Annotated in this window: 47 protein-coding genes, 4 tRNA genes and 1 pseudogene; 30 read left to right on the top strand and 22 right to left on the bottom strand. The window is 58.6% G+C overall.

The genetic code is table 11. The features are described 5' to 3' along the window. Window positions 1-28: 28 nt before the first annotated feature. The 3 genes from VD17_RS13140 to VD17_RS13130 form a co-directional block, all read right to left on the bottom strand. Window positions 29-2152, bottom strand: coding sequence for an autotransporter outer membrane beta-barrel domain-containing protein (locus tag VD17_RS13140; protein ID WP_046054182.1), 2124 nt, complete (start codon window positions 2150-2152; stop codon window positions 29-31). 96 nt (window positions 2153-2248) lie between these two features. Next, complete coding sequence (locus tag VD17_RS13135; protein WP_046054179.1) at window positions 2249-5821, bottom strand: ATP-binding protein; 3573 nt, start codon at window positions 5819-5821, stop codon at window positions 2249-2251. A 3-nt stretch (window positions 5822-5824) separates the two neighbouring features. Beyond that, window positions 5825-6448, bottom strand: coding sequence for a response regulator transcription factor (locus tag VD17_RS13130; protein ID WP_046054178.1), 624 nt, complete (start codon window positions 6446-6448; stop codon window positions 5825-5827). 357 nt (window positions 6449-6805) lie between these two features. Here VD17_RS13130 and VD17_RS13125 point away from each other — a divergent pair, with 357 nt between their 5' ends. Continuing rightward, a complete protein-coding gene (locus VD17_RS13125; RefSeq protein ID WP_046054177.1) occupies window positions 6806-7174 on the top strand; it encodes a DUF6124 family protein in 369 nt (122 codons plus the stop codon). A gap of 85 nt (window positions 7175-7259) precedes the next feature. On the opposite strand, the gene VD17_RS13120 is transcribed toward VD17_RS13125, so the two are convergent. From VD17_RS13120 to ampC, 3 genes are all read right to left on the bottom strand, one after another. Further along, window positions 7260-8693, bottom strand: a complete 1434-nt coding sequence (locus VD17_RS13120; RefSeq protein ID WP_046054176.1) for an N-acyl-D-amino-acid deacylase family protein — start codon at window positions 8691-8693, stop codon at window positions 7260-7262. Between the two features lie 25 nt (window positions 8694-8718). Then, on the bottom strand, window positions 8719-9492 hold the full coding sequence (locus VD17_RS13115; protein ID WP_046054175.1) for an ABC transporter substrate-binding protein: 774 nt from the start codon (window positions 9490-9492) through the stop codon (window positions 8719-8721). Between the two features lie 255 nt (window positions 9493-9747). Beyond that, a complete protein-coding gene (gene ampC, locus VD17_RS13110) occupies window positions 9748-10890 on the bottom strand; it encodes a class C beta-lactamase (protein ID WP_311132806.1) in 1143 nt (380 codons plus the stop codon). 160 nt (window positions 10891-11050) lie between these two features. Between ampC and VD17_RS13105 the strand changes: the two genes are divergently transcribed. Beyond that, window positions 11051-11929, top strand: a complete 879-nt coding sequence (locus tag VD17_RS13105) for a LysR family transcriptional regulator (protein ID WP_046054173.1) — start codon at window positions 11051-11053, stop codon at window positions 11927-11929. 124 nt (window positions 11930-12053) lie between these two features. On the opposite strand, the gene gudD is transcribed toward VD17_RS13105, so the two are convergent. Next, window positions 12054-13397, bottom strand: a complete 1344-nt coding sequence (gudD, locus tag VD17_RS13100; RefSeq protein ID WP_046054172.1) for a glucarate dehydratase — start codon at window positions 13395-13397, stop codon at window positions 12054-12056. 37 nt (window positions 13398-13434) lie between these two features. Beyond that, window positions 13435-14781, bottom strand: coding sequence for an MFS transporter (locus VD17_RS13095; protein WP_033057350.1), 1347 nt, complete (start codon window positions 14779-14781; stop codon window positions 13435-13437). 281 nt (window positions 14782-15062) lie between these two features. Here VD17_RS13095 and VD17_RS13090 point away from each other — a divergent pair, with 281 nt between their 5' ends. Next, window positions 15063-15776 (top strand): FadR/GntR family transcriptional regulator, encoded by a 714-nt coding sequence (locus VD17_RS13090; protein ID WP_046054181.1) that lies wholly within the window; start codon window positions 15063-15065, stop codon window positions 15774-15776. A 212-nt stretch (window positions 15777-15988) separates the two neighbouring features. Here the strand turns inward: VD17_RS13090 and trhP are convergent, their stop codons facing one another. Then, a complete protein-coding gene (gene trhP, locus VD17_RS13085) occupies window positions 15989-17314 on the bottom strand; it encodes a prephenate-dependent tRNA uridine(34) hydroxylase TrhP (protein ID WP_046054171.1) in 1326 nt (441 codons plus the stop codon). Between the two features lie 163 nt (window positions 17315-17477). Between trhP and VD17_RS13080 the strand changes: the two genes are divergently transcribed. Further along, window positions 17478-18539 (top strand): AI-2E family transporter, encoded by a 1062-nt coding sequence (locus tag VD17_RS13080; protein WP_046054170.1) that lies wholly within the window; start codon window positions 17478-17480, stop codon window positions 18537-18539. On the opposite strand, the gene VD17_RS13075 is transcribed toward VD17_RS13080, so the two are convergent. From VD17_RS13075 to VD17_RS13065, 3 genes are all read right to left on the bottom strand, one after another. Then, window positions 18536-18718 (bottom strand): hypothetical protein, encoded by a 183-nt coding sequence (locus tag VD17_RS13075; RefSeq protein WP_046054169.1) that lies wholly within the window; start codon window positions 18716-18718, stop codon window positions 18536-18538. The genes VD17_RS13080 and VD17_RS13075 overlap by 4 nt on opposite strands. A 100-nt stretch (window positions 18719-18818) precedes the next feature. Further along, window positions 18819-19013 carry a hypothetical protein gene (locus VD17_RS13070; RefSeq protein ID WP_003179723.1) on the bottom strand — a complete coding sequence of 65 codons (195 nt, stop codon included), beginning with the start codon at window positions 19011-19013 and terminating at the stop codon, window positions 18819-18821. 235 nt (window positions 19014-19248) lie between these two features. After that, window positions 19249-19620, bottom strand: a complete 372-nt coding sequence (locus VD17_RS13065) for a hypothetical protein (RefSeq protein ID WP_046054168.1) — start codon at window positions 19618-19620, stop codon at window positions 19249-19251. A 245-nt stretch (window positions 19621-19865) separates the two neighbouring features. On the opposite strand from VD17_RS13065, the gene VD17_RS13060 reads away from it, so the two are divergent. Further along, window positions 19866-20717 carry a shikimate 5-dehydrogenase gene (locus tag VD17_RS13060; RefSeq protein WP_046054167.1) on the top strand — a complete coding sequence of 284 codons (852 nt, stop codon included), beginning with the start codon at window positions 19866-19868 and terminating at the stop codon, window positions 20715-20717. A 12-nt stretch (window positions 20718-20729) separates the two neighbouring features. Further along, on the top strand, window positions 20730-21248 hold the full coding sequence (locus VD17_RS13055; RefSeq protein WP_046054166.1) for a cupin domain-containing protein: 519 nt from the start codon (window positions 20730-20732) through the stop codon (window positions 21246-21248). 60 nt (window positions 21249-21308) lie between these two features. On the opposite strand, the gene VD17_RS13050 is transcribed toward VD17_RS13055, so the two are convergent. Next, window positions 21309-21956, bottom strand: coding sequence for a YceH family protein (locus VD17_RS13050; protein WP_046054165.1), 648 nt, complete (start codon window positions 21954-21956; stop codon window positions 21309-21311). Between the two features lie 311 nt (window positions 21957-22267). On the opposite strand from VD17_RS13050, the gene VD17_RS13045 reads away from it, so the two are divergent. Genes VD17_RS13045 through VD17_RS13025 form a run of 5 tightly spaced genes read left to right on the top strand, consistent with a single transcriptional unit; the run spans window position 22268 to window position 26379 of the window. Then, the gene (locus VD17_RS13045; protein ID WP_046054164.1) at window positions 22268-23245 is read left to right on the top strand and encodes an NAD-dependent epimerase; all 978 of its coding nucleotides are present in this window, start codon (window positions 22268-22270) and stop codon (window positions 23243-23245) included. 46 nt (window positions 23246-23291) lie between these two features. Next, complete coding sequence (locus VD17_RS13040) at window positions 23292-24032, top strand: glycosyltransferase family 2 protein (protein WP_046054163.1); 741 nt, start codon at window positions 23292-23294, stop codon at window positions 24030-24032. Next, window positions 24029-24307: a lipid-A-disaccharide synthase N-terminal domain-containing protein gene (locus VD17_RS13035; RefSeq protein WP_046054162.1), complete on the top strand. Its 279-nt coding sequence runs from the start codon at window positions 24029-24031 to the stop codon at window positions 24305-24307. The genes VD17_RS13040 and VD17_RS13035 overlap by 4 nt, the downstream gene beginning before the upstream one ends. 3 nt (window positions 24308-24310) lie before the next feature. Next, a complete protein-coding gene (locus VD17_RS13030) occupies window positions 24311-25831 on the top strand; it encodes an ArnT family glycosyltransferase (RefSeq protein ID WP_046054161.1) in 1521 nt (506 codons plus the stop codon). 38 nt (window positions 25832-25869) lie between these two features. Continuing rightward, window positions 25870-26379, top strand: coding sequence for a DUF1993 domain-containing protein (locus VD17_RS13025; protein ID WP_008148402.1), 510 nt, complete (start codon window positions 25870-25872; stop codon window positions 26377-26379). A 162-nt stretch (window positions 26380-26541) separates the two neighbouring features. On the opposite strand, the gene sstT is transcribed toward VD17_RS13025, so the two are convergent. Then, window positions 26542-27774, bottom strand: a complete 1233-nt coding sequence (sstT, locus tag VD17_RS13020; protein ID WP_046054160.1) for a serine/threonine transporter SstT — start codon at window positions 27772-27774, stop codon at window positions 26542-26544. Between the two features lie 282 nt (window positions 27775-28056). Here sstT and VD17_RS13015 point away from each other — a divergent pair, with 282 nt between their 5' ends. Continuing rightward, window positions 28057-29211: an MFS transporter gene (locus tag VD17_RS13015; protein ID WP_046054159.1), complete on the top strand. Its 1155-nt coding sequence runs from the start codon at window positions 28057-28059 to the stop codon at window positions 29209-29211. Window positions 29212-29215: 4 nt separating this feature from the next. Here the strand turns inward: VD17_RS13015 and nhaR are convergent, their stop codons facing one another. Further along, window positions 29216-30115, bottom strand: coding sequence for a transcriptional activator NhaR (gene nhaR / locus VD17_RS13010; RefSeq protein WP_046054158.1), 900 nt, complete (start codon window positions 30113-30115; stop codon window positions 29216-29218). A gap of 135 nt (window positions 30116-30250) precedes the next feature. On the opposite strand from nhaR, the gene VD17_RS13005 reads away from it, so the two are divergent. Then, entirely contained in the window at window positions 30251-30493 is a 243-nt protein-coding gene (locus VD17_RS13005) for a hypothetical protein (RefSeq protein ID WP_046054157.1), read from the top strand. A gap of 28 nt (window positions 30494-30521) precedes the next feature. Further along, complete coding sequence (locus tag VD17_RS13000) at window positions 30522-31271, top strand: TerC family protein (protein WP_046054156.1); 750 nt, start codon at window positions 30522-30524, stop codon at window positions 31269-31271. 78 nt (window positions 31272-31349) lie between these two features. Here VD17_RS13000 and VD17_RS32190 read toward each other — a convergent pair whose 3' ends face one another. Next, window positions 31350-31517 carry a hypothetical protein gene (locus VD17_RS32190; RefSeq protein ID WP_177338836.1) on the bottom strand — a complete coding sequence of 56 codons (168 nt, stop codon included), beginning with the start codon at window positions 31515-31517 and terminating at the stop codon, window positions 31350-31352. 167 nt (window positions 31518-31684) lie between these two features. Between VD17_RS32190 and VD17_RS12995 the strand changes: the two are divergent. The 3 genes and pseudogenes from VD17_RS12995 (at window position 31685) to VD17_RS12985 (ending at window position 32948) form a co-directional block, all read left to right on the top strand. After that, a pseudogene (locus VD17_RS12995) lies at window positions 31685-32414 on the top strand (peptidase C39 family protein). Between the two features lie 94 nt (window positions 32415-32508). Beyond that, window positions 32509-32715, top strand: coding sequence for a DUF6021 family protein (locus tag VD17_RS12990; RefSeq protein ID WP_046054154.1), 207 nt, complete (start codon window positions 32509-32511; stop codon window positions 32713-32715). 17 nt (window positions 32716-32732) lie between these two features. Then, window positions 32733-32948, top strand: a complete 216-nt coding sequence (locus VD17_RS12985) for a hypothetical protein (protein WP_046054153.1) — start codon at window positions 32733-32735, stop codon at window positions 32946-32948. Window positions 32949-33003: 55 nt separating this feature from the next. Here the strand turns inward: VD17_RS12985 and pbpG are convergent, their stop codons facing one another. Both pbpG and folD read right to left on the bottom strand, forming a co-directional pair. Further along, on the bottom strand, window positions 33004-33942 hold the full coding sequence (gene pbpG / locus VD17_RS12980; protein ID WP_033057298.1) for a D-alanyl-D-alanine endopeptidase: 939 nt from the start codon (window positions 33940-33942) through the stop codon (window positions 33004-33006). 238 nt (window positions 33943-34180) lie between these two features. Further along, window positions 34181-35035, bottom strand: a complete 855-nt coding sequence (folD, locus tag VD17_RS12975) for a bifunctional methylenetetrahydrofolate dehydrogenase/methenyltetrahydrofolate cyclohydrolase FolD (protein ID WP_046054152.1) — start codon at window positions 35033-35035, stop codon at window positions 34181-34183. Window positions 35036-35310: 275 nt separating this feature from the next. Here folD and VD17_RS12970 point away from each other — a divergent pair. From VD17_RS12970 to VD17_RS12920, 11 genes are all read left to right on the top strand, one after another. After that, window positions 35311-35387 (top strand) — tRNA-Arg (locus VD17_RS12970). A gap of 32 nt (window positions 35388-35419) precedes the next feature. Further along, window positions 35420-35495 (top strand) — tRNA-His (locus tag VD17_RS12965). 57 nt (window positions 35496-35552) lie between these two features. After that, window positions 35553-35637, top strand: a tRNA-Leu gene (locus VD17_RS12960). Between the two features lie 77 nt (window positions 35638-35714). Beyond that, a tRNA-His gene (locus VD17_RS12955) sits at window positions 35715-35790 on the top strand. Between the two features lie 403 nt (window positions 35791-36193). Further along, on the top strand, window positions 36194-37504 hold the full coding sequence (tig, locus tag VD17_RS12950; RefSeq protein ID WP_033057294.1) for a trigger factor: 1311 nt from the start codon (window positions 36194-36196) through the stop codon (window positions 37502-37504). Between the two features lie 93 nt (window positions 37505-37597). Continuing rightward, complete coding sequence (gene clpP / locus VD17_RS12945; protein WP_033057292.1) at window positions 37598-38233, top strand: ATP-dependent Clp endopeptidase proteolytic subunit ClpP; 636 nt, start codon at window positions 37598-37600, stop codon at window positions 38231-38233. Window positions 38234-38345: 112 nt separating this feature from the next. After that, window positions 38346-39629 (top strand): ATP-dependent Clp protease ATP-binding subunit ClpX, encoded by a 1284-nt coding sequence (gene clpX / locus VD17_RS12940; protein ID WP_007946893.1) that lies wholly within the window; start codon window positions 38346-38348, stop codon window positions 39627-39629. Window positions 39630-39790: 161 nt separating this feature from the next. Then, on the top strand, window positions 39791-42187 hold the full coding sequence (gene lon / locus VD17_RS12935; RefSeq protein WP_027926069.1) for an endopeptidase La: 2397 nt from the start codon (window positions 39791-39793) through the stop codon (window positions 42185-42187). A gap of 147 nt (window positions 42188-42334) precedes the next feature. Further along, window positions 42335-42607 carry an HU family DNA-binding protein gene (locus VD17_RS12930; RefSeq protein ID WP_002552737.1) on the top strand — a complete coding sequence of 91 codons (273 nt, stop codon included), beginning with the start codon at window positions 42335-42337 and terminating at the stop codon, window positions 42605-42607. 233 nt (window positions 42608-42840) lie between these two features. Further along, window positions 42841-44712 carry a SurA N-terminal domain-containing protein gene (locus VD17_RS12925; protein ID WP_046054151.1) on the top strand — a complete coding sequence of 624 codons (1872 nt, stop codon included), beginning with the start codon at window positions 42841-42843 and terminating at the stop codon, window positions 44710-44712. 229 nt (window positions 44713-44941) lie between these two features. Further along, the gene (locus VD17_RS12920; RefSeq protein ID WP_046054150.1) at window positions 44942-45760 is read left to right on the top strand and encodes a DUF2242 domain-containing protein; all 819 of its coding nucleotides are present in this window, start codon (window positions 44942-44944) and stop codon (window positions 45758-45760) included. Between the two features lie 350 nt (window positions 45761-46110). Here the strand turns inward: VD17_RS12920 and VD17_RS12915 are convergent, their stop codons facing one another. Both VD17_RS12915 and VD17_RS12910 read right to left on the bottom strand, forming a co-directional pair. Continuing rightward, entirely contained in the window at window positions 46111-47151 is a 1041-nt protein-coding gene (locus VD17_RS12915) for an AraC family transcriptional regulator (RefSeq protein ID WP_046054149.1), read from the bottom strand. Window positions 47152-47154: 3 nt separating this feature from the next. Further along, the gene (locus tag VD17_RS12910) at window positions 47155-48285 is read right to left on the bottom strand and encodes a carbon-nitrogen hydrolase family protein (protein WP_046054148.1); all 1131 of its coding nucleotides are present in this window, start codon (window positions 48283-48285) and stop codon (window positions 47155-47157) included. 209 nt (window positions 48286-48494) lie between these two features. On the opposite strand from VD17_RS12910, the gene VD17_RS12905 reads away from it, so the two are divergent. Together VD17_RS12905 and VD17_RS12900 are read left to right on the top strand one after the other, a co-directional pair. After that, entirely contained in the window at window positions 48495-50534 is a 2040-nt protein-coding gene (locus tag VD17_RS12905; RefSeq protein ID WP_046054147.1) for an oxidoreductase, read from the top strand. Between the two features lie 170 nt (window positions 50535-50704). Beyond that, entirely contained in the window at window positions 50705-51622 is a 918-nt protein-coding gene (locus VD17_RS12900; protein WP_046054180.1) for a 1-aminocyclopropane-1-carboxylate deaminase/D-cysteine desulfhydrase, read from the top strand. A gap of 10 nt (window positions 51623-51632) precedes the next feature. Here VD17_RS12900 and VD17_RS12895 read toward each other — a convergent pair whose 3' ends face one another. Then, window positions 51633-52181: a cytochrome b gene (locus VD17_RS12895; protein WP_046054146.1), complete on the bottom strand. Its 549-nt coding sequence runs from the start codon at window positions 52179-52181 to the stop codon at window positions 51633-51635. A 187-nt stretch (window positions 52182-52368) separates the two neighbouring features. Continuing rightward, on the bottom strand, window positions 52369-53196 hold the full coding sequence (gene phnX / locus VD17_RS12890; protein ID WP_046054145.1) for a phosphonoacetaldehyde hydrolase: 828 nt from the start codon (window positions 53194-53196) through the stop codon (window positions 52369-52371). Between the last annotated feature and the right edge of the window lie 83 nt (window positions 53197-53279).

Here is a 53279-nt window from a genome sequence, read left to right as displayed (position 1 = left end):
GGCTGCGCCAGCTGCTACAAAGATGTGTTTACCAGTTGTAGCGATACCCCGCAGTCAACGCCCAAGGCTGCTCGATATCGCTGCCTTTGGTGTAGCCCGCTTCGACGAAGAGGTTATGCCTGTCTGCTGCATTGACCATCACCCCACCGCCGATCTCGCCCCGCGAACCCGGCAGGCGGCTGTCGAGTTTTGCCCCGTTGACCTTCACGTGGCTGTCGCCGGCATGCTCGGTGATCCACGTCGCTTTGGCATAGGGTTTCACGGCGATGCCGTTGCCCAGTTCCAGATGGCGCCCGAACATCCCGCCGACACGACTTTGAACCGAGTTCATCGCATCCTGCTCGACGTTCAAGCCATTGCTCGCCGTGTAGCGCCCCCCACTGATGTGCGCCATTTGCAGCCCCACCTGAGGTTCGACAAACCAGCCCTGGCCCAGATCGATGTTCTTGCCCATTTGCACATCCGCACTGACCGCGTGGTTCTTGTAGCGCGCCTTGACCTTGTCCCCAAGGTTGCTGGTGATGTCGATTTCGTTATCCAGACGGCTGTATTTCAGTGCGCCATCGATGTACAGGCCGCTGCGGTCCAGGTAGCTGGCATAACCGCCGAGCGTGCGGCTGTCGATTGTGCCTTTGCTGGCCTCGCCGAATTGTTGCCGGCCCTGACCCTTGCCGAGCAAACCACCCACGTAAAGCGTGCCGTCGGCGAAAGGCAGGGCTTTGTCGGCACCGATCTCCATGCCGTTGACTTGCTGGTCGAAGGCGCGGCTGGCACCGGTGTCCAGATGCTGTTCGGTACTGTAGCCACGAGTCCAGACCCCGCCCTGATCCTTGCCCGAGCGCAGTTCGCCAAAGTGTTGGGCCGTGGCGTTCATCTGGGCGCTGATCAACGCTGCGCTGGCGGCGTGACTGGCCACCGCCGCATTGGCGCCCTTGCTCAGGGTTTGCGCCTGCGGAACGTGCGGCGGCGGGGCGGGGGTTTTGTCTGACGTATCGGGCAGGCCTGGCTCGGCAGGTTCAACAGGTTCGACCACCGTGTCCGGGTTCTGCGGATCCTGAGCCGCCAGATTGGCCAGGTACCAGTCGTTGCCTTGCTGCTGTAACTGGTAACGATAGGCCCCGGCATCCACGGTTTCACCGTAGAGCTTGAAGTTGCCGCTGCCACCGTTGCCATTCACCAGCATCAATTTCTGCTGCGCACCACTTGGCGAGTTGCCCGAGTCAGCAACCACCAGGGTGTGGCTGTCGCTGACCGGACCTTGCACCCTGAGCAGATCACCCCGAAGTGCAGTCAGATCCGTGTTCATCAGGAACGTGCCGTCGCCGGTCAGTGGCCCTTTGATCGTCAGCGTATGAAAACCGTTGACGGCCGGGTCGGCAAACGCGACCTGGCCGTCGACGTGGCTCGCACCGCCCAGGATCGCATCACCCTTGAGTTGCAGGAAACCGCCCGAATTGATCGTCGTGTCGCTGGCATCGGCACGGTCACCCAGCACCATCACTCCGCCCTGATTGACGGTGGTGAAGTGCACATGAGTGCCCGCCACGCTTTGCATCAAACCGCCCTGATTGACCTCGGTGTTGATCACCGAAGCGTTATCGTTGACCGACAGATCGCCACCGTCATTGACCGTCGTGCGGTCGGCGTTGCCGTTTTGATAGACGGTCATGCGGCTGTTGTTGACGCGAGTGTTCTTGGCGGTGGCATCGCCATACACCCACATGGCGCCACCGTTGAGTCGGGTGTCGCTGACCACGGCATTTTGCGCCACGTCCAGCTCACCACCATTGACGGTGGTGCGAAGTGCCGTGGCTGAACCGACGACGACCATGTTGCCGGCTTCGACGACGGAGCCGAATGCCGATCCGGCGTCATAGAGATGCAGCCATCCATTGCCGTCGACCGTGATGCCGGCTGCATCCCCCGCATCCAGGATGTGTATGAATCCCAAGCTCACTGTGCTGTTGGTCAGGGTACCCCCTGTGCCGACGGACAACGTGCTGCCATCGTTCACTACTAGATTGGCCTGCGACGATGTCAGGCAATCGAGTTGATCGCAGCTGGCGGCGAACACTGAAGCCGGTACGCAACCGAGCATCAACAACGCGCCGGACACCGAAACACGAGACAACCGCACACCAAACGTAAACATGATCATCCGCCGACTGCAGGGAATTGAGGCGCGGATTCTCCGTAGGCGAGGGGGATGGGTAACGCGGGCGCTTCCTAACTTTTTGTGGGAAACGTCCTACACGCAGGTGTTGATACTGGTTCTGATGCTCTCCTGAAGACGCTTCATTTGCAGGACGAAGGCCTCATGCAACAGGCTCAATTCGTTTCCCGGAACGGCATTTTCGCAACCCTGTTCAAGGTGCTCGCAAGCGTTGATCAATGGCGCCGCGTGGATGATCCGCGCACTGCCGAGGATCTTGTGGCAACGGCTGCCCATGCCAGCGAAATCACCTCCCGCGTACAGCGCTTGCATGGCGTAGAAGTCTTCCTGATTGGTGCGCAGCACGGTGGCCAGCAATTGTCGGGTCATCGCCGCGTCGCCGGCCGTGATGTCGCTGATTTTGGACAGGTCGAAGCACGGTGCGGCGGCCTGTTGCGTCTGTTCGACCTGGCGAAGATAGCGCTCCAGTGTGGTTCGGGTAACGGGTTTGAACAGGCAATCGTTCATCCCGGCGTCCAGGCAACGCTGGATTTCCTGGGGCTGGGCGTTGGCCGTCAATCCGACCACGTGGGTGGGTGGGCGTCCTTTGTTGGCTTCCAGCGTTCTTAACTGACGGGTCATCTGATCTCCACTCATCTGCGGCATGTTGCAGTCGGTGATCACGTAGTCGAAGTCTTCCTGAGCCCACCGCCGCAAGCCCTCAAGGCCATTGTCGGCACAGGTCACGCGCATGCCCAAGGCCTCGAGTTGGCGCTGCAATACCACGCGATTGAACTCGTGATCCTCGACGATCAGGATGTTGCGCGCAGGCAGCGGCGCAAGGTGCCCGGCATCGACCGAGGGCAGCGCTTCGTCGCCCGCAACCGTTGCAACGTCCAGCTCCAGGGTGAAACACGAGCCTCGTCCCGGCTCGCTGACGCAGGTCAGTCGCCCGCCCATCAATTGCGTCAATTGCTGACAGATCGCCAGGCCCAGACCGCTGCCTGCCTGCAACTCGGTATCGCTGGAATCGAACTGCGTGTAGGGTTGAAACAGCCGCTGGCGTTGCTGCTCGTCCATGCCGATGCCAGTGTCCAATACCTCCAGGCGCAGATGGGCGAGATCGTCATCAGGCTCAAGCGTCAGCTCAACGGTGACGGTGCCCTTGGGGGTGAACTTGATCGCGTTGCTGATCAGGTTCGAGACAATCTGCCGGAACCGCAGGGAATCCATTTCCACTGCGCAGTCGGTCCCGTGCGGCACGAATGCCAGCGCCACGTTTTTCTGCCGGGCGAGGCTGGCGAAACTCTGGATCACGGTGTTGACCAACTGCTCGGGATGGCAGGTGCCGGTACGCAATTCGAACTGGCCGGACTCGATTTTCGACAGGTCGAGAATCTCGCCGATCAGCTCCATCATGCCGCCGGCCGACTTCTGCGCTATGTCGATCAGTTCCGCGTCAGGACGTTTGTCATGCATCAATTCCAGCACGCCGATCAAGGCACTCATGGGCGTGCGGATTTCGTGGCTCATCACCGCCAGGAAATGGCTTTTGCCGCGATTGGCTGCTTCGGCCAGATCCTTGGCCTGATGCAGGGCGTGCTGCAAATGCTGTTGTTCGGTGAGATCGATCCAGCCGCCGATGACGCCGGTCATGGTGCCGTCGGAATCGCGATAGGGCAGGGCCCAGTGGTAAATGTGATACGTCTTGCCGTTGACGGTCATGGCGAAGTTGTCAAAGGACGGCTCGCCGCTGGCAAGGGTTGCCTGATGAATTCGCTTGTAGCGGTAGGCGTCTTCGGGGGCGAGGATGTTCGCCTCGATCAAGCCTTTGCCCTGCACCTGATCAAGTTTGATTTCCATCACTTGCAGATACGCGCGATTGCACGTCAGCAGCAGACCTTGGCGATCACGCACATAGATCGGGTGCGGTGTGCCGTCCACCAGCACCTTCATGAACACCAGTTGGTCGTTCAAGGCTTTTTGCGCTTTTTGGCGTTCGGCGATCTGCCGGCGCAAGCCCAGGTTCCAGGCCAGAATCGCCAGCACCACCCCCAACAACCCCAGCACCGCTTTGTAGAACCAGCTTTTGTAGGCGTTCCAGCCGCCCTCGCTCTCCTGCGGGTTTTGCCAGCGATTGGCCAGGCTGCTGAACTTGTCGGGCGGGATGTCGAGCAGGGCCTTGTTGAGGATCGAGATCAGTTCGGCGTTCTGGTGCCCGGTGGCGAAGCCGATCAGCGCAGGCTGGGCACCGATCACTGAATCGATTTGCAAGCGACCGCGAAAAAAGCGGTCGATCAGGTAAGCGGCGCCCATTTGCGGCTGGATGACCCCGTCGACCCGCCCCTCGGCGAGCAATTCATAGGTCTCGATGGGCGCATCGACTTCCACCTGTTGAATGTCCGGCCACTCACGCTCCAGCCAGTTGGCGGCGGCGGAGCCCTTGATAATCGCCACGCGCAGGCCTTTCAGACCGGTGAGGCCCGTATGTTCAGTCTGGGTTCGGGTGACCAGCACAAAGGGGTTGACCACATAGGGACGGGAGAACACCAGGCTGGTTTCGCGGCGCTCGCTGTAAGTCAGCGCGCCGATCAGGCTGACCGGGTCACGTTGCGCACGGCTGACCATGGCGTCGATGGATGTGATTCTGCCCGGCTGGAATACCAGGCCGGTGCGGTCGTTGATCAGCTCCAGCAAATCGGCTGCCATGCCACGCAGTTGATCGTCGGCGTTGAAAAAACTGAAGGGCGAGTACAGGTCGCTGGCCAGTACGTCGATGCGGGGATGATCCTTGATCCATTGCTGCTCGGCCGCGGTCAGTTGCAGGCGGCTGTAACCCAGTTTCGGATTGGCACCGATGCCCCAGCGTCGGGCAATCACGCTGCGTTCCTGGGGCGAAATGTTCGACAGGGCGCCGTTGAGCAGGGTCCGCAACTGACTGTCCTGACGTTGCACCGCGAAGCTGAACCCCTGCCCCTCGGAATCGCGCTGGATCGTCTGTTTCAGGCTCTGCTGATAACTGCGTTCCACCAGGTACTGAGCGGAAATCGCATCAGTTAGCAGCACCATGCCTTCGCCATAGGCGACCAGGCCAAGGCCTTGTTGGGTGGAATGCACGGACTCCACCTGCATCCGGGGAAACAGTGCCGCCACACGCTCCTGCGCTATCCAGTCGGGATCGAACAGCACCGTAGTGCCGGCCGGCGGTTGATCGTTGGGCCAATGGGTGCCGAATTTGCTGATCAACACCGCCTGATCGTAGGCATACGGCGCACTCAGCAGCAGATCGGCAAACTTCGGTTTCAGGTGATTGATCCGCGGAACCAGATCGACTTCGTCCTGCTGCAGAGCCGCCAGGGCCTGTTCCTGGCTGGCGTAACCGGTGATCTGCAGGCGCACGCCCAAACCTCGCGCCAGCACATCAAGGTAATCGGCGGACAGGCCTTCGTAGTCCTGTTGATTGGCGGTCATGTCCAGCGGTGGCCGGTCGGGCAAGTACACGCCGACGCGCAGCACAGCCTTTTGCGCCAGCCATTGGCGCTGCGCGGTAGTGAGCGTCAACACCACACTGCTATCGGCTGCGCGACTGAGCAACGAAAGCGGTTCGGCCCAGACGTGGAAGGAGAGCAGCATCAGCACGCCCAACAGAACTCGACAGATCGCAGTCATGATTCAGACCAGGTCGTTACGCTTGGCGAACTCGATCAGTTCCAGCAGCGTGGACGCATTGAGCTTTTGCATCAGGCGGGTTTTATAGGTGCTGACCGTTTTGTTGCTCAGCAGCATGTCGTCGGCGATTTGTTTGTTGCTTTTGCCCAGCGCCAGACCGTGCAGCACCTTGAGTTCACGCCGGGTGATGGCGCTCAGCAACTGCGCATCGTTCTGGGCGAAATCGCTTTTACGCACCGAGTCGAACGTGCTCACGGGAAACCAGGTCTTGCCGCTGGCGACGGCTTTGAGGGCGGTGACGATTTCCACCGGGTCGTCGATTTTCGACAGAAAGGCCGACGCACCGGCGCGCAGGCATTGCGCCGCATAGGCCTGGCTTTTCAACCCCGTGTGCACCAGCACCCGAGCCGGACTGCCACCGATGCGCAATCGGTCGATGACGGCCATGCCATCGAGCTGCGGAATGTCGAGGTCGAGCACGATGGCATCGGGCTTGAGCTCGAACGCCTGGCTGAGGGCGTCCACGCCGTTGTCGCACTCGCCGACAATCTCATGGCCCTCACGGGCCAGAATCATCCCGATCGCCATGCGCACCACCGCGTGATCATCGACCAACAGCACTCTCATCGATCAGCCCTCATGCCCTGATTCAGCATAGTCCCTGAGCCAAAAGCGGTTTGGGGGGCGGATGCGTGGCGGGGTGGATTAAAAAGGGCGCGATCGTACGCGGTTTGGGCAGCGATGTAATGGCTACACATTGAAATCAACATCCGACAGCTGCTACGGAAATTGGGGCGTCCTAGGACGAGATGTTCAGGTCTCGGAAGTTTCCTGCAAGTTCTGTCGGTCTTGATGAACTGGTTTCTGTCAGAGAGCACCGCTAGCCTTCGTCAGCCACCGCAAAATCGCGGTCGGGCGTGGGAATCCGCGACATTGAGGGATCCAGGGACGAAAACACCAATGACACTACAAGGAGCCTCGTCTGTGAAAAAGCTCAACAAGCATCAACCGCAAACCCTAACCTGCGCCGATCATCCCGATCCCGCGAAGCCCTGTGAAACCGCAAAAGGCGCAGTCACCCGAAGCCCCGGGCGTACCGCCACGAGCCAGCAGATTTTCACTGTTGCCCCCGGTGTCGACACGCTGACCCTGCTGAATCAGGCCTGCGAAAACCTTGCCTCCCTGAATGTCCTGATTGCGAATTTTGCCGGGAAACTGGAAGGCTCGAACCGCAAGGTGCTGCTGTCGATTCAGCAATTGGCGGCGGTCACTGAGTTGTTGGTGAATCAGGCACGGGAAAATCTTGATCCGAGAAGCGATGCACCTGACGCTCAGCCGGCGACTCGGCATTGAGCTGACGCGGTAACGACAATGGGCGACCTCAAAGGGGTCGCCCATTTTGTTTGCCGCCACACTAGCCGACGCGCCCCATGCAGGGTTAGCGACGAATAAACTGTCCGTTGCGCGCCTCGGTGCTTTTGCCCTGACTGTAAGACAACACACCGTTGACCCAAACGGCCTCAATGCCTTGAGGTGGCAGTGTCGGATGTTCGTACGTGGCGCAGTCGCGAATATCGCCGGCGTCGAACAATACAAGGTCGGCACAGGCCCCCACGCTGAGTCGACCGCGATCGCGCAGGCCAAAACGTTCGGCAGGCAGGCCGGTCATTTTGCGCACGGCTTCTTCCAGCGGGAACAGTCCCTGATCCCGACTGTAATGGCCGAGTACCCGAGGAAACGTGCCCCACAGTCTGGGGTGCGGACGCGGGTCGTTGGGCAAGCCGTCGGAGCCGATCATGGTTTGCGGATAAGCCAGGATGCGCAATACATCGGCCTCGTCCATCTCGTGATAAATCGCACCACCCGGCTCCAGCCGTTGCGCGGCGTCGACCTGTGAAAGACCCCAGAGCGAGGCGATGTCCTTGAGGTTTTTCCCGGCCATCTCGGGGTGGGGCGAAGACCAGGTGATCTGGATCTTGAAGCCTTCGTCGACGATGCGCGGATCGATGGTAGTCGAGCTGGCAGCATAGGGATAGCAATCACAGCCCACCGGATGTTGCTGCCGGGCTTTTTCGATCTGGCCGATAATCGCCTCGCTACGTCCCCAGTTTCCGCGCCCGGCGCATTTGAGGTGAGAGATGATGACCGGCACGCTGGCGTTGCGACCAATGTCGATGGCTTCGTCGATGGCCTCGATAATTTCGTCATCTTCGGAGCGGATATGACTCACGTAGATTCCGCCGGCGTCCTGCAAGGTGGCCGCCAGGAAATCGACTTCAGTCGTGGGTGCTTGCAGGGCATTGCGGTAGGCGAGTCCGGAGCTCAAGCCCAAAGCGCCTTGTTCCAGCGCAGCCTTGAGATCTTCGCGCATGGCTTCGAGCTCGTGGAGCGTCGCCGGGCGGTCGAACTGTTCCATATGGTTGGCGCGCAATGCGGTATGCCCCACCAGCGCCGCGACGTTTACTGCCGGTTGAACATCTTCGATAGCTACCGCATAGGCAGAGAAACTCGGGTATTTGAAGTCCGCGGCCTCGCCGAGGAGGTTCATCGGGTCCGGCGGCTCGCCGCGAAGCCGCACGCCGGCTGCACTGATGCCGCAGTTCCCGACGATCACGGTGGTCACGCCCTGACAGATTTTCGGCAACATGGCCGGCTGCTTGAGCAGCGCCAGATCATCATGGGTATGGACATCGATGAAGCCCGGGCAGAGAACTTTGCCCTGGCCGTCAACCACGTCCAGGGCGTCCAGATCAGGAAAACTGCCAATCGCGTGGATCCTGCCATCCACCACCGCGACATCGGCGACAAAGGGCGGCGTGCCGCTCCCATCGATGAGCGTGGCGTTGCGGATCAGGGTGTCGATGACTGTCATTCAAGGTGCTCCAGCGAACCGGGACTCAATCGCCATAGATGTTGTAGTCGAAGTACTTCTTCTCGACATGCTGGTAAGTACCGTCGGCGCGCAGGGCTTTGATCGCGGTATTGAAGCGCTGGGCCAGTTCAGTGTTGCCCTTGCTCACCGCAATACCGGTGCCTTCGCCAAAGTACTCCTTGTTGCGCAGCTCCGGTCCGACGAAAGCGAAGCCTTGGCCTTGCGGTGTCTTCAGGAAACCCTCTTGCAGCGGCGCTGCGTTAGCGATGGTGCCGTCGAGCCGGTCGGACTGCATGTCCAGGTAGATTTCCGACTGGGAACCGTAGCGAACAATCTCGGTGCCCAGCGGTTGCAGCTTGTCCGTGGCGTAGCGATCCTGAGACGTACCGCGCTGCACCCCAATGCGCTTGCCCTTGAGCTGTTTGAAATCATCATCGACGTGGTTGCCGGCCTTCATCACCAGCCTGGCCGGGCTCGAATAATATTTTTCGGTGAAGGTGACCGAACGCTTGCGCTCCTCGGTGATCAGCATCGAGGAAATCACCGCATCGATCTTGTGCACTTTCAACGACGGGATCAGGCCATCGAACTCCTGCTCGACCCAAACGCACTTGGTCTGCATTTGCGCGCACAGCGCATTGCCGATGTCGTAGTCGAACCCGCCGATACTGCCGTCAGACGTCTTGAAGGCGAACGGCGGATAGGCGGCTTCGATGCCGATGCGCAGAGGTTTGTTCTCCGCCATTGCACTCGAGACACACAATGCCAATGCAAAGCCCAGGCACATTGTTTTTATCATGATGGATCTCCTGTTTCACAAGGGGGGTGTTGTCTGCGAGCGATATGGATCTATTTGTCTATAGTGGACATATAAGTCTATTTTGGTCAATGGCTACGGGTTAACGAAAATGGGCGACCTCAAGGGGTCGCCCATTTTGTTTGTCACTGCCAAACCCTGTGGGAGCGAGCTTGCTCGCGATGGCATCTGCACATTCAACAACAATGTGACTGCCAAGCCGCCATCGCGAGCAAGCTCGCTCCCACAGGTACCAGGTTACTTGCTCAGAGCACTCAATATCGTATGAGCAATCTTGATCCGCTCAGGGTTCGGGTAGTTTTTGTTGGCCAGGATCACAATGCCGATGTCTTTCGACGGCACATACGCCACGTAGGCACCGAAGCCACTTGTTGAGCCGGTTTTGTTGATCAGCACGCTTTCCGGTTGAGGTTGCGGCGGGGTCAGCCACTGGACTTCGTGAGCCTCCATCGCCATCTGCGTCGAGTTACCCGCCAGCAATTTATCGAGGGGGACCGGATAGTGGTAGAACTCCCATCCGAGGCCTTGAGTCATGTCGCCGACCTTGTAGTAACCGGTGTGCGTCGTGGCGATTGCTCGTTGCATTGGGGCTTCGAGGCTGGCCGGCTTCATGTTCGCCTCAACATACCGAATCATGTCCGCCGCGCTGGTTTTCACCCCATAAGCCTCCGAATCCAGTGCTCCCGGTCCAACCCGCACCGGTTTGTCTTCCTTGTCGTAACCCTGAGCGTAAAGCCCCATCTGAGCTTGCGGCACCTTGAGGTAGGTGTGTTTCAGCCCGAGTTTCGGCAGCAGGGTTTTTTCCATCACGTCATCAAACGGCGCGCCCATGCTTTGGGCTGCGAGGTAACCGAACAACCCCAGGCTGGGGTTCGAATACTGCCGATGGGTGCCGGCGGCATAGGTCGGTTTCCACTGCTGGAAATAGCCGAGCATCTTGTCCGGTGCATCGGCATCGTCGGGGAATTGCAGCGGCAGACCGCCGGCGCTGTAGGTGCCCAGTTGCAGCACGCTGATGTTATCGAACGCGCTGCCACGAAGATCCGGCAGCACGCTGCTGGCCTTGTCCGACAGGGACAGTTTGCCGGTGGCCTGAGCGTAGGCGGCGAGGGTGGCGGTGAAGGTTTTGCTCACCGAACCGATCTCGAACAGGGTGTTTTCAGTGACGACTTTACCGTTTTCCTTCGAGGCCACGCCGTAGTTAAAGTAATGAGGTTGGCCGTTGACGGTAATCGCAACCGCGACACCGGGGATCTGCTGTTGCTGCATCACCGGTTCGATGGCGGCTTTCACGATGGCTTCAATGCGGTCATCAGCAACGCAATGACCGGCGCTGAGGAAAAGTGCGAAAGCGCTGTAGGACAAGAGTTTGTTATGCATGATTGATTCACTTTCCATGAGTTTCAAGGGTGTTAACCGCTACACTCCGAGCGGCTTTTCAATCCGGGTTGCTGATGGGCGAGCCAAATCTATGCAGTCTGCCGAGGTTCGACAACCGATGATATTTCGGACGAGCCATTAGAAAAATTTTGGAGTGGGCATGATCCGGCCTCAATTACCGCTTAATGCATTGCGCGCCTTCGAGGCCTCTGCCCGGCATTTGAGTTTCACCCGGGCGGCCGTTGAGTTGTGTGTCACACAGGCGGCGGTGAGCCATCAGGTCAAGAGCCTGGAGTCTCAACTTGGCGTGACACTGTTCAAGCGCTTGCCCCGTGGGCTGATGCTGACGAGCGAGGGCGAAACTCTGCTGCCGGTGTTGCGCGAGTCTTTCGACCGTATTGCGCGCACCCTTGAGCGATTTGAGGGCGGACATTTTCGCGAGGTATTGACGGTCGGCGCGGTGGGGACGTTCGCGGTAGGCTGGTTGTTGCCACGGTTGACCGACTTCCAGGCGAAACATCCGTTCATAGATTTGCGCCTGTCGACCAACAACAATCGCGTGGATGTGGCGGCTGAAGGGTTGGATTATGCGATTCGGTTTGGTGCGGGAGCCTGGCACGGGATTGAAGCAGTCAGGTTGATCGAGGCGCCGTTATCGGTATTGTGCGTTCCCGATATTGCCCGGCAACTGAAAACACCGATAGACCTATTGCAGCAAACGCTGTTGCGTTCTTATCGCACGGACGAGTGGCCCGAATGGTTTCAGGCTACCGGCCTCTCGACTCACACAGCGCCGCCCCGAAGTATCGTCTTCGACTCGTCGCTGGCAATGATGGAGGCGGCGCTGCAAGGGGTGGGCGTTGCATTGGCGCCGCCGCTGATGTTCGCCCGGCAACTGGCGGCGGGTGCAATCGAGCAACCGTTCGCCATCGGGATCACCACCGGCAGTTACTGGCTGACCCGTTTGCAGTCGCGCCCTGAAACGTCGGCGATGGCGGCGTTCAAGGGCTGGCTGCTGCAAGCGGCCCAGACGAATTAGAGAATGCGACTCCTGTGGGAGCGAGCTTGCTCACGATGGCGGTGTAACAGTCAATGATGATGTTGAATGTTATGGCCTCATCGCGAGCAAGCTCGCTCCCACAGGATTACGGTGTTCCTGCTGATTAGCGCACCAGACACGGCCGCTTGTTGTCGAATTTCCATCCCGGAATCAGAAACTGCATCGCCACGCTGTCATCCCGCGCGCCCAATCCCATGCCTTTGTACAACTCATGAGCCTTGGCCAGTTGATCCATGTCCAGTTCGACGCCCAGCCCTGGTTTCTTCGGCACCTGTACGCAGCCGCTGACGATTTGCAGCGGCGCTTTGGTCAGGCGCTGGCCGTCCTGCCAGATCCAATGCGTGTCGATGGCGGTGATGTCACCCGGCGCGGCGGCCGCGACGTGGGTGAACATCGCCAGGGAAATATCGAAGTGGTTGTTGGAATGCGAACCCCAGGTCAGGCCCCACTCATGGCACATCTGCGCCACGCGGACCGAGCCCTGCAGGGTCCAGAAGTGCGGGTCGGCCAGCGGAATGTCCACTGATTGCAACTGGATCGCGTGGCCCATTTCCCGCCAGTCGGTGGCGATCATATTGGTGGCGGTTTTCAAACCCGTGGCGCGACGAAATTCAGCCATCACTTCACGGCCCGAATAACCGTTTTCCGCGCCGCACGGGTCTTCGGCGTAAGCCAGTACGTGATGCTGATCCCGGCACAGGCGAATGGCTTCCTTGAGTGACCACGCGCCGTTCGGATCGAGGGTGATGCGCGCATCGGGGAAGCGTTCCGCCAGGGCGGTGACGGCTTCGATTTCTTCATCGCCACTGAGCACGCCGCCCTTGAGTTTGAAGTCCTTGAAACCGTAGCGGGCGTGGGCGGCCTCGGCCAGACGCACCACGGCGTCGGCGGTCATGGCTTTTTCGTGACGTATGCGGAACCAGTCGTTGTCGGCGTCCGGCTCACTGCGGTAGGCCAGGTCGGTTTCGTTGCGATCACCGACATAAAACAGGTAACCCAGCATCTTCACTTCGTCGCGCTGCTGACCTTCGCCGAGCAGGGCGGCGACCGGCACGTCCAGGTGCTGGCCGAGCAGGTCGAGCAGGGCGGCTTCCAGGCCGGTGACGGCGTGGATGGTGATGCGCAAATCGAACGTCTGTAACCCACGACCGCCAGCATCGCGATCGGCGAAGGTCTGGCGCACTTGATTGAGGATCTTCTGATACGTGCCGATCGGGCTGCCAACCACTAATGAGCGAGCGTCTTCAAGGGTCTGGCGAATGCGTTCGCCGCCCGGTACTTCACCGACGCCGGTGTGGCCGGCGTTGTCCTTGATGATCACGATGTTGCGGGTGAAAAATGGCCCGTGAGCGCCGCTCAGATTGAGCAACATGCCGTCGTGGCCGGCCACCGGAACAACCTGCATGCTGGTGATGATCGGGGCTTTTGCGGTTTCTTGTGTGTTCATTGTCATGTCCTTCAAAACAGTGCTCTTACATGAGTGTTCAGGCGTGATTGGGCGCTGGTTTGGCCAGTGCAGCAGCAGGTGCGGATTTCGGTTTGTTGCGTGCGGCGAAGACGATGATTGCGGCAATGATCGAGGTCGCGGCCAGGCCATACAGCCCGCCCTGAATCGAACCGGTGCGCTCTTCCAGCAGGCCGAACGTGGTCGGCGCGACGAAGCCGCCGAGGTTGCCCACCGAGTTGATCAGCGCGATCACGCCGGCAGCGATCCGTGCGTCCAGATAGGCCTGTGGAATCGGCCAGAACAGCGACGACGCCGATTTGAAACCCAGCGCAGCAAAGCAGATCGCAACGAAGGCGAAGATCGGCCCACCGGTGGTGGACATGAACATCCCGGCTGCTGCGATCAGCAGGGCCGCGGCGACCCACGCTTGTTGATGCTTCCATTTGGCCGACAGCGAAGCGAAGGCGTACATGCCGACGATCGACAGCAACCATGGAATCGAGTTGAACAACCCGACCTGAATGTCGCTCAGGTCGCCCATCTTCTTGATGATGCTCGGCAGCCAGAAGGTCGCGGCGTAGATGGTCAATTGGATGAAGAAATAGATCAGGCAGAACAGGATGATCTGGCGATCCTTGAGCAACGTGCCCAGCGACGGTTTGATTGGCGTCGCGGCTTCGCGGGCCAGTTGTTCGTCGTCGATGGCTTTGACCAGCGCGTCTTGTTCGTCGCGGCTCAGCCATTTGGCGTCATGGGGTTTGGAGTCCAGCCAGAACCAGACGAACACGCACAACCCGACTGAGAACATCCCTTCAATGAAGTACATCCACTGCCAGCCGTGCATACCGAAACCGCTGATTTGCAGGAGTAACCCGGACAGCGGGCCGGAGATCAGTGAAGCAATCGCCGAACCGCTGAGGAAGATGGCAATCGCCTTGCCGCGTTCAACGCCAGGCAACCAGCGGGTGAAGTAATAAATCACTCCGGGGAAGAAACCTGCTTCGGCCACGCCCAGCAGGAATCGCAGGATGTAGAAGTGGGTTTCGTTCTGGATGAAGGCCATGCAAGCGGCGACCAGGCCCCAGGTCAGCATGATGCGGGTCAGCCAGATTCGCGCGCCGACTTTTTGCAGGAGGATGTTGGAGGGGACTTCAAACAGCGCGTAACCGATGAAGAACAGACCGGCGCCGAGGCCGTAGGCGGCAGCGCCGATGCCCAGGTCATGTTCCATGTGGGCGCGGACGAAGCCGATGTTCACGCGGTCGATGTAGTTGACGATGAACATGATCACGAACAGCGGCAGAACATGGCGTTTCACTTTCGAGATGGCGGATTTCAGGACCGAATCGGCGCCATCGTTCATCCCGGATATGGATGTATTCACTGCGTTATCTCCCACTGATTATTTTTATGCGGGGTGTGACTGGGTGTTGCGATGTTGATAGACATCATACAACTACGTTTTTTCATCACGCAAGAGTGGTTGTCCAACAAAATGGCGCTTTATAGAGCGTTTATTATTCTTTTGCGGTGATGTGCGACCTTTTTTGTGGTCTCGAATAGCCTATTTGTTGAGTGTTGTCATACAAGTAGGTGGGTGTTTTCTTGAGATTCCCATCGAGCGCAGTGCTACGATTCCGGTAGCCCTGCTTCCGGATGATCGCCATGCAAGAAGACCTCGACGCGCCTGCCCGCAAGCGCACCCACAACCTGGCCCATGACCTGGTGGCCAAGCTGACCCAGAGCATCTTGCTCGGCCAGATGCTGCCCGGGGACAAGCTGCCGTCCGAGAACACGATTGTTCAGGAGCACGGGGTCAGTCGCACGGTGGTGCGCGAGGCGATCTCGAAATTGCAGGCGTCCGGGTTGGTGGAGACCCGGCACGGCATTGGCACCTTTGTTATCGAACGAGCACCGGAGCAGGGGCTGCGGTTGAACGTCGATACCGCACTGGGGGTGCGCAGCATTCTGGAGTTGCGCATGGGCCTGGAAACCCAGGCCGCCGCACTGGCGGCAACCCGTCGCACCGAGCATCAACTGGCGCAGATGCGTGAAGCGCTGGACGACTATCAAAGCCTGCTGGCCAACAACGACAGCTGCGTCGAAGCCGACAAGCGCTTCCACCTGCTGATCGCCGAAGCCACCGGCAACGTGTGCTTCACCGAAATCATGCAGCACCTGGGCAGCGCCATGATCCCGCGCACCCGCGTCAATGCTGCCGAGCGCGGCGCAGTGGACTTGAGCAAGCTCGGGCAACTGGCCAACCTTGAGCACGAGGCGATTCTCAACGCCATCAAACGGCAAGATCCGGATGCGGCGCGGGCGGCGATGTGGCTGCACCTGACCAACAGTCGCGACCGGTTTTCGGCCGATCGCTGACCCTACATTTGTTGTCCGTGACATTGCTTTCGCGAGCAGGCCCGCTCCCACATTTTGATCTGTGGTGGTCGTAAAAACCGGGTACACAGCCGATCCCCTGTGGGAGCGAGCCTGCTCGCGAAAGCGTTTCAACATTCAACAATGATGTTGGCTGAAAGTCCGTCTTCGCGAGCAGGCTCGCTCCCACAAGGTTTTGTGTCGCTTGATGATGTTCAGCTCACGCTGACATCGCGCATCAACAACCCAAACTGCAAATCCACCGCATCCGGAATCGGCAGATACACCGTGTGCCCATCCCCCGGCGCCACGTCGATGGGCTGGCCGTTGACGTTCTGCAGCTGATGCAGATAAAAGTGGAAGTTGCCCTTGGGCGTCATCAGCTCCATGTGGTCGCCCAGACCAAAACGATTCTTCACCTTGACCTCTGCCATCCGGTCACGCCGCTCGCCGGTCAGCTCGCCGACAAATTGCTGCCGCTCCGACACCGAACTGCCGTGCTGGTAGTTCTGGTATTCGTCATGCACATGCCGCCGCAGAAAGCCTTCGGTGTAGCCGCGCTGGGCCAGGGATTCCAGATCTGTCATCAGACTGCGGTCGAACTCGCGACCGGCCACCGCGTCGTCGATTGCCCGGCGGTAAACCTGAGTGGTTCGTGCGCAGTAAAAGTGGGATTTGGTCCGGCCCTCGATTTTCAATGAGTGCACGCCCATCTGCGTCAGGCGCTCGACGTGCTGCACGGCACGCAGGTCCTTGGCGTTCATGATGTAAGTGCCGTGTTCGTCTTCGAAGGCCGGCATCAATTCATCGGGCCGATTGGCTTCCTGCAACAGGAACACCTGGTCGGTCGGGGCGCCGATGCCCAGGGTCGGTTCGGGCTGGAAGGTCTGCACGATCTCGCCGAGCTGATTTTCCGTGGCCTCTTGCGCCGAATATTTCCAGCGACAGGCATTGGTGCAGCTGCCCTGATTGGCGTCGCGCTTGTTCATGTAGCCCGACAGCAGGCAGCGACCGGAATAGGCCATGCACAAGGCGCCATGGACGAACACCTCCAGCTCCATCGCCGGGACTTGCTCGCGGATTTCGGCGATTTCTTCCAGGGACAGTTCCCGCGACAGGATGATCCGGCTCACGCCTTGTTGCTGCCAGAACTCGACACTGGCCCAGTTCACTGTGTTGGCCTGTACCGAAAGGTGAATCGGCATCTGCGGATAATGCCGGCGGACCAGCATGATCAGGCCTGGATCGGACATGATCAGCGCATCCGGCGCCATGGCAATTACCGGTTCCAGATCCTTGAGGAAGGTTTTCAGTTTGGCGTTGTGCGGGGCGATGTTCACCACCACATAGAAGCGCTTGCCTTGAGCCTGGGCCTCGTGGATGCCGAGGGCCAGATTGGCGTGATCGAATTCGTTGTTGCGCACCCGCAGGCTGTAGCGCGGCTGACCGGCGTACACCGCATCGGCGCCGTAGGCGAAGGCATATCGCATGTTTTTCAAGGTGCCGGCGGGGGCGAGCAGTTCTGGAGGCAGGAGAGTCATGGCAGAGTCGGTCACAAAAGCCGCTGAGAGTAAGCGGCTTGCCCGCGGGGTTCATTGATCTGGATCTATGCTTGATGAACAAACGGATGGCACTCGCGCGAACCGTGGAGGACTAAGTATCAGGGCGCGACATTGTGTCCTTGCGGACTGACATGGATCGGACATGAACGAAGAGACAGTACAAAACAAATCACTGGTGATCTTGCTGGGGCTGGTCACCGCCGCCTTCATCTGGATTTTGTTGCCGTTTTACGGTGCAGTGTTCTGGGCGGTGATCCTCGGCATCCTCTTCGCGCCCCTGCAGCGACGACTGCAACTGAAGTTCGGCTGGGAGCGCAATCTGACCTCGTTGCTCACCCTGAGCATCTGTCTGGTGATCGCGATTCTGCCGGTGATCATCCTCAGTATCTTGCTGGTCCAGGAAGGGGCCGCGCTGTACAAAAGCATCGAAAGCGGCGAACTGGACATCGCCGGGTATGTGACGCATTTCAAACACAGCCTGCCGCCGTACTTCCAGCACTTGCTCGATCGGGCCGGGGTAGGCGAGCTGGATGGGCTGCGGGAGAAAATCATCAAGAGTGCGGTGACAGGCAATGAGTTTATCGCCACGCAGGCTTTCAGTTTCGGCCAAGGCACGTTCGACTTTGTGGTGAGCTTTTTCATCATGCTTTACCTGCTGTACTTCTTTCTGCGGGACGGCGCCGAACTGGCCCGCAAAGTACGCGCTGCCGTGCCGCTGCAAGAGCACCAGAAACGCCGTTTGCAACTCAAGTTCAATCGTGTGGTACGGGCGACAGTGAAGGGCAACCTGCTGGTGGCGATCACGCAGGGCGCATTGGGCGGTTTGATTTTCTGGTTTCTGGATATTCCGAGCTCGCTGCTCTGGGCGGTGCTGATGGCGTTTCTGTCGCTGTTGCCAGCGGTGGGGGCGGGGATCGTCTGGGCGCCGGTGGCGGCGTTTTTCCTGTTCGCCGGAGCGATGTGGCAGGGCGTGGTGCTGGGGCTGTACGGGATTTTCGTGATCGGTCTGGTGGATAACGTGCTGCGACCGATCCTGGTGGGCAAGGATACCAAGATGCCGGACTATCTGATCCTGATCTCGACCCTTGGCGGTCTGGCGGTCTTCGGCCTCAATGGCTTTGTGATCGGGCCGCTGATCGCTGCGCTGTTCATGTCGAGCTGGGCAATTTTCATTGAAACCAAGCCGCGGGTACAGCTGCCTTAAACGCTGATCTGGCCTTGGCCGATGCGTTGCGACAGTGCCTGGGCGGCCGGCAGCGAGGTGAGCGGGCCGCTGATCGGTTCGCCGTCCTGTACCAGGTACCAACAGGCGAGCAATCCTAGCTCTCTAAGTGATGCGGGAACGGCGCTGCCGATAACGGACATGATCTGAACCTGGGACATAAGTACCTCCATCAATCTATGGAGCTACCTTACGGACCGGACGCTTGAACGGACAATCAACGCTTTCGATAGTCTTCATTGATGCCAATGAGGCTTCGCTTCAGTCGACCACCAGATCCAGCATATGAACCACTTCCTGCTCGTTGAGCAGGCCTTTTCGCACCAGGTTTTCTGCCAGCAGCGAAAGAAACTTGGCGCTGCGATGGCCTTCCAGGTGCTTGAGTTCGGTCAGTGCGTTGTACACCTTGCTGGAAGTGCACAAGCCGACAATACGGTGCGGGTTTTGCGTGGGCATTAGGTCGTCCTTGTTATTATCAACCTGTTGTTAACGGACAGATCCAAGATTGCGGACCGGACATGACATAAATATGACCGTTTTCCCCAACGCGGGGGAAGGATGGCGAGTCAATCTTGCCAACTTGCACCGCAAAGACTGTCCCGACAGCGACCTTGGCGAGATTTATCCAGACTTCCGCCGACGGGCGGTCACAAAAAAGGCCCCGCTGTTGAGGCGGGGCCTGATGATTCCGTTACCAGCGGCCATAGCCGTGGGGAGGGCCGTAGTAACCGCGCGGTGGACCGTAATAACCACGTGGCGGGCCGTAGTAAACCGGCGGCGGGCCGTAATAGACCGGTTGTTGCACGTAGACTGGTGCCGGCTGGTAATAAACCGGTGGCGGGCCGTAGTAAACCGGTTGTGGCTGAGCGTAAACCGGTTGCTGTACATAGACCGGCCGATTGCTGTTGATGATGGCCGAACCGACGATGGCTGTGCCAACGATAGCGCCAAATACCGCCGGTCCTTCCCAACCGTGACCGCCGTGACCGCCGCCAGCTTCTGCCTGCCCTGCGATAGCGAGAGCACCGATCAGCAAGGCTACTGTGGGGATTTTACGGATCATGATAGTTCCTCGGTTCTTCGCCCCGGCGCTTGTGTCTGCAATAGACCCAAGGATTGTCGCGGGGATACTTCTAAGACAGCGTTTATTTCAAAATCAGCACAGCCGTTGGGTAAATTTTGTGTAAGGTCTGTACTCGCTTCTTTACGGTTCAGTGAGGCCGCGCACAGACACACCGTTATGATCGATCAGACCCGATGGATTGGCTAATCCCGTCCATCTGAAAGTGCTATTCAAGGAGATTTTTCATGCAGATGAACCCCAACAGAGACACCCAGCTGTGCATGTCGCTTTCCGCACATCCCGGGAACTTCGGCCTGCGGTTTCACAATCATCTGTATGAGCAACTGGACCTGAATTTTTACTATAAGGCCTTCAGCAGTCAGGATCTGCCAGGCGCTGTTGGCGGCATTCGCGCTCTGGGGATTCGTGGTTGCGGCGTGTCGATGCCGTTCAAGGAGGCGTGCATTGCGCTGGTCGATGAACTGGATCCCTCCGCTGCGGCCATTCAATCGATCAACACCATCGTCAACACTAACGGCCATCTCAAGGCTTACAACACCGACTACATCGCGATCGCCCAGTTGCTTGACACCCACCAGGTGCCGAAGGAATTGACCTTTGCCCTGCGCGGCAGCGGCGGCATGGCCAAGGCGGTGGCCAGCGCCTTGCGCGATGGTGGCTACAAAAATGGCGTGATCGTTGCCCGTAACGAGCGTTCCGGACGTGCGTTGGCCGAATCGCTGGGCTATCGATGGCAAGCGGAACTGGGTTCGGAGCGGCCGCAGATGCTGATCAACGTCACACCGATTGGCATGTCCGGCCCCGAGGCCGATCAGCTGGCGTTCGATGTTGAAACCATCGCTGCTGCCGAGATTGTCTTCGATGTAGTGGCAGTCCCCTCGGAAACACCGTTGATTGTGCGAGCTCGTGCTGAAGACAAACGAGTGATCACCGGTCTGGAAGTGATCGCGATCCAGGCGCTGGAGCAGTTCGTGCTGTACACCGGCGTGCGGCCGACCGATGAGCAGTTTCACAAAGCCGTGGAATTTGCCCGAAGTGGCCTTGGCTATCCTGCTGCCCAGCAAGCGAAACCGTGACTGAGGTGACTCATGCATCCTGCCATTCTTAATCTGGATCAGGCTGAACTCGAGCCGCTGCCCGAAGCGTTTGCCCCGACGGGAGACACCGCCGACCGCTATCGGCAACGGCAGGCGCGCATCGGCCAGCAACTTGGCGCGCAGAAGCTGGGTTATCGCCTGTATGCGCTGGAACCGGGGATGCGTGGCAGCCCGTTTCACAGTCATCGGGTCAACGAGGAGATGTTTTATATCGTGGTCGGGGAAGGGGAGATTCGCTTGGGCGCCGAGCGCTTTCCCGTTCGCGCCGGTGATGTCATTGCCTGCCCGCCGGGCGGCCCTGAAGCCGCGCACCAGATCATCAACACCAGCAACGCTGAGCTGCGCTACCTGGCGGTCAGCACCCAGCAGTCACCCGAGATTTGCGAGTACCCGGATTCCGGCAAATACGCGGTGATGGACGACTTCAAGGTCGACGCCGAGGGCAATGCCTCGGGCTTCGTCGCCGTCGCCAGACCGGCGGACGGCGTGGATTATTGGGACGGCGAGTAGAAGCACCGCAAACCGAATGTGGGAGCAAGCCCGCTCCCACATTCGATCTTTGTTGTTAGGTTACTCGAGGCGGGCCAGACGCTCTTCCAGCGCCGCAATTCGCGCCTCAAGCTCTTCGATTCGCTCAACCGATACGGCGCCACCCGCGCCACGTTCAGCCGGGTTCTGCCGTGCCGCCAGGATCACTTCGATGTCCGCCGGGTCGCCCAAGGCGTGCATGTATCGGTCTTCACGCTGACCGGCCTGGCGCGGGATCAACAGCGCCAGACCGCGAGCGATCAAGCGTTCCAGTTGATGCACCACCTGCTCGGCATCTTCAAAGTCATGCATGCGGCCGCTGCGGGTCAGCAGTTCATTGACCGTTTGCGGACCCCGCAGGAACAGCAGCCCCGCAAGAATGACCTGAGCCGGCACCAGCTCCAGTGCCTTGTCGACTTTGTGTTCCCAGCGATCCGCACGACTGCCCATCACCAGTTTGGTAAAGCCGCGTCCTTCGAGGGCGCGCAGGCTTTGACCGACCTGACCCTGGGTGAGGTTCATCACCGGCTCGCGGCTGGTTTTCTGGTTGCAGGCAATCACCAGCGCATTGAGGGTCAGCGGATAGGTTTCCGGGCTGGTGGCCTGTTTTTCGATCAACGAACCCAGAATGCGGATTTCCGTGCTGTTGAGTCGCGGCTCGTCGAAGGTCGTTTCTTGCTCGGTGCTCATGATTCTGCATTCCTTCCCGGGTTCATGATTTTCTCCTGCTGGCATGCACTTTAGATTGACGTGTGCCAATGGCAACTGAATTCGTCGCCGTACGATTGGCAATGGTCACAAAAGCTAAATCAATCTGTTACGTAATCTTAACAATCAGACGTGCACCGTATGCAGGGCTGCAGAGGACTGCGGCTCATCACGGGTACGGCGAAAATTCCTATCGACGACGTCACCGGCCTTATTAATTGTGCAGTGGAGCAAGGCATGAAGCTGACGTGGGTATCGACCCGCAATAATGCGCTGATCGGCGCGCGCCCGCTATGACCGTACTGGTCACCGGCGCCGCCGGTTTCATCGGGTATCACACGGTCAAGCGCTTGTGTCAGGAAGGTCTTGAGGTGGTCGGTATCGATAATCTCAACGACTACTACAGCGTGGAACTCAAACACGCACGGCTCAAGGAGCTGAAGCCCTTGTCGGGCTTTCATTTCCAGGCACTGGATATCGTCGACAAACCGGCCTTGATGGCATTGTTCAAGGATCATGGCTTCACAGAGGTTATCCATCTGGCTGCCCAGGCGGGCGTTCGCTACTCGCTGGACAACCCGGACGTGTATGCGCAATCGAACCTGACGGGTTTTCTGAATGTGCTGGAAGCCTGCCGGCACCATCGCCCCGAGCATCTGATTTATGCATCGAGCAGCTCGGTGTATGGCACCAACAGCAAAATGCCGTTCAGCGTCGAAGACCCCGTCGATCATCCGATTTCGTTGTATGCCGCCAGTAAGCGTGCCAACGAGCTGATGGCCCACAGCTACTGCCATCTGTATGGGCTGAAGGCCAGTGGCCTGCGTTTTTTTACCGTTTACGGACCTTGGGGGCGCCCCGACATGGCGCTGTTCAAATTTACCGAAGCGATCCTCAACGACAGGCCGATTGACCTCTACAACCAAGGCCAGATGTCGCGTGACTTCACCTACATCGACGACATCGTCGAAAGTATTGCGCGCCTGCGCCCAAGACCGCCGTTATCGGACGGACCTGGCGTTGGCGCCAACCGAATCTTCAACATCGGGCGCGGCACGCCGGTGGCGCTGATGGATTTCGTCGAGTGCCTGGAGTCGGCATTGGACAGGGAAGCCCGGCGCAACTTCCTGCCGCTGCAGGCTGGTGATGTGGTCAAGACCTGGGCGGATGTGTCGGCATTGGCGCAGTGGGTCGATTTCCGTCCACAAGTGACGGTTGAGGCTGGCGTCGCGGAATTTGTGAAGTGGTACCGCCACTTTTACCAGAGATGAAACGTTGGCCCTTGATAATAAAAAATCCAGGGTAATAGGGGCCTCTATGAGCCAAGACATATTTGTATCCGTGCTGATTCCGGCAAAGAACGAGGCGAGCAATCTCAAATCGCTGCTTGAGGAAATCCGTATCGCACTGGTCGATGAGGCGTATGAAATCATCGTCGTGGACGATGGCAGTACTGACACTTCCTTGCAGGACCTGCGACAGACCCGGCACAGCGGCCTGAGCACGTTGCGCATCCTGCGACATGAGCGTTCGCTGGGGCAGAGCACTTCGCTCTACCATGCGGCGCTTGCTGCCCGGGGCCAATGGCTGGCCACGCTCGATGGCGACGGTCAGAACGACCCGGCGGACATCCCCGGCATGCTGGCATTAGTGCGCAGAGAGCAGGGGAGCGTTGACCTTCAGTTGGTGGCCGGGCACCGGGTCAACCGTCGTGATACCGCGAGCAAGCGCTGGGCCTCGCGCTTTGCCAACAGGTTGCGCAGCCGCATGCTCAAGGACCAGACGCCGGACACCGGCTGCGGGCTGAAACTGATACAGCGGGCGGCGTTTCTGCGCTTGCCGTACTTCGATCACATGCACCGGTTCATTCCTGCGCTGATCCAGCGTCATAACGGTCGGATGATCACCCATCCGGTCAACCATCGGCCTCGCACGGCCGGGGTATCCAAATACGGAAATATCGACCGCGCCCTGGTGGGCATTCTCGATCTGATCGGCGTCTGGTGGCTGATCAGGCGCACGCGCCTGCATGCCCATGCGCAGGAGATCGAAGGATGAACCTGTCCCGCGAAACCCTGTGGCTGGTGGTCGGTTTCACTGGCCAGATCGCCTTCACCGGTCGCTTTGTCCTGCAGTGGCTGTACAGCGAATACAAGAAGCGCAGCGTGATTCCGGTGAGCTTCTGGCACCTGAGCATCGTCGGCAGCACGCTGCTGTTCGCTTACGCCATTTACCGACAGGACCCGGTTTTCATCGCCGGTCAGGCGTTCGGCTCCATCGTCTATTTGCGCAACCTGCAATTGATTGCCCGCAGCACAACCTTGAAGGACTGAACCGTGCGCCGAACCCTGTCACCCAGCGTCGAATGCCTGGGGCTGATGTTGCTTGCTCTTTTATTGGTCGGCGCCGGATTCGGGCTGCGTCAGCCGCAGAATGTCGACGAGGAGCGTTTCCTCGGTGTTGCGCTGGAGATGCTGCACAACGGTTCTTGGCTGATTCCGCACCGAGCCGCCGAGATCTACGGCGATAAACCACCGATTTTCATGTGGACGGTGGCGTTTTTTACCTGGATCACCGGGATGCCCGCGCTTGCCCTTTATATTCCGGGGCTTTTGTCTGCCACTTCGGTCACGGCCATGCTCTACGACCTGGGTCGTCGGTTGTGGAATCAGCGGGCCGGACGAACAGCAGCGCTGTTGTACTTGGCCACCTATCAGACGTACAGCATTCTGCGGACCGGTCAGATCGACAGTTTTCTGATTCTGTTCACTTCTCTGGGGATGTACGGCCTGGCCCGTCACCTGCTGCTCGGGCCCGCCTGGCGTTGGTTCTACGCGGGTTGCGCGGCCATGGGCATTGGCGTGATCACCAAAGGGGTCGGCTTTCTCCCGGCGTTGATGCTGATTCCGTATGCCTACGCGGTGCGCAAAGGCTGGCCCGGGGTGGTGGCCATGCCGGGCGAGGCGCGCAAGTGGTGCCTGGGCCTGTTGGTGGTGCTTGGCGCCGTCGCGATCTGGCTGCTGCCGTTGGCGGTGTCCATCGCGTTCAATGGCGCCGCTGACGAAATCGCCTACGCACGGGAAATTCTGCTGCGCCAGACTGCGGGGCGCTATGCCGCCGCGTGGGACCACCGAGAACCGTTCTGGTACTTCTTCGTCAACGTCATCCCGCAATACTGGATGCCGTTGGTGCTGGCCTTGCCGTGGCTCGTGCCCGCCTGGCGCAGGCAGTTGCGCAAGCGCGACGGTCGAGTGCTGGTGCTGCTGGGTTGGGTTGTACTGGTCGTACTGTTCTTTTGCCTGAGCAGCGGCAAACGCAAGTTGTACATTTATCCGGCGTTGCCAGGGCTGGTGCTGGTTGTCGCGCCGCTGATTCCGTGGCTGCTCAAGCGCTGGTTCGGCAAGCGACCGCGCGGTCGGCGGGTATTCCAGGTAGTGGCCGTCACGTGGTTCACGCTGTGGTTCGCTCGCGGTTTCATCGACCCGGTCAAGGACGGACCCAATCCCCACGAGGCGCTGATGGCGCAAGCAGCGACCATGACTCAAGGCGCAGATCTGGTGCTGGTCAACTGGCGCGAAGGCCATTGGTTGTTCGCCCGACAGCCGATCGTGCATTTCGGGATGATCGGCTCCACGGTCGAGCAGGCCGCTCAATGGCTGCGCGAACACCGTCAGGCGTACGCCTTGGTGCCGGATGAACTGCTGAGCCAGTGTTTCAATCCGCAGGCCGCCCGTGAACTGGGCGAAACTTCGCGCGCACAGTGGTCGATTGTCGGTGCCGATGCCGATAACGGCCGTTGTCATCCCGGACAGCCCGCCAATATCTATCGCTTCACCTGGGACCGCTCATGGCTATAATCGCCCCACGTTCCCTCCTGTCACAACACGAGACTGCCATGACTATTTCCCTGTACGCCGCTTCCGTTCCGGTTTTCAAACAAATGCTCAACGCCTTGAGCGATGTTTTGAACAAGGCCGAAGCCCACGCCACTGCCAAGAACATCGACCCGAACGCTTTCCTGCAAGCCCGTCTGTACCCGGACATGTTCCCGCTGGTCCGTCAGGTGCAGATCGCCGTTGATTTCGCCAAAGGCGTTTCCGCGCGTCTGGCCGAAGTTGAACTGCCGAAATACGACGACACCGAAACCACCTTCGCCGAGCTGCAAGCGCTGATCGCCAAAGTGCTGGCCTTCATCGGTGAGATCAAACCGGAACAGATCGACGGCAAGGAAGGCATCGAAATCATTACCCGTCAGGGCACGCCGAAAGAGAAGCGCTTCACCGGCCAGGCTTACCTGCTGAGCTACGGCCTGCCGCAATTCTTCTTCCACGTCACCACCACCTACGCACTGCTGCGTCACAACGGTGTGGAAGTGGGCAAGCGCGATTACATGGGCGCGTTCTAAACCTCCCGACGTAAAAAAGCCCGCCAAGGTGTGAACCTTGGCGGGCTTTATTTTGTGGATCAAAAGATCGCAGCCTCGTTTCACTCGACAGCTCCTACAGGCGGTACGCATCTCAATGTAGGAGCTGTCGAGTGAAACGAGGCTGCGATCTTTTGATCTTGGTTACGCCATACGTTGTGTTTTCTGCTCTTCGCCCAGGCACGCCGCCGCGGTGAACAGTACGTCGGTGGAGGAGTTCAGCGCGGTTTCCGCCGAGTCCTGCAGCACACCGATGATGAACCCGACGGCCACCACCTGCATGGCGATTTCACTGGGGATGCCAAACAGGCTGCACGCCAGTGGAATCAACAGCAACGAACCGCCCGCCACGCCCGAAGCGCCACACGCACAGATCGCGGCGACGATGCTCAGCAGGATGGCAGTCGGAATGTCCACGGCGATGCCCAGCGTATGCACGGCGGCCAGGGTCAGCACGGTGATGGTGATCGCCGCGCCCGCCATGTTGATGGTCGCGCCCAGCGGGATCGAGACCGAGTAAGTGTCTTCGTGCAGGCCCAGGCGCTTGCTCAACTCCAGATTGACCGGAATGTTCGCCGCCGAGCTGCGGGTGAAAAATGCGGTGATACCGCTTTCGCGCAAGCACGTGATCACCAGTGGATACGGGTTGCGACGCAGCTTCCAGAACACGATGACCGGGTTCATCACCAGCGCCACAAACAGCATGCAGCCCAACAACACCGCCAGCAGATGCACATAGCCGATCAAGGCACCGAAACCAGAGTTGGCGAGGGTCGAAGCCACCAGGCCGAAAATGCCCAGCGGCGCGAAACGAATCACCAAGCGCACGATCAGGGTCACGCCGTTGGACAAGTCGCCGAGCACCTCGCGAGTGGTGTCACCAGCATGGCGAATGGCAACGCCCATGCCAATCGCCCACGCCAGAATGCCGATGAAGTTGGCATTCATCAGCGCACTGACCGGGTTGTCGACCACGCTCAGCAGCAGACTTTGCAGCACTTCACTGATCCCGCCCGGTGCGGTCACCGCAACGTCGTGAGTGGCCAATACCAGGCTCGACGGGAACAACGTACTGGCGACAACGGCCACCACTGCCGCCGCAAACGTTCCCAGCAGATACAGGAACAGAATCGGTCGGATGTGGGTTTCCTGGCCGTGCTTATGGTTGGCAATCGAGGCCATGACCAGCACGAACACCAGAATCGGCGCGACGGCTTTCAGTGCCGATACGAAGACTTTGCCGATGAATGCGGTGGACTTCGCCACCTCCGGCGCGAACAGGGCCAGGGCAATACCGGCGATCAGGCCGATGATGATTTGTGTGACCAGGCTTAAGCGTTGCAGGCGTAACCATAGCGAAGGGGTTGGAGCGGTCATAAAACGGCATCTCTGATTTTTTTTAGGTGCGGGGGTATCGCGACATCAATGCCAATCAATGGCCGATGAATAGGGTGTACGTATCGCAGGGCGCGGACTTTATCACAGCGTGGTCTTCATCCTTCAGACCTGTGACGATCTGCCGCCCGCGGGGTCAACGAGATCGGCAGGTTCGTGCAACCCTGATCGGAAACACTCTGTTAAGATTCGCCATCCTCATTTTCAAGTCATGCCAGTGGGCCTTCGGGTTATCGCTGGTGTTGTCGTTTTCTGGAGTTCTGCATGCTGTTGCCCATCCTTCTGTTGTCTGCCGCCGGTTTTACGGTGCTGACCACGGAATTCGTCATCGTCGGCCTGTTACCGGCGATCGCTCGAGACCTTGAAGTCAGCATCCCCCAAGCGGGTTTGCTGGTGACCTTGTTCGCCTTCACGGTCGCCGCATTCGGGCCGTTCCTGACTGCGTATTTCGCCCGGTTCGAGCGCCGCAAATTGTTCATCTCGGTGCTGATCATGTTCGGCCTGGCCAACACCCTCGCGGCGTTTGCGCCGAACATCTGGGTGATGGCCGCCGCTCGGTTGATCCCCGCGTTGGGGCTGCCAGTGTTCTGGGCGCTGGCCAGCGAAACCGCGGTGGACATTGTCGGCCCGGACTACGCCGGTCGCGCCATCGCCAAGATTGGTTTCGGCATTGTCTGCGCCACGGTGTTCGGCATTCCGGTGGGCACACTGATCTCCGATGCGTTCGGTTGGCGCAGTGCCTTCGGCATTCTGGCGGTGATCGCGTTTGCCAAGGCATTGCTGCTGTTTATCTACCTGCCGAAAACCAATCTGCATCAGCATCAAGTGAGCTTCAGTTCGCAATTCAAAATTTTGCGCAGCCCGCTGATGGTGGGGCATGTGCTGCTGTCGATCCTGGTGTTCAGCGGCATGTTCACCGCTTATACCTACCTGGCGGACATTCTTGAGCGCCTGGCCGGTTTCAACGGCACGGTGGTCGGCTGGTGCCTGATGGGCTTCGGCGCGGTCGGCTTGATCGGCAACTCACTGGGCGGCCGCGCGGTGGATCGTCATCCGTTGATCGCCTCGATGATGTTCTGCGCGTTCATGATCGCCGGCCTGGTGGCGTTGGTGCCGAACATTCATTCGCCGCTGGGCCTGGCGGCGGCAATGGGGATTTGGGGCGTGACTCAGGCGGCGTTGTTCCTGGTCAGCCATGTGCGATTGATGAAGGCTGCACCCGAAGCGCCGGCGTTCGCGGCATCGCTGAACATTGCCGGGGCTAACCTCGGTATCGGCCTGGGCGCCATGATCGGCGGTCGGGTCATCGACGGTGTCGGCCTGCAAGGTCTTGGTTTCGCGGCGGCCGCTTTTATCCTCGCCTCGATCCTCTTGGCCATCGCGCTGATGACTTTCAAGCCCCGCGAAGTCTGCGCCTGACACCTCACATCTCGGTGAACAGCTCGCGTCGGGCACCTTCGGTAATGGCGACAATGCCGGGGTGCTTGACCTTGCGTTCGACCGAAATGGCGTAGAACGACTCGGTCACCGCGTCGGTCTGGCCAATCAATTCCACGCCGTATTGGCGTATCACTTCATCGGCAATCACGCTCGGGCCGATGAAGATCCCGCTGCCGGATTGGCCGAAAGCCTGCATCAAGGCGCTGTCGTCGAATTCGCCGACGATGCGCGGCTGGATCTGCTGCTCGGCAAACCAGCGCTGCAAGCGACTGCGCACCACGGTCTCCGGCCCTGGAATCAGCAGCGGTGCGCTGTGCAGGTTGCGGGGGAAATCCTGACCGTATTGCGCCGCCAGTTCAGCGGTAGCGAAGAAGCTGATCCCGCATTCCCCGAGTTTCTGGCTGTAGCCCTTGATGTCCAGGTGCGAGGGCATCGGGCTGTCGGAAATCACCAGGTCGAGCCGCTGGATCGCCAGGTCGGCGAGCAGGCGTTCCAGCTTGTCTTCTCGACAGGTGATGCGCAGCGGCTCGCTCAACTCCATGGTTGGCGCAATCAGGCGATAGACGATGGATTTGGGCACCACATCGGCCACGCCAACCCGAAACAGAATCTGCTGTTCGTTGGGCTGTGCTCGCAGCATCAGCTCCAGTTCGTCGCCCAGCTGAAACATTTGCTCGGCGTAGGGCAGTGTCTGACGGCCGGCCTCCGTAAGCTCAAGCTGCCGGCCGACCCGGCGAAACAGCTCGATGCCATAGGTTTGTTCGAGCAGGGAAATCTGCCCGCTGATGGTCTGCGGCGTCAGGTTCAACTGCTCGCAGGCGCGCACGATGCTGCCGGTCTTGGCCACCACCCAGAAATAATGCAATTGCCGATAGTTGAGCATGACGATCTACAGTTCGTTAAAACCGAAGTATAGCCGCTAAAAATACGAATTTTCCTGAAGTGTTTGCCTCCTTAGAATGCTCCGCTATCGACGGGTGGCCTTTTCGGCCCTGTCTGTTCTATCGAGGAAAGCATCATGAAGCTTAAAACCACGGCACTGTTGATCACGTCTTTACTGGTCCTGGCCGGTTGTGACCAGGCCGAAAAAAGCGCTCAACAACTGATGGGCAAGGCTGCCGAAACCGCCAAACAAGCGATCGACGACACCCACAAAGCCGCAGAGCAGGCAATCAGTGACGCCACTGGCGGGCTTATCAGCAAGAAAGAACAACCGGCCGAAGATAAAGCGAAAACCGAATCGTCGTCCCAGGAAATCTAAACCGTCTTAAAAGAGTCAGGACTGACCCATGGAATACCTTTTAGAACTTGCTGCAAGCCCCACCGCCTGGGTCGCCCTGGCTACGTTGATCGTCATGGAAATCGTGCTCGGCATCGATAACCTGATCTTCATTTCGATCCTGACCAATAAACTGCCCGAGCAGCACCGACAGAAGGCGCGGCGCATTGGTATCGGCATGGCACTGATCCTGCGACTGGCGCTGTTGAGCACCATCGCGTTCATCGTCCAGTTGACTGAGCCTGTGATCGATATCTTCGGCCAGACGTTCTCCTGGAAGGACATGATTCTGATTGCCGGCGGCCTGTTCCTGTTGTGGAAGGCGACCACCGAGATCCATCACAGCATGGACCCAGCGCCAGATGATCCAACGTCGGCCACCTCGACCGTGACCTTGGGCTTTGCCGCCGCGATTGGTCAGATCCTGCTGCTGGACATGGTGTTCTCCATCGACAGCATCATTACCGCTGTCGGCATGACCGAGCATTTGCCGATCATGATCATCGCGGTGGTGGTGTCGGTACTGGTTATGTTGCTGGCGGCTGATCCCCTGGCCAAGTTCATCAACGACAACCCGACGGTGGTGATGCTGGCGCTGGGCTTCCTGATCATGATCGGCATGACGCTGATCGCCGAAGGTTTCGGCGCCCATGTACCGAAAGGTTACGTGTATGCGGCCATGGCGTTCTCGGCGACGATCGAGGGGTTGAACATGATGTCGCGACGGGCAAAGCAGAAGCGTATCGCCGCTGAAGCATAACCTGCGTTAAACGAAACGGCCGCCGGTGCTCGAAAGAGCCCAGGCGGCCGTTTTTGTCTGGATACACAAGTGTGTCGGTCAATGCGCGGTAGCGTGCTGCTCAGCGGTCTTATCGGGTTTCGCCACCGGCGTCGATTGAGCCGGATGATGGTGCCGGCGGGTAATGCGCAGGACTCCCCATAACATGGCGGTGGCAACGGCCAGCCAACCAGAAATCAACATCACAATGGTCATTGTCAGGCTCATCAGTGCCTCCTCTTCGCCCTGCTGCGGGCACACACTCTTTGCACATGACAGTCTAGTCGCTGCTGTGTTTCAGGCTATTGACCAAAGGTCCGCTGTGACCAATCAGTTCGCTCTATCGAATGCCATCATCTGCCGGTTAAGGCTATACCGCTGCCGCGCGGCGTCCTATGATCGACGGCCAAGCCGGGAGCGCGAATGCCTGGCGTCTAAATCAAGAGAGTGATGATGGTGCGGGTATTTTCTCGAATTCGATCTTTAGTGCTGGTCGTTGGCTGCGTTGCCGGTCTGGCTGGCTGCGCAGGGAGTGTGGCACCTGAAATCAAGCGCCTGCCGGAGCGTGTCGAGCTCAGTGGCACGTTCTACCGTGGCGTGGCGAATCAGAGTGGGCCGCAAGTGCTGGCCAGCATGTTGTCCCAGCAAGGCATTGTGATTACGCCAGGTTTGCTCGAAAAACCGTTGCATTTGCCGGGTGCCGAAGCCCAGTTGCAGCAGAACATGCAGAACCTCGCTCGCGAGTACGGCATGGTCGTCTATCCCCTCGACAGCAATCTGCCTGCTCTGTTGACCCAGGTGGCGGCCGGTTACCCGGTAATGGTGCGTTTCACGGAAGGCTCGGCGTTCTGGGCTGAACCGCGTTACGCCATTCTTGCCGGGTACAACCGTCAGAAGCAGACAGTGCTGCTGCGCTCGGGTATGAATCGTCGGGAGTTGATGGGCTTCGGTTCGTTTGAATCGGCGCTCAAGGATGCCGGTGGCTGGGCCGTGCTGATCCAGAAGCCGGATCAACTGCCGGCCAATGTCGATCAGCAGCGATGGCTCAAGGCCGCGAGCGATCTTGCCCAGGCAGGTCAGGAACAGGCGGCCGCCAGGGCGAAGAAAGCGCTGAACGCGCAATAAGTCCGTTCGTCATCTGTCGGGCACCCCTGCACGTTGCCGACCTCTAAAGAAGTAGGGCCCGGATTTCTCCGGGTCAGACTCAAAGGAGGCGCCCATGGCAACTTCCACTACCCCTGTCGGCCCGCATTCATCTGAGCATTCTTCGGGTAATGAGTTGGGCTTCGATCCCGATTCGCCGGACCTCGCCGATCCTCAGGTCGACCCCATCGGACCCGCCAGGGCGCCCAGGGATGTGAAGCCGGGCGACAATCCCAAGGCGCCTGCGAAGCCTTACGATCCACTCGCCGATCTGAAACCCTGAGCCTGAGTGAGGTGCATATGTCTACCGATTCGAGTTTCGACGACAAACGTCCGGACAGCGTTCCAACCACGCCGGAAGAGGGTGTTGACCCCGTGATGGATCCGAACAGCCCGTTAAGGGATCCTTTGGCCAGGCCAGTAGTTGTGCCCACGGAGCATCCACAAGGCTGGAAAGACCCGAGTGCCGGGGACGGCATTCCGGATGACGACCAGATGCCGTTGCCCAATGATTAACGCCGGACGAAAAAAAGCCCCGAATAGTCGGGGCTTTCTTTTACCTGTCGTTTAGTTATTTCGACGCTTCAACCACGCCGCTCTGACGATGCTTGAGGTTCTTGTCGGATTTGTACTGCAAGGCTGCAGTCGGCACGTTCGTGCCCCTGCCGGTTTCCACCCAACTGCGAATGCGAGTGGCATCGGCAAAGTGCGTGTACTTGCCAAAGGCGTCGAGGATGACCAGCGCAACCGGGCGATTGCCCATGCTGGTGACCAGCACCAGGCAGTGACCAGCCTCGTTGGTGAAGCCGGTTTTCGTCAGCTTGATGTCCCAGTTCGGCTTGTTGACCAAATGGTCGGTATTACGGAAACCCAGGCTGTAGTTGGGTTTACGGAACGAGACGGTTTTTTCCTTGGTCGTACTCAGCTCAGTCAATAGCGGGTACTTGTGCGCAGCGATCAGCAGTTTGCTCAGGTCGCGGGCCGTGGACACGTTGCGAGGGGAGAGGCCGGTGGGTTCGACGAAGTGCGTGTTGGTCATGCCCAATGCTTTCGCTTTGGCATTCATTGCGGCAATGAACGCGACGTAGCCACCCGGATAGTGATGGGCCAGGCTCGCGGCAGCGCGGTTTTCCGAGGACATCAGGGCGATCAGCAGCATTTCCTTGCGCGGCATTTCGCTGTTGAGTTTGACCCGGGAGAACACGCCTTTCATTTCCGGGGTGTCGCTGATGTTGATGTTGATGTATTCGTCCATGTTCTGCCTGGCTTCAACCACAACCAGCCCGGTCATCAGTTTGCTGACGGAAGCGATCGGCACAACCACGTCGGGATTGCTGGCATAGATGACTTTGTTGGTCTGCAGATCCATCAGCAATGCGCTGCCGGAAGCGATCTTCAGTGATGACGTATCGCGCGGCGCCGAAGTGGTGTCGGCAGCGTTGACCATTGGCGTGGTGAAAGTCCCTGTAAATGCAAAAAATAGGCTCAGGATGGAAAGACGGATTTTCACGCTGGCAGACTCGTTAGGTGTGGATAAGCCGTTCTGTAACGGGTTGTTTCTTTAAAAACGACGCATTTTAGGAGTATGGCTGAAGAACTGTCGATGGTTGATCAATGAACAGATCAAAGTCCTTGAAAACCCCTACAAGCAGTAGGTTTCCGGCGAGCGGTAACGTTTTTAATTCAGACAAAAAGAACCCCGCCAATGGCGGGGTTCCTTGGTTCGTCGCAGCCATGAAAATGCGAACTCAGCTGTGCAGTGTTTCGGCTGCGTACAGCGTGTTTTCCAGCAGGCAAGCGCGGGTCATCGGGCCAACGCCACCCGGGACTGGGGTGATCCAGCCGGCGCGGGGCAGGGCGGTGTCGTAGATCACGTCACCGACCAGTTTGCCGTCTTCCTGGCGGTTGATGCCGACGTCGATCACGATCGCGCCTTCCTTGATCCACTCACCTTTTACCAGCCCCGGCTTGCCGGCGGCGACCACCACCAGATCGGCGCGACCGACGTGGCCTGCCAGATCCTTGGTGAAGCGGTGGGTGACGGTCACGGTGCAGCCGGCCAGCAGCAATTCCATTGCCATCGGGCGGCCAACAATGTTGGAGGCCCCGACAACCACTGCGTCCATCCCGTAGAGATCGACACCGGTACTTTCCAGCAGCGTCATGATGCCTTTAGGCGTGCACGGACGCAGCAGCGGAATACGCTGGGCCAGACGGCCGACGTTATAAGGGTGGAAACCGTCGACGTCCTTGTCTGGACGAATGCGCTCCAGCAATTTGGAGGCGTCCAGGTGTTCAGGTAACGGCAGCTGAAGCAGAACGCCATCAATCGCCGAGTCGTCGTTCAGGCGATCGATCAGATCGGTCAGCGCTTCTTGAGTGGTTTCGGAAGGCAGGTCGTAGGCTTGGGAAATGAAGCCGACCTCTTCACAGTCTTTACGCTTGTGCGAGACATAAACCTGAGAGGCAGGATCGCTGCCGACCAGGATCACCGCGAGGCCGGGCGTGCGCAGACCTTGCTGGCGACGCTCGTTGACGCGTTTGGCGATCTGCTGGCGCAGGCTGGCGGCGATCGATTTGCCGTCGATTAGTTGTGCAGTCATTGCGCGTGATTAACCATCGAGAGGGGAAAAAAAGAGAACGCATTCTCGCATGTCATGAGGTGAGGGCAAAGGCGCTTGGTCTGCAAATTCCTCTAAGCCCTTTAATTAAATGAATTTTTTATAAAAAGGATTTGACGGCCTTCGGGGCGCTCTATACTATTCGTCGCACTTGTCGGGCACAGCCTAGCACTGGATGAGAAGGTCGAGCGGAATTGCGATTCTGCGAGGCTGGAAAGCACTTAGTTTGTAGTCCTCCAAGAGTGCAGATTAATAAGGCGCCCGTAGCTCAGCTGGATAGAGCATCCGCCTTCTAAGCGGATGGTCGCAGGTTCGAGTCCTGCCGGGTGCGCCATTAGGCAGCTTTGGCACAAGTAGCGCAATATGGTGGGCGTAGCTCAGTTGGTAGAGCACGGGATTGTGACTCCCGTTGTCGAGGGTTCGATCCCCTTCGTCCACCCCATATTTCGAAAGGCGCCAGATTAACAGTCTGGCGCCTTTGCTTTAACAGCTTCAAACCGCGGATGTGGTGGAATTGGTAGACACACTGGATTTAGGTTCCAGCGCCGCAAGGTGTAAGAGTTCGAGTCTCTTCATCCGCACCAAATAAAGCTTCACCCAGGCCGGTTGGTTTGGTTGGGGCGCAGCAAAGGAGTTTTTGGCTTCTTTGTCAGGCAATATGGTGGGCGTAGCTCAGTTGGTAGAGCACGGGATTGTGACTCCCGTTGTCGAGGGTTCGATCCCCTTCGTCCACCCCATATTTCGAGAGGCGCCAGATTTAACAGTCTGGCGCCTTTTTTGTTTTAGCGGTTCGAGTATCAATCGGCTGCATGTCCTGGGTCGCAGGGGTGGGGTGTTTCGTCGTATTTATGTTTCTCGATGATGCCGCGCCGCCCGCCGGCCTTGCTCGCAAGACCGGCTGTCAGGGAGATGATTGGCAACTTCTTCTATATATAGAAGGATTGGTGCAGAGCCCTGGCGTGACTGGCTGTATTTGCTAACAGGGCGAGGCACAACCGTTTGTCCCTCGCCTATAAATTGCCTGCTGCTTTTTTACCCGTTTTCAGTAGGGTGACTTCTTGAGTTTGACCCACTAGAATGCATGCCCTTGATTCTGGGGTCGGAAACGGCCGGCTAACGTCTGTGCAACGAGGAATATCCATGCAAGTTTCTGTTGAAAATACTTCTGCTCTTGAGCGCCGCATGAGCATCACCGTGCCGGCTGAGCGCATCGAGACTCAGGTCAACAAGCGTCTGCAGCAGACTGCCCAAAAGGCCAAGATTGCTGGCTTCCGTCCAGGCAAAGTGCCAATGAGTGAAATCAAGCGCCGTTTTGGTGCTGATGCACGTCAGGAAGCGGTTGGCGACGTGATCCAGTCTTCTTTCTACGAAGCTGTTGTTGAACAAAAGCTGAACCCGGCTGGCGCTCCTTCGATCGAGCCGAAATCGCTGGAAGCTGGCAAAGACCTGGAATACGTCGCGGTTTTCGAAGTGTTCCCTGAGTTCACCGTTGCCGGTTTCGAAGGTATCGCGGTTGAGCGCCTGAGCGCTGACGTGGCTGATGCCGATCTGGACAAAATGCTGGAAGTGCTGCGCAAGCAGAACACTCGTTTCGAAGTGGCCGATCGCGCTGCTCAAAACGAAGACCAGCTGAACATCGATTTCGTTGGCAAGGTCGACGGTGAAGTGTTCGCTGGCGGTTCCGCCAAAGGTACTCAGCTGGTTCTGGGTTCCGGCCGCATGATCCCTGGTTTTGAAGACGGTCTGGTTGGCGCTAAAGCCGGCGAAGAGCGCGTTCTGAACCTGACCTTCCCAGAGGACTATCAGAACCTCGACCTGGCAGGCAAAACTGCTGAGTTCACCGTGACCGTGAACACTGTTTCCGAGCCAAAACTGCCAGAACTGACCGAAGAATTCTTCGCTCAATTCGGCATCAAGGAAACTGGTCTGGAAGGCTTCCGCACCGAAGTTCGCAAGAACATGGAGCGTGAACTGCGTCAGGCGATCAAATCCAAGGTCAAGAATCAGGTAATGGACGGTCTGCTGGCCACCAACCCGATCGAAGTGCCTAAGGCTCTGCTGTCCAACGAAGTTGACCGTCTGCGCGTGCAGGCTGTTCAGCAGTTCGGTGGCAACATCAAGCCTGAGCAACTGCCGGCCGAGCTGTTCGAAGAGCAAGCCAAGCGCCGCGTTGTGCTGGGTCTGATCGTGGCTGAAGTGGTCAAGCAATTCGACCTCAAGCCTGACGAAGCCCGCGTTCGTGAAATGATTCAGGAAATGGCTTCGGCTTACCAAGAGCCTGAGCAGGTTGTGTCTTGGTACTACAAGAACGACCAGCAACTGAACGAAGTCCGTTCGGTTGTGCTGGAAGAACAAGTTGTGGATACTGTTCTGCAGAAAGCTAGCGTGACCGACAAATCGGTCTCTTACGAAGAAGCAGTCAAGCCGGTAGAAGCTCCACAAGCCGACTGATCGTTTTTGCGGTAAGAAGTACACACCATAAGCCAGCCTTCGTGCTGGCTTATGCGTATTCAAGACATAACTATTTGGGAGTGACTGCAGAGCATGTTCCGAAATTCGTATATTCAGCAGAACTCTGATATCCAGGCCGCAGGCGGCCTGGTCCCGATGGTTGTCGAGCAGTCTGCTCGTGGCGAGCGCGCCTATGACATCTACTCGCGCCTTCTCAAGGAGCGAGTGATCTTTCTGGTTGGTCCGGTAGAGGACTACATGGCCAACCTGATCTGTGCGCAACTGCTGTTCCTTGAAGCGGAAAACCCGGACAAGGACATCCATCTCTATATCAACTCCCCGGGCGGTTCGGTGACGGCGGGCATGTCGATCTACGACACCATGCAGTTCATCAAGCCAAACGTGTCGACCACCTGTATCGGTCAAGCGTGCAGCATGGGTGCGTTTCTATTGACGGCCGGTGCCGCTGGCAAGCGTTACTGCCTGCCGAACTCGCGTGTGATGATTCACCAGCCACTGGGCGGTTTCCAGGGCCAGGCTTCGGATATCGAAATCCATGCCAAGGAAATCCTCTTCATTCGTGAGCGTCTCAACACGCTGATGGCCAAGCATAGCGGGCACACTCTTGAAGAAATCGAGCGCGATACCAACCGCGATAATTTCATGAGTGCAGAAGCAGCGCGTGAATACGGGTTGATCGATGAAGTGATCAGCCAGCGCCCCGCTTAAATTAAGCAGCTCAAAATAGGGTTGGTCGGCGCGTCCGATCACTAGCGGGCTTGAAAAAGCCCGCAATAGCCTTCATCTTGTGTTGCAAGCCTATCGGATTTGGATCGAACGAATGACTGACACCCGCAACGGCGAGGACAACGGCAAGCTGCTCTATTGCTCCTTCTGTGGCAAAAGCCAGCATGAAGTGCGCAAATTGATTGCCGGCCCCTCGGTCTTTATCTGCGACGAGTGCGTCGACCTGTGCAATGACATCATCCGTGAGGAGGTGCAGGAAGCCCAGGCCGAAAGCAGCGCGCATAAATTGCCTTCGCCTAAAGAAATCAGCGGCATCCTTGATCAGTACGTGATTGGTCAGGAGCGTGCGAAAAAGGTTCTGGCCGTAGCGGTGTACAACCACTACAAGCGCCTGAACCAGCGTGATAAAAAGAATGACGATGTCGAACTTGGCAAGAGCAACATCTTGCTGATCGGCCCGACAGGCTCGGGTAAAACCCTGCTTGCCGAAACACTGGCCCGCTTGCTGAACGTTCCGTTCACCATCGCCGACGCAACCACCCTCACCGAGGCAGGTTACGTGGGTGAAGATGTCGAAAACATCATTCAGAAGCTGCTGCAGAAGTGCGATTACGACGTAGAAAAGGCCCAAATGGGCATTGTCTACATCGATGAGATCGACAAGATCTCGCGCAAGTCTGACAACCCGTCGATCACCCGGGACGTTTCCGGTGAAGGCGTGCAGCAGGCCCTGCTCAAGTTGATCGAAGGCACGGTCGCTTCCGTTCCGCCTCAAGGTGGTCGCAAGCATCCGCAGCAGGAATTCCTTCAGGTCGACACCCGTAACATCCTGTTCATCTGCGGTGGTGCGTTCTCCGGTCTGGAAAAGGTTATTCAAAACCGTTCCACCAAGGGCGGCATCGGTTTCAACGCGGAAGTGCGCAGCAAGGAAGAAGGCAAGAAAGTCGGTGAGTCCCTGCGTGAAGTCGAGCCTGACGATCTGGTCAAGTTCGGTCTGATCCCTGAATTCGTCGGTCGTCTGCCGGTACTTGCCACGCTGGACGAGCTTGATGAGGCTGCGTTGATGCAGATTCTCACCGAGCCGAAAAATGCTCTGACCAAACAGTATGCCAAGCTGTTCGAGATGGAAGGTGTGGACCTGGAATTCCGGGCCGACGCTCTGAAATCGGTCGCCAAACGTGCCCTGGAACGCAAAACCGGTGCCCGTGGACTGCGCTCGATTCTCGAAGGCGTATTGCTCGACACTATGTATGAAATCCCCTCGCAGTCCGAGGTGAGTAAAGTAGTGATCGACGAAAGCGTTATAGAAGGCAAGTCCAAGCCACTGTATATCTACGAAAACAGTGAGCCGGCTGCCAAGGCAGCGCCAGACGCCTAAGCGTCACGCTGCTGGAATAAAGAAGGGGCCTTCGGGCCCCTTTGCTTTTTGCGCGTTTTAACACCTTCTTTAAGCTTGTTTTTTTTGAAGGTAGCCCCCATCTTGGTTTCAAGCTCACTTCCATCTGTTTACGGCCTTATGGCCGCCGTAGAGGCGAAATCATGAAGACAACCATCGAATTGCCTCTCCTGCCATTGCGTGATGTTGTGGTTTATCCGCACATGGTTATCCCGCTGTTCGTGGGGCGCGAGAAATCCATCGAAGCCCTCGAGGCAGCGATGACGGGCGACAAGCAGATCCTTCTGCTGGCTCAGAGAAACCCTGCTGACGACGATCCCGGTGAAGATGCACTTTATCGCGTAGGTACCATTGCTACCGTTCTACAGCTGCTCAAGCTGCCTGACGGCACGGTCAAGGTTTTGGTCGAAGGTGAGCAGCGGGGCGCCGTTGAGCGTTTCAGCGAAGTGGACGGCCACTGCCGTGCCGAAGTCTCATTGATCGACGAAGTCGACGCGCCAGAGCGCGAGTCGGAAGTATTCGTACGCAGCCTGCTGGCTCAGTTCGAACAATATGTGCAGCTGGGCAAGAAAGTACCGGCTGAAGTCCTGTCGTCGCTCAACAGCATCGACGAACCAGGTCGCCTGGTCGACACCATGGCCGCACACATGGCCCTGAAGATCGAGCAGAAGCAGGAAATCCTCGAAATCATCGATTTGTCGGCCCGGGTCGAGCACGTTCTGGCGTTGCTGGATGCCGAGATCGACCTGCTGCAAGTCGAAAAACGCATTCGTGGTCGCGTCAAAAAACAAATGGAGCGCAGCCAGCGCGAGTACTACCTGAATGAGCAGATGAAGGCCATTCAAAAAGAGCTCGGCGACAGCGACGAAGGCCACAACGAAATCGAAGAGCTGAAAAAGCGCATCGATGCCGCTGGTCTGCCGAAGGATGCCTTGGCCAAAGCCCAGGGTGAACTGAACAAGTTAAAACAAATGTCGCCAATGTCTGCGGAAGCGACCGTGGTGCGCTCGTATATTGACTGGCTGGTTCAGGTGCCGTGGAAGGCGCAGAGCAAAGTGCGTCTGGATCTTGCGCGCGCTGAAGACATTCTCGATGCAGACCACTATGGTCTGGAAGAAGTCAAAGAACGGATCCTCGAATACCTCGCCGTGCAAAAACGCGTGAAGAAAATTCGTGGCCCTGTGTTGTGCCTGGTCGGTCCTCCTGGGGTGGGTAAAACCTCTCTGGCGGAGTCGATTGCTCACGCTACCAACCGGAAATTCGTGCGCATGGCCCTCGGTGGCGTGCGTGATGAAGCGGAAATTCGTGGTCATCGCCGTACTTATATCGGTTCGATGCCAGGAAGATTGATTCAAAAGATGACAAAAGTGGGCGTCCGCAACCCGCTGTTCCTGCTCGATGAAATCGACAAAATGGGCAGCGACATGCGTGGCGATCCGGCGTCGGCGTTGCTGGAAGTGCTCGACCCTGAGCAGAACCACAACTTCAACGATCACTATCTGGAAGTCGACTACGACTTGTCCGATGTGATGTTCCTTTGCACCTCGAACTCCATGAACATTCCACCCGCCTTGCTGGACCGGATGGAAGTGATTCGTCTGCCGGGTTACACCGAAGACGAAAAGATCAACATTGCCGTCAAATACCTTTCGCCAAAGCAGATTACGGCTAACGGCTTGAAAAAAGGCGAGCTGGAATTCGACGCCGAGGCGATCCGCGACATCATCCGCTACTACACCCGCGAAGCCGGTGTACGTGGGCTGGAACGCCAGATTGCCAAGGTTTGCCGCAAGGCGGTCAAAGAGCATGCAATGGAAAAACGCTTCTCGGTGAAGGTCACTGCCGAGATGCTGGAACACTTCCTGGGCGTGCGCAAATTCCGCTACGGTCTGGCCGAATCGCAGGATCAGATCGGTCAGGTCACCGGGCTGGCGTGGACTCAGGTGGGCGGCGAATTGCTGACCATCGAAGCCGCCGTCGTACCGGGTAAAGGCCAGTTGATCAAGACCGGTTCCTTGGGTGACGTCATGGTCGAATCGATCACTGCGGCCCTGACCGTTGTTCGCAGTCGCGCGAAGAGCCTGGGGATTCCCCTGGACTTCCACGAGAAGCGCGACACGCATATCCACATGCCGGAAGGGGCGACCCCGAAGGACGGCCCTAGCGCCGGTGTGGGCATGTGCACGGCTCTGGTATCGGCATTGACCGGGATCCCTGTGCGCGCGGACGTTGCCATGACTGGCGAAATTACGCTGCGTGGTCAGGTGCTGGCGATTGGTGGTTTGAAAGAAAAACTGCTCGCTGCTCACCGTGGCGGAATCAAGACGGTGATCATTCCTGAAGAGAACGTACGCGATCTGAAGGAAATTCCTGACAATATCAAGCAAGATCTGCAGATTAAACCGGTTAAATGGATTGACGAGGTCCTGCAAATTGCGCTGCAATACGCGCCGGAGCCCTTGCCAGATGTAGCTCCAGAGATAGTTGCAAAGGATGAAAAACGCGAGTCTGACTCTAAGGAAAGAATTAGCACGCATTAGTACGCATTTGCCTGGGTGGCTTGTTGACAGCTTTTTAGAGCCCTTGTTATAAAGCGGCTCTTAAGTGTCTGTAGGCCATTCAGCACTCGTTTTTGCTTTCACCAAAAAACTTAGAATCATACTCAAATAGATATAAGGGGACTTAGAGTGAACAAGTCGGAACTGATTGATGCTATCGCTGCATCCGCTGATATCCCGAAAGCTGCTGCTGGCCGTGCGCTGGACGCTGTAATCGAATCCGTCACTGGCGCTCTCAAGGCTGGCGACTCTGTTGTTCTGGTTGGTTTCGGTACTTTCTCCGTAACTGATCGTCCAGCTCGCATTGGTCGTAACCCACAGACCGGTAAGACATTGGAAATCGCAGCTGCTAAAAAACCAGGTTTCAAAGCCGGTAAAGCACTGAAAGAAGCTGTCAACTAAGTTCGATTCAGGTTTTTGCCTATCCGGGTCGGGGTCATGCCTGACCTGGCAGCGGAGCGGTAGTCCAGTCGGCGAGTCGCCGATCCGAGACGCCGAGGCTCGCAAGTTCGAGTCATCGGTCCGCTCCGCCAGTTACGAGAAGGCGCATCCTCGGATGCGCCTTTCTTCTATCCGGATTCTACCCACGCTCCACGGTTGCCTAATTTTGAAGTTCAACCGTTTCTGGGGGACGCATGCTGCAGAATATCAGGGACAATTCACAAGGCTGGATTGCCAAGACCATTATCGGGGTCATCGTTGCACTGATGGCCTTGACCGGTTTCGACGCCATCTTCAAGGCCACGACGCACAGCAATGATGCGGCCAAGGTCAATGGCGAAGAAATCAGCCAGAACGAGCTGAGCCAGGCGGTCGATATGCAACGCCGTCAGCTCATGCAACAGCTGGGCAAGGATTTCGATGCTTCCTTGCTCGACGAAAAAATGTTGCGCGAATCGGCCCTCAAAGGCCTGATCGACCGCAAGCTGCTGCTGCAAGGCGCAGAAAACTCGAAGTTCGCTTTTTCCGAAGCTGCTTTGGACCAGGTGATCCTGCAAACGCCTGAATTCCAGGTTGATGGCAAGTTCAGCCCGGAGCGTTTCGACCAGGTTGTTCGCCAACTCGGCTACAGCCGCATGCAATTCCGCCAGATGCTGGCTCAGGAAATGCTGATCGGTCAGCTGCGCGCTGGTCTGGCAGGTAGCGGTTTCGTCACCGACGCACAGGTTCTGGCATTCGCCCGTCTGGAAAAACAGACCCGCGATTTCGCTTCCCTGAACGTCAAGGTTGACCCGGCGGCTGTGAAGCTGACCGACGATGAAGTCAAAGCTTACTACGACGAACACGCCAAGGAATTCATGACACCGGATCAGGTGGTCATTGATTACCTGGAGTTGAAGAAGGCTTCCTTCTTTGATCAGGTCAGCGTCAAGGACGAAGACCTGCAAGCGGCGTATCAGAAAGAAACCGCGAACCTGTCCGAACAACGCCGGGCCGCGCACATTCTGATCGAAGTGAACGACAAGGTGACCGAAGCTCAAGCCAAGGCCAAGATCGAAGAGATCCAGGCACGTCTGGCAAAAGGCGAGAAGTTCGAGGCTCTGGCCAAGGAATTCTCCCAGGATCCTGGTTCGGCGAACAACGGCGGTGACCTCGGCTTTGCCGGTCCTGGCGTCTACGATCCAGCCTTCGAAACAGCGCTGTATGCGTTGGCCAAGGATCAGGTCTCGGCGCCGGTTCGCACCGACTTCGGTTTCCACCTGATCAAGCTGTTGGGCGTTGAAGCGCCTGAAGTGCCGACGCTCGCCAGCCTGAAAGACAAGCTGACCCGTGAGCTGAAAACCCAGCAGGTCGAGCAGCGTTTCGTCGAGGCGACCAAACAACTGGAAGACTCGTCGTTCGAAGCTTCCGATCTGGCTCAGCCGGCGCAGGACCTGAAGCTCACTGTTCATACGTCGAAGCCGTTCGGCCGTGAAGGTGGCGAAGGTGTTGCGGCCAACCGTGCCGTGGTCACTGCAGCGTTCAGCCCTGAAGTGCTGGATGAGGGTGCCAACAGCACCGCCATCGAGCTCGATCCGGAAACCGTGATCGTGCTGCGCGCCAAGGAACACCTGAAGCCTGCGCAACTGCCGCTGGAAAGCGTAGCTGCCAGTATTCGCGTGCAATTGGCCAAGGAGCACGCCAGTGCTGCCGCCAAGACCAAGGCTGAAGAGCTGATTGTCAGCCTGCGCGATGGCAAGACCCCGCTGGACCAGGCGATCGACGGTCAGAGCTGGAAAGTGACCCAGGCAGCCACTCGTGGCCAGGAAGGGGTTGACCCAACCGTGCTGCAGGCGCTGTTCCGCATGCCCAAGCCTGTCGCCAAGGACAAGCCGACCTTCAGCAGCGTGACCCTGGCCGATGGCAGCCTGGTGATCGTGCGTCTGAACGGTGTGAACGAAGCCGCTGCGCCGACCGAAGAAGAGAAGGCTCAATACCGTCGCTTCCTCGCTTCGCGCATTGGCCAGCAAGACTTTGCGGCCTACCGCAAACTGCTGGAAAGCCAGGCTGAGATCAAACGCTACTGATGCCTGACTGAGTTTTGCAGTACACAAAGACCCCGGCCGGAAGGCCGGGGTTTTTTATGGGCGAAACAAAGGCAGCGCGGGTTACCCGTCGCCTAAGTGTTTACCGTGCGACTTTTTCCTGTAAATGACAGTCAGTAGACTTGTAACTGTTTTAAGACACTAATCGATACTCCGCTAAGCATCGATCTGTTGCACAATACGCCCCGGACCGTTTTCCTCAGGATGTTCAATGTTTATATCAATTCCCATGCGTGTTGCAGGGCTGGCGTTGGTGCTGGCCGCCGCGGCCGGCTGCTCGTCGAAGAAAGCCCCTATCTACGAGCATGAGAACTTCGATGACTCCGGGACGTTTTCGCGCAGCTACCCGGTGACTGATGCGCAGACGTGCGAAGCCGCCCGTCGGGCATTGCTCAGCCAGGGCTACATCATCACCAGCTCTGACCCGAAACTGGTCAGCGGACACAAAAGCTTCCAGCAGACCGGCGAAACCCACATGGAGATCAGCTTCAGTGTGGTCTGTGCCGATGACGGCAGTGAGGGGCTCCACGCGACCATGTTCGCCAACGCCCTGCAGGATCGATATGCGTTGAAGAAGACCAACAACTCCGCCAGCGTTGGTGTAGGCGTGCTGGGTTCTGTGTCGATGCCGATCGGCTCGTCCGACGACTCGATGGTCAAGGTCGCCAGCGAAACCGTATCGTCGCCCAAGTTCTACGAGCGTTTCTTCACCCTGGTCGAGTTGTTCCTGCCGCCGGAAGCGAAAAAGGCCGCGCACATCAAGGATAAGCCGAAACCCGATCTCGGCGTGCCTGAAGCCAAGGCTGCACCGGCTCCGTTGGCGCCGACTGCGGCAGAACCTGCGCCGGCACCTGCCGAAGCTGCTCCAGCAGCCTCTGAGCCTGTTGCGCCGCCGCCTGAAGCCGCTCCGATTGCGCCAGCCGGGAATTCCGAACCGGCATCGACCACGGAAACCGTCACTCCGCCGCCCCAATCAAGCCTGCCTCCACCCACCGAGCCTATTTCGGCCATTCCTGTCTCTGGCCAGTAATCGTGCTCTGACGCTGCGGGATCGGGTCAGACGACACCGATCCCGCAGTGGCTTTTAAATTGATCCGCGTCAACCCCGGCCGTTGTCCTACGGCCTGTATCGAAAAAATCCTGTGATAAATTCCTGACGGCCTGCTACGTTTTATTAAGTAGCCGCTGAGCGTCGTGCCTGCGTCATTTTTCTTTCACGTGGGCACTTTATGCTTGGGGCGCTGGTCATTTATTCAGGCGTTTTTTTCAACGAGCTGTGGGGGATTCAAAATGGACGATTATCAAGAAGAACTGCTCGAGTATCAGGCGTTTGAACTGGACCCGCTGGAACCGGCCGAAGACGCTACCGAGCTGTAAGCGTCAAGCGGATTGGCGATGACTGCGGCGAAACTCGCCGGGAGTCTGGCCGTTCCAGCGTTTGAAGGCCCGTTGAAAGGCTTCGGCTGAGGCAAAGCCCAGCAGGTAGGCGATTTCTCCGAACGCCAGTTCGGTATCGCGGATGTAGGTCATGGCCAGGTCGCGACGCGTGTCATTGAGGATCGCGCGAAATTGCGTGCCTTCCTCGGCGAGTTTGCGGCGCAAGGTCCAGGTTGGCAGCTTCAGGCGTGCCGCCACTTCTTCCAGGTCGGGTTCCCGGCCACCATTGAGCAATGGCCCCAGTAGCTGAGTGATGCGTTCACGCAGGCTGCGGGTGCGTGTCAGTTGCTCCAGTTCTCGCTCACACAGTTGCAGCAAGTGTCGCCAGGTGCTCGGGCAGTGTTCCGGGTTGCGCGGGGCGAGGCTGGCAAGGCTCAAGCGCAGTTGATTGTGCTCGCCGCCAAACTGGATCGGGCAGTCGCCCAGCACTTCATAAGCCGTTCGGTAATCCGGCTCATCAAACTCGATCTCTATACGTTCGGCCCGCAACGGGGCAGGGCTTATGCTGGACAATTGCTGCAACCAGCCCGCGATGATCGAATCCACCACGAAGCGGTTGTAGGCGTTGTAAGGGCTGATGGAATAAAACCGCAGCCAGGCACCTTGGGCGTCTTCGTGAAAGCTCGATTGACCGCGATAGTTGGAGCCATACAAGGCTTCGAAGCGAATCAGGCACCGCGCGGCTTCTCGCACCGTTGGCGCCTGAGCGGCCGTGACCCCGGCCAGGCCGACCTGGCTCAGGCGACTGAGCTGACCCATGCGCAAGCCAAGTGCCGGGTTGTCGGTCAGTTGAATGGCGCTGTGGCCCAGGCGCATGTAGCGGGGGATCGAGAGCCGGGCGCTCGCTTCGCTCAGGCGAGCCGCGTCGAGGCCGTATTGTTCGAGTAGTGGCTGAGGGTCTGCACCGTGGCTGCGCACGGCGTCGGCCAGGCTATGAACAAAGCCGACCGACAGATCGCCGAGGCGCATCGGCAACGGTTTCATCGGTTACAACCAGAGGTTCAGCAAACGCGCGCCACGGGCATTGCCGTCGGCGAACTGCTGCCCGTTGCTGCTGAGAAAGCTTTGACCGGCGCTGCCCTGATCCCAGAACTGACCGCGCAGGAACACGCTCATTCCGGCAATTGCCTGGCTGCTGGGCGGTTGAGCGGTGAGTGTCAGACGATGCCAGGCCTGCCCTTCGCTGAGCTCCCCGGCCTTGAGGCTGACGGAACCAGGCGTCGACAGCCCCTTGTATCCGCGCCACGGTTTGTCCCAGGTGCCGCGCCCGATCACAAACGCCGGGACCGCAACGAACTGCGCCCCTTGGTCGTCGAGCTTGCGGTAATTGTCCGGGTACCAGCTGTCGCTGCCGATCAGCACACCCAGGCGTCCGGCCGGGGTGTCGACGACGTTGAGCGTATGCTCGCCATTGGCGGCGATGACATCATGTTCATCGAAAATTGGATGCATCTGGCGCTGGGGCTGGCCAATTGGCAGACCATCGCGGCCGAACACCACGGTGCTGTTGTACAACGCGCCGCGGCCTATTTTCAGGGTGCCGTCGATGACGCTGGGCTCGGGCAGCACGATGGAGCCCGCCACCAACGTCACGTGGAATTCTTTCGCCAGACCACCAAACAGCGCCTGGTAGTCCTTGGCCATACCTTTGGCCTTCATGCGTAGGTGCGCGTCGTCCAGACGTTTTTCGCCCTGGGCGCTGATCAGTGCGCGGACGAACTTCAGGGGGTTACTGACCGCCAGCCAGTTCATGGCCTCCTTGAGCGTGGTGGCCTGGTACAGCTCATCTTTTTCCCCGCTGACCATCAACCAGGTGCCGATATGTTCGGGCAGGACGACGATGGTTTTTTCATTCAGCAGGCCCTGGTCCTGGGCCTTCTGCAAATAGGCCGCCAACTTGCGGTGCAAGCGTTCGGAGCTTTGATAGTCGGTGGGAAACAGCTCGGGCTGGATGCCCAGCAAATTGCCGCGATCAGCGGGTGTGCCTTGGTCAACCGCAAGATTAATCCGCAGGTCCGACAGGTAATGACCCACCGGACGGTCCGCGGCCCACATGGCGTAGGTCGTAAGGGCGGCAATCAATGCCATGGAGAAGGTCAGGTACAGAAGTTTGCGCATGGGGAAACAGTCAACAGCCGTGTGCAGGGTTCGCGACTAGGGTAGGGCGCATGCCGGTGCTTGCCAAGGGGCGCTGCACATTTGGATCAATAAGTTGTCAGTTTCGGTCATTGAGTGACAGCGGCGCGACTCTTAGTCTGTCCAATATGACTGACGGGGGCCGAAGAGCTCCTGCACTTTTTCCGTGATCGCTCGATGTGGAGTTACCGATGGCCGCCGCTCATTACCCGCACCTGTTGGCCCCGCTGGACCTGGGTTTTACCACGCTGCGCAATCGTACCCTGATGGGTTCGATGCACACCGGTCTTGAGGAAAAGCCCGGCGGTTTCGAGCGCATGGCGGCGTACTTCGCCGAACGTGCCCTAGGCGGCGTTGGCCTGATGGTCACCGGCGGCATTGGCCCGAACGATGAGGGCGGGGTGTACTCCGGCGCAGCGAAACTGACCACCGAGGAAGAAGCGCTCAAGCACCAGATTGTCACCCGTGCGGTGCACGAGGCGGGCGGCAAGATCTGCATGCAGATCCTTCACGCCGGGCGTTATGCCTACAGCCCGAAACAGGTCGCGCCGAGCGCCATTCAGGCACCGATCAACCCGTTCAAGCCGAAAGAGCTGGACGAGGAAGGCATCGAGAAACAGATCAGCGATTTCGTCACCTGTTCGACCCTGGCGCAACAGGCCGAGTACGACGGCGTCGAGATCATGGGCTCCGAAGGTTATTTCATTAACCAGTTCCTCGCCGCCCACACCAACCACCGTACTGACCGCTGGGGTGGCAGCTACGAAAACCGCATGCGCCTGCCGGTGGAAATCGTCCGCCGGGTGCGCGAAGCCGTAGGTCCGAATTTCATTATTATCTTCCGCCTGTCGATGCTCGATCTGGTGGAAGGCGGCAGCAGCTGGGAAGAAATCGTCCAGTTGGCCAAGGCCATCGAACAGGCCGGTGCGACGATTATCAACACCGGCATCGGCTGGCACGAAGCGCGGATCCCGACCATCGCCACCAAAGTGCCGCGCGGCGCGTTCAGCAAGGTCACGGCCAAGCTGCGTGGGTCGGTGAGCATTCCGCTGATCACCACCAACCGTATCAATACCCCGGAAGTCGCCGAGCAGATTCTGGCCGAAGGCGATGCCGACATGGTCTCCATGGCGCGGCCGTTCCTCGCCGACCCGGACTTCGTCAACAAGGCCGCTGAAGGTCGTGCTGATGAAATCAATACCTGCATCGGTTGCAACCAGGCCTGCCTGGACCACACCTTCGGCGGCAAGTTGACCAGTTGCCTGGTGAACCCGCGCGCCTGTCACGAAACCGAACTCAATTACCTGCCGGTGCAGCAGATCAAGAAAATCGCGGTGGTCGGTGCCGGCCCTGCGGGTTTGTCCGCGGCGACCGTGGCGGCTGAGCGTGGTCATCAGGTGACGCTGTTTGATTCGGCCAGCGAAATCGGCGGCCAGTTCAACATCGCCAAGCGTGTGCCGGGCAAGGAAGAGTTCTTCGAAACCCTGCGCTACTTCAATCGCAAACTGCAGACCACCCACGTTGAAGTGTGCCTGAACACCCGCGTCGACGTGGCGAAACTGGTTGAGGGCGGTTACGACGAGATCATTCTCGCCACCGGCATTGCGCCAAGAACGCCAGCGATTCCGGGTGTCGAGAACGCCAAGGTGCTGAGCTACCTGGACGTGATCCTTGAGCGCAAACCGGTGGGCAAGCGCGTCGCGGTGATCGGCGCCGGTGGTATCGGATTCGATGTCTCGGAGTTCCTGGTTCACCAGGGCGTGGCCACCAGCCAGAATCGCGAAGCGTTCTGGAAGGAGTGGGGCATCGATACGCATCTGCAAGCGCGCGGCGGTGTCGCCGGCATCAAGGCTGAACCCCATGCACCGGCGCGTGAAGTGTTCCTGCTGCAGCGCAAGAAATCCAAGGTCGGCGATGGCCTGGGTAAAACCACCGGCTGGATTCACCGCACCGGTCTGAAAAACAAGCAGGTGCAGATGCTCAACAGCGTCGAGTACCTGAAGATCGACGACGAAGGTTTGCACATCCGCATCGGCGAAACCGGCGAGCCGCAAGTGCTGCCGGTGGACAACATCGTGATCTGCGCCGGTCAGGATCCGCTGCGTGAATTGCACGAGGGGCTGGTGGCGGCCGGGCAGAACGTGCATTTGATTGGCGGCGCGGATGTGGCGGCAGAGCTGGATGCCAAGCGCGCAATCAACCAAGGGTCCCGGTTGGCTGCTGAGTTGTAATAAGCAGGCTCAGCGTGCCAATGGCTTTCGTCGGAACGCCGCCCGGAGCAAGCTCGCTCCCACAGTAGATCTTCGGTGCGACATGGATCGAGTGTGGGAGCGAGCTTGCTCGCGATGGCTGACCTTGAGCGACTAGAATGCTGGATCTATCCGAGCACAATCAGGCGCCAATGCTTTCCCCTCCAACCGATTGGCTTTCCCAGGCCCCCCTCGAGCCCCTACATCTCGGCTGGCTGACCAATGCCGGCATCGAAGTCGCGATCCTGCGCCTTGACCAGATCGACCCCCTGATCAGCGGCAACAAGTGGTTCAAACTCATCGAACACCTGAAAGCTGCTGACCAGATCGCTGCCAAAGGCATCATCAGTCTGGGCGGTGCCCACTCCAACCATCTGCATGCACTGGCCGCGGCGGGTAAGCGTTTTGGTTTTCGCACCGTTGGCCTGCTGCGCGGTCATCCGCAAGAAACGCCGACGGTGAAAGATTTGCAGGCGTTCGGCATGCAGTTGCATTGGCTGGGTTATGGCGGTTATCGAGCGCGGCACGAGCCGGGTTTCTGGTTGCCATGGCAGGCGCAGTATCCCGATCTGCATCCGGTGCCGGAAGGTGGCGGCGGTTTGCAGGGCGCCAAGGGCTGCCGGCAGTTGAGGACAATGGTCAGCGAGCAACTTAACGGTCTGGGCTGGAGCGACTATGACGGCTGGTGGCTGGCCTGCGGAACGGGCACGACCCTGGCCGGTCTGGTGCTGGCCGAAGCAGGTGAACACCCGGTGTATGGCGCGCTGGCGGTGCCCGACGATCATGGTGTGGCGCAGCAAGTCGAATCAATTGTGCAAGAGGCGGGTTTACACCATCGCGCCTATGAATTGTTCGACGCCAGCCGTGGCGGCTTTGCCAAAGTCGATCCGCTGTTGCTCGAATTCATTGATCAGACCGAACAGGCCAGCGGCATTCCCCTCGAACCGCTGTACACCGGCAAAGCCCTGTTGGCGCTCAAGCAGCAAGTAGAAGCCGGAAAATTCGAAAAGGGCACGCACCTGATCTTTATCCATACCGGTGGTTTGCAGGGGCGCCGGGGTTTCCAGTGAGCGGCGGGATTCAACCGCGCTTGGGCATCATCCGCAGCAAGGTGTTATCACCCACGACATAGTGGTGATAAATCCCCGCCACGGCGTGCAGGCCGATCAGCCAGTATCCAATGGTGCCGCCGAGTCCATGCCAACCCTCAATCTGCCTGGCCAACGCCTTGTCCTCCGCGACCAGCAGCGGCAGGTCGAAGCCGTAGAACATCACTTGGTGACCTTTTGCGCTGGTGACCAGCCAGCCCAGAATCGGCATGGCAATCATGAAAATGTACAGCGCCCAGTGCATCAGTTTGGCCAACACGGTCTGCCAGTGAGGCGAGGCCGGGAAGATTTGCGGCGCGGGGCCCAGGCTGCGAGCAAACAGCCGCAGCCAGACCAATACAAACACCGTCAAGCCCAGCAAAAAGTGCGATTCGGTGATCAGCGCCCGGCCGCCACTGCCTTTTGGAAAGATTCCGCGAAATTCGATGCAGGCGTAAACCAGCGCCAGCAGGGCCACCATCAACCAATGCAGCGCGATCGATACGGTGCTGTAGCGTGAGTCGGAATTCTTCCAGGGCATACGGCGTTCCTCACAGGTCAGGTCCAGACCACCGTTCTTGTTCGACGGCGTGCTTTAACTGTAATCCGCTTTGGTGGATTTGCCTGTGGCTATTTGGGCGTTCAATGCTCTAGATCAGGAGGCCGGCCACAAAAAAGCGCCAGTTCCGTCAAGGAGCTGGCGCTTTTTAATGCGGCGACAGCTGCAATCAGTTGGTTTGCGGCATCTCGCCCTTGGCCAGGCGCTGGTTGATATCGGCGATCACTTCCGGCAAATCGGTGATGGTGTCGATCATATAGTGCGGCCGCGAGCCTTCGAACATAGCTTGGATGCGCTTGCGTTCGCTGGCCAGTTTGTCGCTGCCGAGAGCGCGGTAACCTTCGTAGTCCAAGCCGAGCGCGTTACCCGAGCAGATCAGCGCCACGGTCCACATGCCGGCACGGCGCCCCTCGAGAATGCCCGGCACGGTGTCGTCGATCTTCACGCAGGCCGCGACATCATCGATCCCGAGGGCGATCACGTTAGCCAGCGCCTGGGCCGGCCATGGGCGGCCGTTGGGCACTTCGTCGGTGGCGACCACGTGGTCGGCGACGTAACCGTTGGTGGCGGCCAGCTCGACAACTTTGTCCATGACCTGTTTTGGATAGCCGGAGCAGGAGCCAATCTTGATCCCTTGCTGGCGCAGATTGGCGATGGTGTCCAGTGCGCCCGGAATCAGCGCCGAGTGCTCGGCGATTTTCTCGATTTGCAGGGGCATGAAGCGTTTGTAGATGGCGGTGACGTCATCGTCGGTCGGCGTACGGCCGAACACCTGGCGATAACGTTCGGCCACTTCCGGCTGATCGCACAGGGTGCGGATATGGTCCCACTTGCCCATGCCCATCGGGCCGCGGGCTTCTTCGATGGACACCTGGACGTCGAACTCGGCGAAGGCTTCGACAAAAATCTGAGTGGGCGCGAAGGAACCGAAGTCGACCACGGTGCCGGCCCAGTCGAGGAAGGCGGCTTGCAGCTTGGTTGGGTTTGCGTAGTTCATGTTTCAAATCCTGTATTGGGGAATGAAGAGCCCTGTAGCAGCTGTCGAGCCCTAGCGAGGCAGCGTTCGGCTGCGCAGCAGTC

The organism is Pseudomonas fluorescens (genome assembly GCF_000968015.1).
Classification (GTDB): Bacteria; Pseudomonadota; Gammaproteobacteria; order Pseudomonadales; family Pseudomonadaceae; genus Aquipseudomonas; species Aquipseudomonas fluorescens_W.
Note: the sequence above shows the minus strand (reverse complement) of the source record. Positions and strands in the feature narration are given on the sequence as shown.

What these genes read in the sequence shown, in the direction of transcription:
- VD17_RS13040 (WP_046054163.1), top strand. Translation starts at nt 23,292, where the DNA reads ATGAGCCAAGACATATTTGTATCCGTGCTGATTCCGGCAAAGAACGAG.
- VD17_RS13080 (WP_046054170.1), top strand. Translation starts at nt 17,478, where the DNA reads ATGAACGAAGAGACAGTACAAAACAAATCACTGGTGATCTTGCTGGGG.
- VD17_RS13115 (WP_046054175.1), bottom strand. Translation starts at nt 9,492, where the DNA reads ATGATAAAAACAATGTGCCTGGGCTTTGCATTGGCATTGTGTGTCTCG.
- VD17_RS13045 (WP_046054164.1), top strand. Translation starts at nt 22,268, where the DNA reads ATGACCGTACTGGTCACCGGCGCCGCCGGTTTCATCGGGTATCACACG.
- VD17_RS13140 (WP_046054182.1), bottom strand. Translation starts at nt 2,152, where the DNA reads ATGTTTACGTTTGGTGTGCGGTTGTCTCGTGTTTCGGTGTCCGGCGCG.
- clpX (WP_007946893.1), top strand. Translation starts at nt 38,346, where the DNA reads ATGACTGACACCCGCAACGGCGAGGACAACGGCAAGCTGCTCTATTGC.
- clpP (WP_033057292.1), top strand. Translation starts at nt 37,598, where the DNA reads ATGTTCCGAAATTCGTATATTCAGCAGAACTCTGATATCCAGGCCGCA.
- folD (WP_046054152.1), bottom strand. Translation starts at nt 35,035, where the DNA reads ATGACTGCACAACTAATCGACGGCAAATCGATCGCCGCCAGCCTGCGC.
- VD17_RS12915 (WP_046054149.1), bottom strand. Translation starts at nt 47,151, where the DNA reads ATGAAACCGTTGCCGATGCGCCTCGGCGATCTGTCGGTCGGCTTTGTT.
- gudD (WP_046054172.1), bottom strand. Translation starts at nt 13,397, where the DNA reads ATGAACACACAAGAAACCGCAAAAGCCCCGATCATCACCAGCATGCAG.
- VD17_RS13015 (WP_046054159.1), top strand. Translation starts at nt 28,057, where the DNA reads ATGCTGTTGCCCATCCTTCTGTTGTCTGCCGCCGGTTTTACGGTGCTG.
- VD17_RS12905 (WP_046054147.1), top strand. Translation starts at nt 48,495, where the DNA reads ATGGCCGCCGCTCATTACCCGCACCTGTTGGCCCCGCTGGACCTGGGT.
- VD17_RS13090 (WP_046054181.1), top strand. Translation starts at nt 15,063, where the DNA reads ATGCAAGAAGACCTCGACGCGCCTGCCCGCAAGCGCACCCACAACCTG.
- VD17_RS32190 (WP_177338836.1), bottom strand. Translation starts at nt 31,517, where the DNA reads ATGAGCCTGACAATGACCATTGTGATGTTGATTTCTGGTTGGCTGGCC.
- VD17_RS12990 (WP_046054154.1), top strand. Translation starts at nt 32,509, where the DNA reads ATGGCAACTTCCACTACCCCTGTCGGCCCGCATTCATCTGAGCATTCT.
- VD17_RS13050 (WP_046054165.1), bottom strand. Translation starts at nt 21,956, where the DNA reads ATGAGCACCGAGCAAGAAACGACCTTCGACGAGCCGCGACTCAACAGC.
- VD17_RS13070 (WP_003179723.1), bottom strand. Translation starts at nt 19,013, where the DNA reads ATGCCCACGCAAAACCCGCACCGTATTGTCGGCTTGTGCACTTCCAGC.
- tig (WP_033057294.1), top strand. Translation starts at nt 36,194, where the DNA reads ATGCAAGTTTCTGTTGAAAATACTTCTGCTCTTGAGCGCCGCATGAGC.
- VD17_RS13025 (WP_008148402.1), top strand. Translation starts at nt 25,870, where the DNA reads ATGACTATTTCCCTGTACGCCGCTTCCGTTCCGGTTTTCAAACAAATG.
- VD17_RS12895 (WP_046054146.1), bottom strand. Translation starts at nt 52,181, where the DNA reads ATGCCCTGGAAGAATTCCGACTCACGCTACAGCACCGTATCGATCGCG.
- VD17_RS13135 (WP_046054179.1), bottom strand. Translation starts at nt 5,821, where the DNA reads ATGACTGCGATCTGTCGAGTTCTGTTGGGCGTGCTGATGCTGCTCTCC.
- VD17_RS13060 (WP_046054167.1), top strand. Translation starts at nt 19,866, where the DNA reads ATGCAGATGAACCCCAACAGAGACACCCAGCTGTGCATGTCGCTTTCC.
- VD17_RS12920 (WP_046054150.1), top strand. Translation starts at nt 44,942, where the DNA reads ATGTTTATATCAATTCCCATGCGTGTTGCAGGGCTGGCGTTGGTGCTG.
- VD17_RS12925 (WP_046054151.1), top strand. Translation starts at nt 42,841, where the DNA reads ATGCTGCAGAATATCAGGGACAATTCACAAGGCTGGATTGCCAAGACC.
- nhaR (WP_046054158.1), bottom strand. Translation starts at nt 30,115, where the DNA reads ATGCTCAACTATCGGCAATTGCATTATTTCTGGGTGGTGGCCAAGACC.
- VD17_RS13000 (WP_046054156.1), top strand. Translation starts at nt 30,522, where the DNA reads ATGGAATACCTTTTAGAACTTGCTGCAAGCCCCACCGCCTGGGTCGCC.
- VD17_RS12985 (WP_046054153.1), top strand. Translation starts at nt 32,733, where the DNA reads ATGTCTACCGATTCGAGTTTCGACGACAAACGTCCGGACAGCGTTCCA.
- VD17_RS12900 (WP_046054180.1), top strand. Translation starts at nt 50,705, where the DNA reads ATGCTTTCCCCTCCAACCGATTGGCTTTCCCAGGCCCCCCTCGAGCCC.
- VD17_RS13065 (WP_046054168.1), bottom strand. Translation starts at nt 19,620, where the DNA reads ATGATCCGTAAAATCCCCACAGTAGCCTTGCTGATCGGTGCTCTCGCT.
- VD17_RS12910 (WP_046054148.1), bottom strand. Translation starts at nt 48,285, where the DNA reads ATGCGCAAACTTCTGTACCTGACCTTCTCCATGGCATTGATTGCCGCC.
- VD17_RS13005 (WP_046054157.1), top strand. Translation starts at nt 30,251, where the DNA reads ATGAAGCTTAAAACCACGGCACTGTTGATCACGTCTTTACTGGTCCTG.
- VD17_RS13130 (WP_046054178.1), bottom strand. Translation starts at nt 6,448, where the DNA reads ATGAGAGTGCTGTTGGTCGATGATCACGCGGTGGTGCGCATGGCGATC.
- lon (WP_027926069.1), top strand. Translation starts at nt 39,791, where the DNA reads ATGAAGACAACCATCGAATTGCCTCTCCTGCCATTGCGTGATGTTGTG.
- trhP (WP_046054171.1), bottom strand. Translation starts at nt 17,314, where the DNA reads ATGACTCTCCTGCCTCCAGAACTGCTCGCCCCCGCCGGCACCTTGAAA.
- sstT (WP_046054160.1), bottom strand. Translation starts at nt 27,774, where the DNA reads ATGACCGCTCCAACCCCTTCGCTATGGTTACGCCTGCAACGCTTAAGC.
- VD17_RS13055 (WP_046054166.1), top strand. Translation starts at nt 20,730, where the DNA reads ATGCATCCTGCCATTCTTAATCTGGATCAGGCTGAACTCGAGCCGCTG.
- ampC (WP_311132806.1), bottom strand. Translation starts at nt 10,890, where the DNA reads ATGCATAACAAACTCTTGTCCTACAGCGCTTTCGCACTTTTCCTCAGC.
- VD17_RS13105 (WP_046054173.1), top strand. Translation starts at nt 11,051, where the DNA reads ATGATCCGGCCTCAATTACCGCTTAATGCATTGCGCGCCTTCGAGGCC.
- VD17_RS13075 (WP_046054169.1), bottom strand. Translation starts at nt 18,718, where the DNA reads ATGTCCCAGGTTCAGATCATGTCCGTTATCGGCAGCGCCGTTCCCGCA.
- phnX (WP_046054145.1), bottom strand. Translation starts at nt 53,196, where the DNA reads ATGAACTACGCAAACCCAACCAAGCTGCAAGCCGCCTTCCTCGACTGG.
- VD17_RS13035 (WP_046054162.1), top strand. Translation starts at nt 24,029, where the DNA reads ATGAACCTGTCCCGCGAAACCCTGTGGCTGGTGGTCGGTTTCACTGGC.
- VD17_RS13120 (WP_046054176.1), bottom strand. Translation starts at nt 8,693, where the DNA reads ATGACAGTCATCGACACCCTGATCCGCAACGCCACGCTCATCGATGGG.